The organism is Methylibium sp., from assembly GCF_013817345.1.
Lineage (GTDB): Bacteria > Pseudomonadota > Gammaproteobacteria > Burkholderiales > Burkholderiaceae_C > Methylibium.
The window spans coordinates 1-49,280 of record NZ_JACDCW010000021.1 but is presented as its reverse complement, the minus strand read 5'-3'; the positions used below and the strand labels follow the sequence as shown (position 1 = coordinate 49,280).

45 protein-coding genes and 2 pseudogenes are annotated in these 49,280 nt (G+C 68.2%); 20 read left to right on the top strand and 27 right to left on the bottom strand.

From position 1 onward, the window contains the following. Positions 1-219: pseudogene (locus H0W40_RS06175) on the top strand (hypothetical protein); the annotation flags it as partial. Between the two features lie 164 nt (positions 220-383). Here the strand turns inward: H0W40_RS06175 and H0W40_RS06170 are convergent. Continuing rightward, entirely contained in the window at positions 384-2,558 is a 2,175-nt protein-coding gene (locus tag H0W40_RS06170) for a methyl-accepting chemotaxis protein (RefSeq protein WP_292444294.1), read from the bottom strand. 245 nt (positions 2,559-2,803) lie between these two features. Here H0W40_RS06170 and H0W40_RS06165 point away from each other — a divergent pair, with 245 nt between their 5' ends. Then, a complete protein-coding gene (locus tag H0W40_RS06165) occupies positions 2,804-3,613 on the top strand; it encodes a hypothetical protein (RefSeq protein WP_292444292.1) in 810 nt (269 codons plus the stop codon). Between the two features lie 30 nt (positions 3,614-3,643). Continuing rightward, complete coding sequence (locus H0W40_RS06160) at positions 3,644-4,000, top strand: hypothetical protein (protein ID WP_292444288.1); 357 nt, start codon at positions 3,644-3,646, stop codon at positions 3,998-4,000. Between the two features lie 25 nt (positions 4,001-4,025). On the opposite strand, the gene H0W40_RS06155 is transcribed toward H0W40_RS06160, so the two are convergent. After that, positions 4,026-4,712 (bottom strand): hypothetical protein, encoded by a 687-nt coding sequence (locus H0W40_RS06155; protein WP_292444285.1) that lies wholly within the window; start codon positions 4,710-4,712, stop codon positions 4,026-4,028. Positions 4,713-4,994: 282 nt separating this feature from the next. On the opposite strand from H0W40_RS06155, the gene H0W40_RS06150 reads away from it, so the two are divergent. From H0W40_RS06150 to H0W40_RS06140, 3 genes are all read left to right on the top strand, one after another. Then, a complete protein-coding gene (locus H0W40_RS06150; protein WP_292444283.1) occupies positions 4,995-6,503 on the top strand; it encodes a sorbosone dehydrogenase family protein in 1,509 nt (502 codons plus the stop codon). A gap of 67 nt (positions 6,504-6,570) precedes the next feature. Then, complete coding sequence (locus H0W40_RS06145; protein WP_292444281.1) at positions 6,571-7,008, top strand: CBS domain-containing protein; 438 nt, start codon at positions 6,571-6,573, stop codon at positions 7,006-7,008. A gap of 10 nt (positions 7,009-7,018) precedes the next feature. Beyond that, positions 7,019-7,936 carry an NAD(P)/FAD-dependent oxidoreductase gene (locus H0W40_RS06140; protein ID WP_292444278.1) on the top strand — a complete coding sequence of 306 codons (918 nt, stop codon included), beginning with the start codon at positions 7,019-7,021 and terminating at the stop codon, positions 7,934-7,936. Positions 7,937-8,225: 289 nt separating this feature from the next. Here the strand turns inward: H0W40_RS06140 and H0W40_RS06135 are convergent, their stop codons facing one another. From H0W40_RS06135 to H0W40_RS06110, 6 genes are all read right to left on the bottom strand, one after another. Next, the gene (locus H0W40_RS06135) at positions 8,226-8,747 is read right to left on the bottom strand and encodes a hypothetical protein (protein ID WP_292444275.1); all 522 of its coding nucleotides are present in this window, start codon (positions 8,745-8,747) and stop codon (positions 8,226-8,228) included. Positions 8,748-8,873: 126 nt separating this feature from the next. Further along, the gene (locus H0W40_RS06130) at positions 8,874-9,083 is read right to left on the bottom strand and encodes a hypothetical protein (RefSeq protein WP_292444274.1); all 210 of its coding nucleotides are present in this window, start codon (positions 9,081-9,083) and stop codon (positions 8,874-8,876) included. 64 nt (positions 9,084-9,147) lie between these two features. Beyond that, the gene (locus tag H0W40_RS06125) at positions 9,148-9,654 is read right to left on the bottom strand and encodes a hypothetical protein (protein ID WP_292444273.1); all 507 of its coding nucleotides are present in this window, start codon (positions 9,652-9,654) and stop codon (positions 9,148-9,150) included. 167 nt (positions 9,655-9,821) lie between these two features. Then, entirely contained in the window at positions 9,822-10,106 is a 285-nt protein-coding gene (locus tag H0W40_RS06120; RefSeq protein WP_292444272.1) for a hypothetical protein, read from the bottom strand. 145 nt (positions 10,107-10,251) lie between these two features. Continuing rightward, positions 10,252-11,097, bottom strand: coding sequence for a Crp/Fnr family transcriptional regulator (locus tag H0W40_RS06115; protein WP_367153749.1), 846 nt, complete (start codon positions 11,095-11,097; stop codon positions 10,252-10,254). A gap of 231 nt (positions 11,098-11,328) precedes the next feature. Continuing rightward, on the bottom strand, positions 11,329-12,477 hold the full coding sequence (locus H0W40_RS06110) for an alpha/beta hydrolase (RefSeq protein WP_292444271.1): 1,149 nt from the start codon (positions 12,475-12,477) through the stop codon (positions 11,329-11,331). 307 nt (positions 12,478-12,784) lie between these two features. Here H0W40_RS06110 and H0W40_RS06105 point away from each other — a divergent pair, with 307 nt between their 5' ends. Continuing rightward, the gene (locus H0W40_RS06105; protein ID WP_292444269.1) at positions 12,785-14,197 is read left to right on the top strand and encodes a hypothetical protein; all 1,413 of its coding nucleotides are present in this window, start codon (positions 12,785-12,787) and stop codon (positions 14,195-14,197) included. 73 nt (positions 14,198-14,270) lie between these two features. Here H0W40_RS06105 and H0W40_RS06100 read toward each other — a convergent pair whose 3' ends face one another. From H0W40_RS06100 to H0W40_RS06080, 5 genes are all read right to left on the bottom strand, one after another. Further along, the gene (locus H0W40_RS06100; RefSeq protein WP_292444266.1) at positions 14,271-15,755 is read right to left on the bottom strand and encodes an RNA polymerase factor sigma-54; all 1,485 of its coding nucleotides are present in this window, start codon (positions 15,753-15,755) and stop codon (positions 14,271-14,273) included. A 435-nt stretch (positions 15,756-16,190) separates the two neighbouring features. Next, the gene (locus H0W40_RS06095) at positions 16,191-16,529 is read right to left on the bottom strand and encodes a hypothetical protein (RefSeq protein ID WP_292444264.1); all 339 of its coding nucleotides are present in this window, start codon (positions 16,527-16,529) and stop codon (positions 16,191-16,193) included. Between the two features lie 255 nt (positions 16,530-16,784). Further along, positions 16,785-17,756 (bottom strand): YsnF/AvaK domain-containing protein, encoded by a 972-nt coding sequence (locus tag H0W40_RS06090; protein WP_292444262.1) that lies wholly within the window; start codon positions 17,754-17,756, stop codon positions 16,785-16,787. Between the two features lie 109 nt (positions 17,757-17,865). Further along, positions 17,866-18,300 carry a YsnF/AvaK domain-containing protein gene (locus H0W40_RS06085; protein ID WP_292444260.1) on the bottom strand — a complete coding sequence of 145 codons (435 nt, stop codon included), beginning with the start codon at positions 18,298-18,300 and terminating at the stop codon, positions 17,866-17,868. Continuing rightward, positions 18,300-19,274, bottom strand: a complete 975-nt coding sequence (locus H0W40_RS06080; protein WP_292444258.1) for a manganese catalase family protein — start codon at positions 19,272-19,274, stop codon at positions 18,300-18,302. The genes H0W40_RS06085 and H0W40_RS06080 overlap by 1 nt, the downstream gene beginning before the upstream one ends. Before the next feature lie 123 nt (positions 19,275-19,397). Here H0W40_RS06080 and H0W40_RS06075 point away from each other — a divergent pair, with 123 nt between their 5' ends. Further along, positions 19,398-19,796 (top strand): DUF2383 domain-containing protein, encoded by a 399-nt coding sequence (locus H0W40_RS06075; protein ID WP_292444256.1) that lies wholly within the window; start codon positions 19,398-19,400, stop codon positions 19,794-19,796. Between the two features lie 93 nt (positions 19,797-19,889). Further along, the gene (locus H0W40_RS06070) at positions 19,890-20,900 is read left to right on the top strand and encodes a mechanosensitive ion channel family protein (RefSeq protein ID WP_292444254.1); all 1,011 of its coding nucleotides are present in this window, start codon (positions 19,890-19,892) and stop codon (positions 20,898-20,900) included. Here the strand turns inward: H0W40_RS06070 and H0W40_RS06065 are convergent. The 3 genes from H0W40_RS06065 to H0W40_RS06055 all read right to left on the bottom strand — a co-directional run bounded on the left by H0W40_RS06065 (position 20,851) and on the right by H0W40_RS06055 (position 26,192). Next, complete coding sequence (locus H0W40_RS06065) at positions 20,851-23,439, bottom strand: PAS domain S-box protein (RefSeq protein WP_292444253.1); 2,589 nt, start codon at positions 23,437-23,439, stop codon at positions 20,851-20,853. The two genes, H0W40_RS06070 and H0W40_RS06065, sit on opposite strands and share 50 nt — an antisense overlap. 175 nt (positions 23,440-23,614) lie before the next feature. Continuing rightward, positions 23,615-25,339 (bottom strand): cryptochrome/photolyase family protein, encoded by a 1,725-nt coding sequence (locus H0W40_RS06060; RefSeq protein WP_292444252.1) that lies wholly within the window; start codon positions 25,337-25,339, stop codon positions 23,615-23,617. Between the two features lie 22 nt (positions 25,340-25,361). Continuing rightward, positions 25,362-26,192, bottom strand: a complete 831-nt coding sequence (locus H0W40_RS06055) for a ZIP family metal transporter (RefSeq protein ID WP_292444297.1) — start codon at positions 26,190-26,192, stop codon at positions 25,362-25,364. Between the two features lie 177 nt (positions 26,193-26,369). Between H0W40_RS06055 and H0W40_RS06050 the strand changes: the two are divergent. After that, positions 26,370-26,932 (top strand): annotated as a pseudogene (locus H0W40_RS06050) (DUF4142 domain-containing protein). 31 nt (positions 26,933-26,963) lie between these two features. Then, positions 26,964-27,425: a host attachment protein gene (locus H0W40_RS06040; RefSeq protein WP_292444249.1), complete on the top strand. Its 462-nt coding sequence runs from the start codon at positions 26,964-26,966 to the stop codon at positions 27,423-27,425. 169 nt (positions 27,426-27,594) lie between these two features. Here the strand turns inward: H0W40_RS06040 and H0W40_RS06035 are convergent, their stop codons facing one another. The 7 genes from H0W40_RS06035 to H0W40_RS06005 all read right to left on the bottom strand — a co-directional run bounded on the left by H0W40_RS06035 (position 27,595) and on the right by H0W40_RS06005 (position 35,031). Then, a complete protein-coding gene (locus H0W40_RS06035) occupies positions 27,595-28,770 on the bottom strand; it encodes a HAMP domain-containing sensor histidine kinase (RefSeq protein WP_292444246.1) in 1,176 nt (391 codons plus the stop codon). Positions 28,771-28,784: 14 nt separating this feature from the next. Next, positions 28,785-29,042, bottom strand: coding sequence for a hypothetical protein (locus tag H0W40_RS06030; protein WP_292444244.1), 258 nt, complete (start codon positions 29,040-29,042; stop codon positions 28,785-28,787). 161 nt (positions 29,043-29,203) lie between these two features. After that, entirely contained in the window at positions 29,204-30,112 is a 909-nt protein-coding gene (locus tag H0W40_RS06025) for a YsnF/AvaK domain-containing protein (protein ID WP_292444241.1), read from the bottom strand. A gap of 203 nt (positions 30,113-30,315) precedes the next feature. Then, the gene (locus H0W40_RS06020) at positions 30,316-30,507 is read right to left on the bottom strand and encodes a hypothetical protein (protein ID WP_292444239.1); all 192 of its coding nucleotides are present in this window, start codon (positions 30,505-30,507) and stop codon (positions 30,316-30,318) included. Positions 30,508-30,526: 19 nt separating this feature from the next. Then, complete coding sequence (locus H0W40_RS06015; protein ID WP_292444236.1) at positions 30,527-31,315, bottom strand: transporter; 789 nt, start codon at positions 31,313-31,315, stop codon at positions 30,527-30,529. A gap of 59 nt (positions 31,316-31,374) precedes the next feature. Beyond that, the gene (locus tag H0W40_RS06010; protein WP_292444234.1) at positions 31,375-32,274 is read right to left on the bottom strand and encodes a DUF2993 domain-containing protein; all 900 of its coding nucleotides are present in this window, start codon (positions 32,272-32,274) and stop codon (positions 31,375-31,377) included. 204 nt (positions 32,275-32,478) lie between these two features. Then, positions 32,479-35,031 (bottom strand): catalase, encoded by a 2,553-nt coding sequence (locus H0W40_RS06005; RefSeq protein ID WP_292444231.1) that lies wholly within the window; start codon positions 35,029-35,031, stop codon positions 32,479-32,481. 195 nt (positions 35,032-35,226) lie between these two features. Here H0W40_RS06005 and H0W40_RS06000 point away from each other — a divergent pair, with 195 nt between their 5' ends. The 3 genes from H0W40_RS06000 to H0W40_RS05990 are packed head-to-tail and all read left to right on the top strand — an operon-like array spanning position 35,227 to position 37,266. Beyond that, complete coding sequence (locus H0W40_RS06000) at positions 35,227-35,547, top strand: BON domain-containing protein (protein ID WP_292444228.1); 321 nt, start codon at positions 35,227-35,229, stop codon at positions 35,545-35,547. A gap of 30 nt (positions 35,548-35,577) precedes the next feature. Continuing rightward, positions 35,578-35,928 carry a hypothetical protein gene (locus H0W40_RS05995; protein ID WP_292444225.1) on the top strand — a complete coding sequence of 117 codons (351 nt, stop codon included), beginning with the start codon at positions 35,578-35,580 and terminating at the stop codon, positions 35,926-35,928. Between the two features lie 36 nt (positions 35,929-35,964). Beyond that, on the top strand, positions 35,965-37,266 hold the full coding sequence (locus H0W40_RS05990; protein ID WP_292444222.1) for an AI-2E family transporter: 1,302 nt from the start codon (positions 35,965-35,967) through the stop codon (positions 37,264-37,266). Positions 37,267-37,396: 130 nt separating this feature from the next. On the opposite strand, the gene H0W40_RS05985 is transcribed toward H0W40_RS05990, so the two are convergent. Continuing rightward, entirely contained in the window at positions 37,397-39,691 is a 2,295-nt protein-coding gene (locus H0W40_RS05985; protein WP_292444220.1) for an ATP-binding protein, read from the bottom strand. A 554-nt stretch (positions 39,692-40,245) separates the two neighbouring features. Here H0W40_RS05985 and H0W40_RS05980 point away from each other — a divergent pair. Continuing rightward, the gene (locus H0W40_RS05980) at positions 40,246-41,523 is read left to right on the top strand and encodes a hypothetical protein (RefSeq protein ID WP_292444217.1); all 1,278 of its coding nucleotides are present in this window, start codon (positions 40,246-40,248) and stop codon (positions 41,521-41,523) included. Positions 41,524-41,592: 69 nt separating this feature from the next. On the opposite strand, the gene H0W40_RS05975 is transcribed toward H0W40_RS05980, so the two are convergent. Further along, positions 41,593-42,570 carry a UDP-glucuronic acid decarboxylase family protein gene (locus tag H0W40_RS05975; RefSeq protein WP_292444214.1) on the bottom strand — a complete coding sequence of 326 codons (978 nt, stop codon included), beginning with the start codon at positions 42,568-42,570 and terminating at the stop codon, positions 41,593-41,595. Positions 42,571-42,719: 149 nt separating this feature from the next. Between H0W40_RS05975 and H0W40_RS05970 the strand changes: the two genes are divergently transcribed. Both H0W40_RS05970 and H0W40_RS05965 read left to right on the top strand, forming a co-directional pair. Continuing rightward, positions 42,720-44,063: a glycosyltransferase family 1 protein gene (locus H0W40_RS05970; protein ID WP_292444211.1), complete on the top strand. Its 1,344-nt coding sequence runs from the start codon at positions 42,720-42,722 to the stop codon at positions 44,061-44,063. Beyond that, positions 44,047-44,592, top strand: a complete 546-nt coding sequence (locus H0W40_RS05965; protein ID WP_292444208.1) for a phosphatase PAP2 family protein — start codon at positions 44,047-44,049, stop codon at positions 44,590-44,592. The genes H0W40_RS05970 and H0W40_RS05965 overlap by 17 nt, the downstream gene beginning before the upstream one ends. A 133-nt stretch (positions 44,593-44,725) precedes the next feature. Here the strand turns inward: H0W40_RS05965 and H0W40_RS05960 are convergent, their stop codons facing one another. Continuing rightward, positions 44,726-45,550 (bottom strand): polysaccharide deacetylase family protein, encoded by an 825-nt coding sequence (locus H0W40_RS05960; protein ID WP_292444206.1) that lies wholly within the window; start codon positions 45,548-45,550, stop codon positions 44,726-44,728. 151 nt (positions 45,551-45,701) lie between these two features. Further along, positions 45,702-46,928: a glycosyltransferase gene (locus H0W40_RS05955; RefSeq protein WP_292444203.1), complete on the bottom strand. Its 1,227-nt coding sequence runs from the start codon at positions 46,926-46,928 to the stop codon at positions 45,702-45,704. A 147-nt stretch (positions 46,929-47,075) separates the two neighbouring features. Here H0W40_RS05955 and H0W40_RS05950 point away from each other — a divergent pair, with 147 nt between their 5' ends. The 3 genes from H0W40_RS05950 to H0W40_RS05940 are packed head-to-tail and all read left to right on the top strand — an operon-like array spanning position 47,076 to position 49,028. Further along, entirely contained in the window at positions 47,076-47,534 is a 459-nt protein-coding gene (locus H0W40_RS05950; protein ID WP_292444201.1) for a PA2169 family four-helix-bundle protein, read from the top strand. A 33-nt stretch (positions 47,535-47,567) separates the two neighbouring features. Then, positions 47,568-47,837: a hypothetical protein gene (locus tag H0W40_RS05945; protein ID WP_292444199.1), complete on the top strand. Its 270-nt coding sequence runs from the start codon at positions 47,568-47,570 to the stop codon at positions 47,835-47,837. A gap of 60 nt (positions 47,838-47,897) precedes the next feature. Next, entirely contained in the window at positions 47,898-49,028 is a 1,131-nt protein-coding gene (locus H0W40_RS05940; protein WP_292444196.1) for a DNA topoisomerase IB, read from the top strand. The last annotated feature ends 252 nt before the right edge of the window (positions 49,029-49,280 follow it).

Below are 49,280 nucleotides of genomic sequence, written 5' to 3'. Positions count from 1 at the left end.
TGGAGCGCGACGGTCAGCGCGATGCTGGCCTTTCAGGGCCTGCACGTGTTCCTGCTGCTGATCATGGGCGGCTACGTCATCGCGCGCGCCGCCTGCGGCCTGCTGAAAGAACGCGCCAGCGCCAGCCTGGACAGCGCCGCGCTGATGTGGCACTACGTGACGCTGCAGGGGCTGGTGCTGGCAGGCTTGGTCAATTGGCTGCCGGGCTGGATGGGTTAGAGGCGCCGCCCGCCGCGGCTTTGCTCCCGCCGAGCACACGCACAACAGTCAACCGAACGTCCGCAACAAGCCCGACTGCCGCCCCATGCGGCGCCAGATCGATCCCAGCATTCTTGGCCGATCGAACTCAACTTCGCACGACAAGGCCCACCGCCGAACCGGCCCTAACTGACTTTCTGCGAAGGCTCCACACCCGTCTGCGGCAGTGAGAGGTCGCTGCCGTTTGCTTCGATGCACGCCGCCTCTTCGGTCAGCGTCGGCGGCTCTGCCTTGAGCGCTGCCGGCTCGGCCTTGCCGAACGCAGGCCGTGTCACGTTCTTGGCACGGTCCGGGCTGCGGCGCTCGGTGCCGTCCCAGCCGCCGGTGGCCGGTGCCTCTTCCACGCGCACGGCCAGCGACGCGCCGTCGGTGGCGTTGTCGAGCTTGAACACCGCCACCGCCTGCACGAGCTGCTGCGCCTGCTGCTTGAGGCTTTCGGCCGCGGCCGCGCTTTCTTCCACCAGCGCGGCGTTGCGCTGGGTGTTTTGATCCATCTGGCTCACGGCCTCGCCGACCTGCGCCACGCCGGCACTCTGCTCGGTGCTGGCGCTGCTGATCTCGACCATGATGTCGCTCACGCGCTGGATCGATGCCACCACCTCCTGCATCGTCGCGCCGGCGCGTCCCACGAGGGTCGTGCCCTGCTCCACGCGCTCGACGCTGGCGGTGATCAGGCCCTTGATCTCTTTGGCCGCCTCGGCGCTGCGCTGCGCCAGGCTGCGCACTTCGGAGGCCACCACCGCGAAGCCGCGTCCCTGCTCGCCGGCCCGCGCCGCTTCCACGGCAGCGTTGAGCGCGAGGATGTTGGTCTGGAAAGCGATGCCGTCGATCACGCTGATGATGTCGGCGATCTTCCTGGAGCTGTCGCTGATGCCCTTCATGGTGTCGACCACCTGACCCACCACCTCGCCGCCCCTGACGGCAACGCTGGAAGCATTGGACGCAAGCTGGTTGGCTTGCTTGGCGTTGTCGGCGTTCTGGTGAACGGTGGAGCCGAGCTGCTCCATCGACGCGGCCGTCTCCTCGATCGCGCTGGCCTGTTCCTCGGTGCGTTGGCTGAGGTCGTGGTTGCCTTGCGCGATCTGCATGCTGGCCGTGGCCACGCCCTCGGCGTTGGTCCGCACGTCCGAAACGACGCGCACGAGACTGTCGTTCATCGACGCAAGCGCACGCAGCAACTGGGCGATCTCATCGCGGCCCGTCGCCTGCACTTTGGAGCTCAGGTCGCCCTTGGCCACGGATTCGGCCAGACGCAGCGCCATGCCGACCGACCGGGTCGTCGTGCGGGTCACGGTCCACATGATGAACAGCGCCATGACCGCGAGCACGGCGATGCCGCTGAGCACCGCGACGAGCTGCATGCGAGCCGCGGCCACGTCCTGCCGCAGCATCTGGTCCAGCGCCTGGAACGCGGCCTCGATCAGCACGAACTGCTCGTCGATGACGCGGGTGGTCGTGGCGAAGTACTCGGTAGAAGAAAAGCTCAGCGGCTCGGCCTTCACGATCTGCTCGTCCGCCAACTTCAGCGCCTGTTCGGTCGAGGCCATCGCAACGTCCATCGATGCCGCGAGAGCCTCCTGCAATGTCGGACTGCCTTGCACTGCCAGCGCCAGGACCTTGCGGGCGTCGAGGTAGTGCGCCCGGGTCGCCACCCCCATCATTTCGAGACGTGTCTTTTCTTCCGGCGAGGCCAGGCCGCTGCTCAGTTGCACCGTCCCGCGATCGCGCATGCGGCCCAGGGTTTCGGTCAAATGGGGCAGATGCCTCAGCACGCCCGTCTGCAGGAATCGCCCCGAGCGTTCCGGGTGCAAAGCGATACCGGAGACATGGCTGATGTCTTCGATCAGCGCGAGTTGCTCCTCGATCAGCGCGGTGTGACGCAGGAAGCTGCGCGAGCCGAGCATGTTCGTGGCACTGATGTCCCTGGCAAGCGCCTGCCAGTCGGTGGCGATGCGCCCGCTCAGCGCCATCAGCGTGGCATCGCCCAGCGAGGCGACCGACGCCTGCGCTTGCGCGAGCGCGCCGTCCACCTCGGTCTGTTTGGCCTGGCGCTGCGGGCCCAGGGCCTCGGTACCGCTCAGGAAGCCGGCCGCGAGCCCGCGGTGCTGTTGAGTGAGCTGAACGAGCCGCAGCGCGTCATGCGCCGGGCCGATGCCGGCCAGCTCCGTCTGGGCAAAGCGCAACTTCTCGATCCCGGAGCTCACCACCAAGGCGCTGGGCAGGGCCAGCATCGCCGCGGCGAGCACGCCGATGAGCAGGAACTTGTGTGCCAGTCTGAGGTTGCCGACGAACGTTTTCATGAGGCTCCTTGTTTTTGAGGGGTGGCGACCCCGGCCCTTGCGTCATGCGCGCGGCCCGGCTACAGCCCTCCGTTTGCCGAAGTATCGGAAGTCGTGCTGCTTTCCAACGCCCCGAGTTGCCCGGGAAAGACCTCCCAGTTCGAAGCGGCTCGTGCAATCCCGGTACGTCGATTGCTAGACCGGGAATCGCTCCAACTCACCACGCTTCAAGGAGAAAAGCAATGGCTTACCAGGAAACACCCCGCATGCATGATCGGACTACAGGCGCTTCAGGCGTCCCTCTTTCGGGCTATCGCGTCGCCTGGGGAGGCGTGTGGGGCGGGTTCCTCGTGGGCATCGGCGTGTTCCTGCTGCTCAGCACGCTCGGCCTGGCCATCGGCGTGTCGACCGCGAACATCGGTCCGACCCAGAACCTCGATGCCGGACGTATCGGCACCGGCGCGGCGATCTGGAGCGGCTTGACGCTGCTGATCGCGCTTTTCATCGGCGGCCTGGTCGCCACGCGGACCGGCATGGTCTATGACAAGGCCTCCGGCTTCATCGAAGGGGTGCTGGTCTGGGTGCTGTCGATCCTGGCCGTCATGTACATGGCCGGCAGCGGCATCGGCATGCTGGCCAGCGGGGCGTCCGGCCTGCTGGGCGGCATCACGCAAGGTGCGACATCGGTGGTCCGCAATACCGACATGAGCGAGCTGGCGAGCGGCGATGTCGACCGGATCATCGCCCGCCTCAACGAGCCGGAGACCGTGCAACTGGTCGCCACCGCCACGGGCATGTCGCAGGCAGAGGCACGCTCGAGCCTGGCCGATATCCGACAGAAGGTCGAAGCCGCCCGCAACAATCCGGCGCAAGCGGCCGCCGCGGCCAAGCAGGGCTTCGAGGATCTCGCATCGCAGGCGGGCGCCCGCGTGGAGAAGGCCGCCGCCAAGGCCCAGCCTTATGCGTCGGCGACCATCTGGACCGCACTGGGTGCCATGGTGCTGGCTCTGCTCGCCGCCGTGAGCGGCGCCATGATGGGCCGCCGCCAGGTCGCGAAGCGGCTCGGCGAACACTGAGCCCGCGCGACGCGCAAGGCGAGGCGACGCTTGGAGGCCTTCCGCAAACGCATCGCCGGGGTGCTGTGGCAGGGAGGCGGGCCGTTCATCGTGTGGGCGCTGCACTTCTTCGGCCTGTATGTGCTGGTGGCGGCCGGCTGCACCGCAGGCTGGGCCGAGCTGCCGCTGCTCGGCACCAGCCTGCTGCGCGTGCTGCTGATCGCGACAAGCCTGCTGGCCATGGCCTGGATCACCTGGCTGCTGTTGCGCGCCCATCGCGGTCTGCCACCGCGGGGCTCGCGCGGCCTCCTGGCCGCAGCGGCCTCGGGCAGCGCCTGGCTCGCCTTGGTGGGCGTGGTCTGGGCCAGCGCACCGGCGCTGATGCTCCCGATGTGTTCGCTCAAGTAGCGGCGCTTCGATCCTTGCGTCGGAATCAGGCAGCGGCGACGGCTGCACGGTCCCTGCACTCGCCCTGCCCTCTCCCGACCGGCTTGCGAAAGAACTCGAAGCGGTGCCGATTCGGGCCGGGAACTTCGAGTACCAGCGGGCCATCGACCTCGAAGGCGAAGCGCTCGTAAGCGCGCAGCGCCCTCAATTCGCCGAGTGCGAACGGCCGGCGCAAGGCCACGTCGTTCCAGCCCACCACCAGTTCGCCGCCTTCGCGCAACAGACCGTGGAACCCGCTCACCGCGGCCTCGACGGCTGTGCGCTCGTCGAGGCCCCAGCCGAACACACCGTTGAACACGATCACGTCGAAGCGGCCGGCCGCAAAGCACGCCGCTGCCCCGCTGACGCACGCGGTCACATGACCCTGCGTGCTGCCGTGGCGCGCGGCCCGGGGATCGACGTCGATCGTGAGGTAGCTGTGGCCCGCCAGCAGGCGCTCGTACGCGCTCGTGTACCAGCGGGTCCCGACGAACAGCACCTCGAGCCGGCGGGAGCTGGCGGCATAGCGCTGCAGGATCACGTCCTCGAGCAGGCGGCGGTCGGGCGAGCGGAAGGCTTGCGCCGCACCGAACGGATGCGCCGCCCGGTGAAGCAGGCTGCGCAGCGGCCACAGCGTGGCGGCGGCACTCCACTGCAGGACTCGACGGTGCAAGGGATCAGCAGCACGCAGCATCGGTATGGCGATTTCGGGGAGGGGTGATGGCAGGGCAAACGCCAACCGCCCGCGTTTGCCGCACGAGGCAAGTGCAAGGTCGGCGCCCAATGGCCCCGGCAAGGCCCGTGCCGCGCGGCGCACCGCACCGCACCGGGAACGGCTCTTGCCATTTCGCCAGGGCAGCGCCGACCCACTCGCTGCGCGGCGTTGCCCTCTCGGGGCACTGACCCCGGCCGCGCCGACGGCCATCGCTGCGTTCGCACCACTCCATCTCTGCTCGAAGTCTTGAAAGGCCCCCTCATGAACACACGACCGCTGCCCCCCACCGTCGCTCTGGCTGTTGCGCTTACGTTGGGACTGACGGCGTGTGGCGAGACCGCCAAGCTCCCCGTCACCGCCGGCATCGGCCCCGATCCGCAGCTTCCCGAGCCGAACAAGACCTTGATTCCGACCGTCAACATCGCCCAGGCCGTCCCATGGCCGGAGGGCCGTATGCCGACGCCCGCACCCGGCACCGCGGTCACGGCCTTCGCGCGCGATCTGGACCATCCACGCTGGGTCTACGTTCTGCCCAACGGCGATGTGCTGGTCGCCGAAAGCAACGCCCCGAAGCGCCCGGAGCGCAAGGGCATCAAGACCTGGGTGATGAACAAGGTGATGGCGCGCGCCGGCGCGGGCGTGCCGAGTGCCGACCGCATCACCTTGCTGCGCGACGCCGATGGGGACGGCACGGCCGAGCTGCGGGCGGTGTTCCTGGAGAACCTGCACTCGCCTTTCGGCATGGCGCTGATCGAAGACAAGCTGTACGTCGCCAATGCCGACGCGGTGGTGAGCTTTCCCTACAGCGAGGGCCAGACGAGCATCAACGACAAGGCCGAGCACGTGGTCGATTTGCCGGGCGGGCCGCTCAACCACCACTGGACCAAGAACATCATCGCCAGTCCCGACGGCTCGCGGCTTTTCGCCACCGTCGGCTCCAACAGCAACGTCGGAGAAAACGGTATGGAGGCCGAAACCGGCCGCGCCGCGATCTGGGAGATCGACCCCGAGACCGGGCTGCACCGCATCTACGCCTCGGGCCTGCGCAACCCGAACGGCATGGCCTGGGAGCCCGACAGCGGCATGCTGTGGACCGTGGTCAACGAGCGCGACGAAATCGGCAGCGACCTGGTGCCCGATTACCTGACTTCGGTGCAGGAGAAGGGCTTCTACGGTTGGCCGTACAGCTACTACGGCCAGCATGTCGACGAGCGGGTCGAGCCGCCCAAGCCCGAGCTGGTCGAGAAAGCCATCGTGCCCGACTACGCGCTCGGCACGCACGTAGCGGCCCTCGGCCTGACGCATTCGGCCGGCAATGCCTTGCCTGCGCAGTTCGCCGAAGGCATGTTCATCGGCGAACACGGCTCCTGGAACCGAAAGCCGCGCGCGGGCTACAAGGTCGTATTCGTCGCCTTCGACGGCGCGAAGCCGACGAAGGAGTTGCCGGTCGACGTGCTCACCGGATTTCTCAACGAAGACGAAGAGGCCATGGGCCGGCCGGTGGGCGTGGCGATCGACCGGCGCGGCGGCCTGCTGGTCGCCGACGACGTGGGCAACGTGATCTGGCGCGTCGCCTCCTCGACGGCCCAGCCGCTGACCGCACAACCGGCCGGCGCCGCGCCGGCCGCAGCACCCGCCGCCCCGGGTGCGGACCCGGTAGTGCAGGCGGCATCGGAGGCTCCGGCATCCACGGCAGCCTCGGCCGTCCTGGCACCGATGGACACAGCCGCCTCGGCGGCTCCGCCTGCGTCTGCCGCTTCTCCCACATAGTGAACGCCATCGGGAACGCGCGTTGCCGTTGCGCTCTCACCTCCACCGCGAACCCGAGGATCCCGCCATGACGACCATCTCCGAAGTGATGACGCGCAACGTCGAAGTGATCGGCCCTGACGAATCGCTGCAGCGCGCAGCGAAGATGATGGACGAACTCAACGTCGGTTCGCTGCCCGTATGCGACGGCAAGCGCCTGGTCGGCATGATCACCGACCGCGACATCACCGTACGCGCTACCGCCGCTGGCCTGGACCCTGCGCAAACGCTGGTGGGCGACGTGATGACCGAGTCCACGCGCTGCTGCACCGAGGCGCAAAGCACGGAGGAGGTGATGGAGCAGATGGGCCATTCGCAGATCCGCCGCGTGCCGGTGGTCGACGACGACGGTGCGGTGATCGGCATAGTCTCGCTCGGCGATCTGGCCACCCGACAGGACGGCCACATCGACCAGGCCCTGCGCGACATCTCCACCCCGTCCGAGCCCGACCGTTCCATCGCGTGAGCTACAGGACATGCCGGCCGCAGGCGGCTCGGCCAACTGCGATGCGCTGATCGTTGGCGGAGGCCCGGCCGGGCTGACGGGCGCGATCTACCTGGCTCGGTTCAGGCGCCGCGTACTCGTCATCGACGAAGGCACGAGCCGCGCGGCGAGCATTCCGCGCTCGCACAACGTGCCGGGCTATCCCGAGGGCGTGGTCGGCGGCGAGCTCGTCGCGGCGATGCGCTCGCAGGCCGTGCGCTACGGTGCGCGCTTCGCCGCCGGTTGCGTGCAGACGATCGAGGCGGACAACGATGGGTTCATCGTTCGCTACGGCCCCGAACAAACCCGCGCACGCACCGTGCTGCTAGCCAGCGGCGCGAGCGATGTGACACCGCCCATGCCGCACCTGTCCGAGGCGCTGCGCAGCGGCGCGCTGCGCTACTGCCCGGTGTGCGACGGCTTCGAGGTGATCGATCAGCGCGTCGGCGTGGTCGCCGACAGCGCCGCTGGCATCGAGGAAGCGCTGTACCTGCGCCACTTCACCCCGTACGTGACGATCTTTCGCACTGGCCCTGCGCTCGCACCCGGCGCCGCCGATCGCCGGCGCCTGGCGCGCTCTGGCGTTGTGCTGGTCGAGGCGCCGATCGAAAGCATCCGCCTGTGGCAAGGCCACGTCACGGTGCGCCACGGTGCCGGGGAGACCGAGTGCGATGCGCTGTACAGCGCCTTGGGTCTGCACGTGCATTCCGAACTCGGTGTGGCGCTGGGCGCGAAGGTCGACGGCAAGGGCTACCTCGTGATCGACCGCCATCAGCGCACGACCGTGCAGGGCCTGTATGCCGCGGGCGACGTGGCGCGCGGCCTCAACCAGATCAGCGTGGCTGCAGGGGGTGCCGCGATTGCGGCGGCGGCGATGCACTTGCGGTTGGGGACGCCGATCGAGGGATGAGGTGCGGCCTTTTCTCCCCGCTTTGCTCCCCCTCCCTCTGGGAGAGGGAGCAAGACAGACGCTTATCAGCGGGACGAAGATCAAAGAGAAAGAAGGGGAGCGGGAGCAAAGTTCGGGAACGGCGCTTGCCGCTCCTTACCTGCCAAGCCGCGAGAGACCGCGCGACCCGCGCTGAAGCGGCGACCGCGGGCAAGGTCCGCCTCAAGCCTTGCCCCTGGCGCCTTACCGGACGCCTTCCGCGCAGCATGCGTCGATGCACCCGTCTCGGCGGCTTGGCAACCCTTATCTCTCAGTAGCCTACGTGCTCGCCGCGAGAGGCGCGCCAGTTTTCCTGGAAGTAGGCTGCGTCTTCCGGATTGCGCGGGTTCACGCCCATCAGGATGCCGCCTTCCTTGATACCGGCCTCGTATTCCTTCACGCGCTCCTCGGGAATGCCCCAGCCGATCAGGGCGCCGACCAGCCCGCCCGTTGCGGCGCCGGCGCCTGCGCCAGCCAGGGCCGCGGCGATCGGGCCGGCGATGACCAGGCCTACGCCAGGCAGCGCGATGCTGGTGCCCACCGCCGCCACGGCCGCCGCAATGGCGCCCACCGTGCCGCCGATGGCGCCGCCGATGCCTGCGCCTTCGGCCGCCTTCGTGCCCATTTCGGTCGGTTTGCCGGCGGTATCGGTGAAGTGCTTCTTGCGCGTGTCGTCCGACATGACCAGGTTCACATCGTTCTTGCCGTAACCCCGGTCGGTAACGGACTGGTAGGCCTGCTCGGCACTCTCTTTGTCGCGGAACAGCCCGGTCACGTATTTCGAATCAGCCATGTGTTTCTCCTCAAAGGTTGCTGAAGATGCCAGCCGCACGCGCACACAGCAGCGCGCGATGTGGTCATCAGACAACCAGGGCAAGCGGCTCGCCCGCTTGCGACGAGGAGAAGGAGTCTGCGGCGCTCAGCGCTTGCGTGGGCGCTCGCCAGGCGTTGCCTTGCGAGCCGCGATCTGCCGAACCAGGGGCACGGTCAGCATCAGCGAAGCCGAGCCGGCGAGCGCGAGCGGCAGCCAGGAGTCGAGCCACTCCATCACACCGGCACCGACGACGACAAGCGCCAGGCCGAGCAGGTAGCACTTCAGCGGGCGGCGATCGGGGCGGTGAGGCTTCACGATGCGTTCCTGCGAAACACAAGAGCGGCAACGGACCCCAACCCGGGCTTGCACGGCCGCCGCCTCAGCACAGGGTTTCGCTGCCCGCGTCGGCGGCGGCGTCCATGAGCGTTTCTCGGCGATTCGCCGCTTCGAGCGAGTCTTCACGGAGGTAGAAATCACCCGTGGCGTCCTGTGCGGCCAGCCGGCGCGCATGACCGGCATCGGCCACGACCTCGAGCTTGACGTCTTCGGCGTGCGCGTACATCACCACGGCCTTGCCCGTGTCCAGATGCAGCAGCACATCGCCGTTGACGAGCGGCTCGGCCATCACGACCGTGCGGCCGCTCAGGCGCTCGCAAAGAAGCCGGCGGCGTTCGTTCTGCACCCGTTGCGATTGCAGCTCGCGGCTGCGCTTGTCGGGGTACAGCGCCGATTCGGCGTCGCGGTGGAGCCGGTCGATCCGGTCTTTCCAGTCCGCCAGCACGTCGTATCGAAAACCCGCCGGCGCTTCGGCCAGCGGGCGCGGCAGGCAAACCCCGCCTTCGCCGCAATCCCAGTCCACCTTGAACCCCGGTGTCGAGTTGTCCATGCCTTCCCCCGCCCCCACGAATACTTCGGGCGAAGTCTGGCAGGAGGCGCGGCGCCTTCAGACGCGGAAAAGCCGGGGTAGCGTGCGCCTGTTGCACGCATTGCATGCCGCAAGTTCAGCGACGGATCGACAAGCCGCCGCCGAGTCGCAGGCGGCGCCTAAGGCACTCAGTGCAGACGGGCTTCCGAACGCCGCCCGCCCGCCATCCATACGGCCATGGGCGGCGGCATGACGGGCGGCTCGCGCACCGGCACGGGGTTGTCCGGCGGCTGCGGATCGTCGATTTCCGGCGGCGGTGGCTCGGGCGTCGCGGGGGGCTGAAGTGGCGGGGGCGCTTCGGGCGGCGTGGGGGCCGGGCCGGGCACGGCCGGCGGCGCGGCGATCGACGCCGGGCAAGGAGCCGGCTCGGCATTTCGCTGGCCGGCCCGCTTCTTAATGGCAGTTTCGTGCATCGTCTCTCCTGTGTCGGATGCCGCAGATCCAGGCATCACAGGGACCGAGGCAAGTCACGGGCCCGACCCGCAGCTCCAGTGCAACGCGCTGGCGCGAACTTCGCGCTCCAACGTCCGCAGCCGACAAGGCGGCCGCAGCCCGCGCTCAGTCGGCGTAGCTGTGGGCGTGCGAGGCGTTGCGCGCTGCCCGGTGGTCGTGCTGGTCGACGTCCTGGCGGTCCGGCGCGAGGCGCTCGCATTCGTGCTTGATGGCGCTGTAGCACTCGCACGAGCGCGCCTCGATCCCGGCACGGTCGAGCACGGTGATGCTGTTGCGGCCGTTGGTGATGCACCCCTGCCCGCGCAACTTGAGAATCGCCTGCGTCACGCTCTCACGCCGCACGCCCAGCGCATTGGCGATCCACTCGTGCGTGACGGTGAGCTCGTTGCCCGGCACGCGGTCCAGGCTGATGAGCAGCCAGCGACAGAGCTGCTGTTCGACGCGGTGGTGGCGGTTGCATAGGGCCGTCTGGGCGGCTTGGCAAATCAGGCACTGGGCGCTGCGCAGCAGCAGGCGGCTCACCGCCCCCCCCAGGTCGAATTCACGCTGCAGAACGCCGGCGCGAATGCGGAAGGCGTACCCGGAATGCTGCACGATCGCCCGGCTAGGGGCAGTGTCGCCGCCCATCAGCAGCGAGACGCCGCACACGCTTTCGTAACCGATGCGCGCGACCTCGGAGGCGTCGCCGTTCTTCATGGCGTACTGCAGCGAGATCACGGCCTGGGTGGGGAAGTACACGTTCTCGAAGCCCATGCCCGCACCGTGCAGCAGCTTGCCCGCGGCCAGCGGCACCAGCTCGAGCGACGGCGAAAGCCGCTCCCAGACATCGTCGGGCAGAGCCTCGAGGACGTGATTTTGGCGCAGGCTGCGCGTGGTGGAGCGCATCGCCAGAGGCTGCACGGCGCCGTAGCGCGAACGGGTGTCGGGAGTCGAGAAAGAAAGCGAGGTCACGGTCTGTTCCTTTTGATGTCTGCCGCGTGCCGCGAGGCACGTCTTGCAGGTTGGCAGGAGCAACGAAGGCAAGCTGCGTGCCAACTTTTTCTGCAAAGGAAAAGTGCGTGCGGTAGGCACCGTCACAGGCGTACAGAGGGAGGGTCGCGAACCGCGTCGCTCCACCCCTTGTAGTTGCTCCGGAGGGAATTGCCGATCGCCGGTAAAGCCGTTCGTAACGGCTGCCGCGGCCTAGGGTTGACCGAAAGCCTGTCGTAGGCCGCGTGCCGCGTGCAAGACCGCCTCGTTGGCCTGGTCCACCACCCTGCCCAGGCCGAAGAAGCCGTGGGCCACGCCTGCGTAGTTGCGGTAATCCACCGCCACGCCGGCACTGCGCAAGCGCTCGGCATACGCCTGGCCCTGCGAGCGCAGCGGGTCGATTTCGGCAGTGATCACGGTGGCCGCCGGCAGGCCGGCGAAATCGGGCGTGCGCAGGACCGAGAACGCCGGATCGGTGCCTTCGATCGGGCTGCGCAGGTATTGGCTGAAGAACCAGGGCAACTGCCGCGTGCCGAGGGGGCGCGTGTCGATGTACTGGCGGTGCGAGGGCGTGTCGAGCCCGACGTCGGTGATCGGATAGACCAGCAGCTGATGCACCGGCAAAGGCGCGCGCTCGTCGCGGGCGCGGATCGCCACGCTGGCGGCGAGATTGCCGCCCGCGCCCTCTCCCCCCACCGCCACGCGCGCCGGATCGCCGCCGAAGCTCGCGGCGTTGGCCAGCGTCCAGCGGTAGGCCACCCAGGCATCGCCGTGCGCCGAGGGAAAGCGGTGCTCCGGGCCCTGCCGGTATTGCGGCGCCACCACGATCGCCCGGGCGGCGTTGTTGAGCGCGCGCGCCGCGGCGTCTCCCTGCTCCAGGTCACCCAGCACCCAGCCGCCGCCATGAAAGTAGAGCAGCACGGGATGCGGCCCATCGCCGGGCGGCCAGTATACACGCACGGGCATCGCCGTGGCATCGGCGCCGAGGATGAGGTGGTTCTCGATGCGAGCCACCACCTCCGGCAGGGTGCTGCGGCCCCGCGTCTGCAGCAGTGCGCTCATGGCGTCTGGCAGCGCCGGCTGCGCGCGGGCGGCCGGGGCGCTCAGGTTCACGGTGGGCTCGTTGCCGAAAGCGGCCAGTTGGTCGAGCACGGCCTGCATCTGCGCATTGGGCGCGGCCGGTGCTTCGGCGACGGCGGACGAAGCCTCCTTCGATGCCGGCGGGCCGCTTGCGCACGCCGCGAGCATGGCAGCCGTTGCGACGAGCAGCCACGGTGCGGCAATACAGGGTGCAGCTTCGATGCGGCGCACGCGCGAACCGCCGATGGCGGCATGCAAAGCATCTTGTCGGGTCAGGGTCATGGGCAGGCGGCTCCGCAAGCGTCATGCCCATTCTCGACGAGTGTCCATCCAGGGGAACGGTGGCGAACCGTCAGCCGTTGGCCTGGAGGCGGAGCAGCGCGTAGCAGTAAATCGGAGCGCGCAAATGGCCGCGTGGCGAGGCGCTTGAGCAGCGAATCAGAGGCGGGCGCTCGAGCCGGCAAATGGGAATGAGGATTGCTGCGTTTGAAGTCTGACGAGCCGAACCGTTTTGCTCTGCCCCGAGTGGCGATGCCCGCGAAGGCGGTAGCGGCGGTCGGAACGAAACTTTTTCCAGAAAGGAATCGAGATGGCTCAGCACGACTATCAAGGACAAGGCCGATCGTCCGACACCGACCGCCAATCGTCGCAAGGCGACGATCGCCAGCAACGCTACGGCAGCAGCAGCCAGCGCGGCACTTCGGGCAGCCCGCCCGAAAGCTCGGGCCGCGGCTCATCGCAAGGCACGGGGCGCGGCGAAGAAATGGGTGGCTACTACACCGGCGGCGGCCGCGAACTGCAAGGCGGCTCCAGTGGGGAATCGCAAGGCGGCTACGGCGGCCAGCAGGGCGGCAGTCAGGGGCGCGGCTCACAAGGCACTCCGGAGGGCGGCTATGGCGGCGGCTCGCAAGGCGGCAGTTATGGAGATCAGCACGAGCAATGGGGCGGCTCCCGTGGGCAATCGGGCCAATCGGGCGGCGGCTATGGCGGCTCGCAGGGCGGCTACGGCGGCTACGGCGGGCAGCAGCAAGGCGGCGGCGGCGGTCATGGGCAGCAAGGCGGCGGTGGCTACGGCCAGCAAGGCGGTGGGCGCGGCTGGCAGGGCGACTGGGGCTCCTCGCAGCAGGATCAGGGACGCTACGGCTCCCAGGGCGGCGGCTACGGCAGCCACCAGCAGGGCGGCTCCTACCGCGACCAGCAAGGCGGACGCTTCGGCTCGCAGGAAGACTGGGGCGGCTCGCAGGGTCAGGGCCGCCAGGGATCGCAAGGCGGCCAGGGTGGCCAGCAGCAAGGCGGCATGTACAGCGGCGGCAGCGGCCAGTCCAGCGACTGGGGCAGCTCGCAGGGCCGAGGCTACAGCGGCCCGCAAGGCGGCTCCGGCGGCTACGGCTCACAGGGCGGCGACTGGGGCGGCTCGCAGGGCGGCACGTACGGCGGCCTGCAAGGTGGCTTCAGTGGCGGCTCGCAGTCGGGTGGCTCGTCCAGCTCGCAGGGCGGCTACAACGACTGGGCCCGCGGCGGCGCCGGGCAGGGAAGCTCACAGCAGCACCACGATCCCGACTATCACCAGTGGCGCTCGGAGCAGATGAAGAACCTCGACGACGACTACCAGTCGTGGCGCCAGGACCGCTACAAGAAGTTCTCGGACGACTTCAGCCAATGGCGCGGCAGCCGCTCGAAGGGCAGCACCGGCAGTTCGGGCAGTTCGGGCAGTTCGGGCAGTTCCGGCAGTTCCGGCAGCAATGCCACGGGCGGCACGGTGTACTCGGGCAGCGGCGAAGGCTCGGCCAGCGGGGCGGACTTTCTCAGCGGGATGAGCGAGGACGCGCCGGGAAGCACTTCCAGCAGCGGTGTCGGCAGTTCGTCCCGGTCTTCCGTGAGCACGGGCGGCGGCAGCACCGGTGAGACGGGCAACGGCGCCAAGTCGTCATCGACCTTGTCCGGCTCCTCGAGCCCAACCAGCTCGGGGGGCACCAGCGGCACGTCCTCCAAGACCAAGTAAGGCGCGGCCCGACGGTCGAACGCCGCAGCGCAAGCTGCGGCGTTTGTCGTTTTCGGCCGTCCCGAGGGCGACCTCAAGCCGCCCGGCGGCGACGCTCCACGGCTTCGATCTTGAGGAGTTGCCGGTACTTGGTGACCGTGCGGCGCGCCACGACCAGCCCCTGCTGAGCGAGCTGGCGCGCAATTTCTGCATCGGAGAGCGGCGCGCTCGACCGCTCGGCTTCGATCATGTCCTTGATGACGCCACGAATCGCCGTGGCCGAGCAGGCGCCGCCGCTGGCCGTGGTCATGGCGCGCGAGAAAAAGTACTTGAGCTCGAACACGCCCAGCGGCGTGGCCATGTACTTGTTGTTCGTCACGCGCGAGACGGTGGACTCGTGCAAGCCCACCTCGTCGGCGATCTCGCGCAGGCCCAGCGGCTTCATCGCCAGCGCACCGTATTCGAAGAAGTGCTTCTGCCGTTTGACGATGGCCTCCGAAACGCTGAGGATGGTCGCGAAGCGCTGCTCGATGTTGCGCACCGTCCAGCGCGCTTCCTGCAGGTGAGCGGCCATCTCGCCGTTCTGGGCTTGCCGGTGCCGCTGGAACATCTCGGCGTACACATGGTTTAAACGCACCTTGGGCACGATGCTCGGATTGAGCTGCACTCGCCAGGCGCCGCGGAGTTTTCTGATGATCACGTCCGGTGTCACGTACTGCACTTGCGACGCGCCGAAGTGCCAGCCCGGCCGCGGGTCGAGCCGGCGGATTCGGTCGCACACCCCCTCGATCTCGGCCGGCGTGCGCTTGAGCTTGCGGGCGAGGCCGGCGACGTCCTTCGCGGCCAGGCAGTCGAGGTGGTCGGTGACGATGTGGCGCGCGATCTCCCGTTCGCCTTCGTCCTCGATCGAGGAGAGCTGAAGCAGCAGGCATTCGCCGACGCTGCGAGCGGCGACGCCGAGCGGGTCGAGCGACTGCACCAGGCGCAGGGCAACCTGCAGTTCGTCGGGGCTCGCGGGGGGGTCGAGTTCGGTGAGCTCGATCAACTCGTCGAGGTCGGTGCGCAGATAGCCGTCGTCGTCGAGCGATTCGACGATCGACTTGGCCAGCACCACGTCGCGCATCGACAGCGGCAGCACATTGATCTGCCCGTGCAGATGTTCGTTGAGCGAGGTCTCGACGGCCATCATGTCCATCGCGCTCAGATCGCCCTCCTCGCCACGGCGCTGGCTCGACAGGCCATCGGCCTGCCAACTGTCGCGTTCGCTGTAGTCGACGTCGCCGTCGGCGTCGCCTTCCGGGCTCGTGTCCATCACGGCCGATGTGTCGAGAAAGGGTTCGTCGGCGCTGGCGGCCGCCGGCGCCGCAAGCCCGGGTTCGACATCGGTTTCAGGCAGATCGGCAGCGGGCGCCTCGGGGTCGCTCTCGTCGCCTTCGAGGAAGGGGTTCTTGCCGAGCGCGTCGTGCACTTCCTGTGCAAAGTCGAGCGAAGACAGCTGCAACAGGCGCACCGCCTGCTGCAAACGCGGGGACAGCGACTGTTGCTGCCGGTGCTCGACGCGAAGCGCGATCGATCTCATCGGAACGTCTCCTGAATTCGGTGGTCTTGGCGCCGCCGCTGCAAAGCGAACCCGCGGCTGGCGCGAACGTGGGCATCAATGCAACCACTGTGCCGCGCCGAGAGCGTCGCGGGCGTCGTCCATCCGAACACCCGCGCCACGGGCCTTCCATCGTCAGGGGCCAAAAAGACGATGCGGTCCGCTCTCATAGAGAAAATGCGGCTTGCGATTCGCGAAACGCGCGACTGCGTGTGTACGAGACCGAACTCACATTCCGACACACCTGCGTGCGCTGGATCGCCCAACCCCCTTAGCCGGGTGGTCAAGCGACGCGTCATTTGCCGATGGTGGCGTGCGAATTGCTGCAACAACGCGTGGTCACGGAAGTGCCACAAGGACCGCGCTACGCTTTGACAAGCTTGGGCGCCAGTAGCCGAAACCAGCGCCGGACCGCTCTCAACGGCCGCGTCGCTGTGGCTCGACAGCGTCGGGCCTCGGCGCGGACTCCTGCTTGGCGCCAGGCTCTTTCCTCAGCTCTTCGTAAACCTCGTCCGTCACGGGCAAGCGGCCGGTGTCCTGCCGTCCACTGTCGAGATCGTCGAAGGCCTTCTCGCCGAGCTCCTTGCCGGAGGGCTCGGCAGGCACGGGGCGTTGCGTGTCCTGGCTGTCGGACGATTCATCTCGCTCATGCGGCAAACGCGGCTCCGCACCCTGTTCGCGGCTTTGCTCGGTGCGTCCTGCACCGGGCGTTTGTCGCCGCAGATCGGTCGGCGTCGGATCGGCCTTGCTGGTCATGAGATCACTCCAAAAAAAAGCGCCGGCTTTTCGGCCGGCGCGCCTTCGGCCTTGCGGTCGATCACCCGTAGCGAGCGCGAGACTCGACGCCGTTGCTGCGGCGTGTGAACTTGCGCCAGAGGTAGCCGCCCAGTGCGACAAAGATGAGCTTTTTCATTGCGTACTCCATAAGGAAAAATTTCGGAGAAGGCCCCCGATGCCCGTTACGGGCAAGCCACGTGCCGACAAGCGAATCGCTTGCCTGCCAACAACCCGTCACATGCCCGCGCGCCGTTCGATACCGACGGGGTTGCGACCCCCGCGCTGGCGCCGCCGCTCCGGTCCCGTGTAGCCGTTGCCGAGGTCCGTGCCCATTTCGGCCATGCCGGGCGTACGGCTGCCCATCGCCGCGTCGTCACGCAAATGCGTGGCCATGGGCGAGCGGCGCGATTCGGCGCCGTCGTCCAGGCGTTCCACATCCACATCGGCGCGGCGCACCTTGTCGCGAATGGTTTCGGTGTGTTGGCTTGCCTTCTTGCCGACGCTCACCTCTTCCACCACGCGCGCGGTCTTGGAAACCACCGGCTCCTCCGTGGTTTCGCGGATTTCGATGTTCGCTTCGCCCATATCGGCCAGATCCGCATTCGTCGCCGGCCGGTCGACCCGCTTGCGATCGACCACCGCGTGCTGTTCGCGCAGCGTGACCTGCTCCTCGACCGGGGTCTCGCTCACGTGCCGGTGCACGCGCACACCGCCGCGACCGACCTCGCGCTTGCCGACCTTCAGGTCTTCCTGCACGACTTGGAGCTTCTGTCGCTCGCGGGCGGCGTCTTCGCTCGTGAAAGGCTGAGCGCTTTCGTCGTATCCGGTGTAGCCCGACGACTGCCAGTGCCGAACCCGCTCGTCGACGTCGATGGCGCCGCAGTCTTCGAGCACCTCGCTCACCGCTTCGAGCTTGCCGTCGTCGTCCAGGTTCACGGTCACCACGGCCGAGCCCCGGCGCACCGCTTCAGAGTAATGACTGCTCGAGTCGTCGGATTCGTCGCTGCCGAAGAGCGAAGCGAAGAAGCCGCGGATGCCGCCTTCATGCTCCTTGTGCGAAGACATCAGCGACGGGTGATCTTCTCCGGAAGCCGACGAATTGACTTGAATGTTCTGAAGGTCGATGCCCATCGCTTCGAGCTTTTCGCACGCTCTTTTCGCTTCGCTGTATTCGTCAAAAATACCTACTACTACTGTGCTGGCCATTGCAATGCTCCTTTGAGACTGGGGAACCGTCGCCGCCACGGCGCGATTCAAAGTAAAACGAGACATGAAACGGGCAAGGCGCGGGCCCGCAAGCCGGCCTTGAAACGTCCTATTTCGCAAAGCGGTCGGTAGGAGTGCGTGTGATTTCAACGCGCTCCGAACGCAGCACCACTTCCTGCGGATCACGCACTTCGGTGCGACGCCGCGAGATGTGCAGCTCCTCCTTGAGCACGAGCTGCTTGCTGAGGACCAGCACTTCCTCGAACACCGGCACGATGGTCACGTCGCCTTCGTGGCGCACCGGCACGGGCGCATCGACTGCACGGTTCACGGGCACGCGGCGAATCTCGACCTCCTCGTGCAAAAGCGGCACGTCGACGGTCTCATGCCGCTCCGTCACGTGTTTGGAGATGCGCACGCGGCCGGTTTCCACTTCGTTCGTGGAAACCTCGATCTGCTCCTCGACCGCGGCCACCGTCACAGGCGCCGAGGGCGGGCTTGCAGGCGGTGGTGTGCCGTCCATGAGCATGCCGGTCGCGGGCATCAACCGTTCGAGCGCCGAGCAGGGCTTGCCTTCGTCGGCGCCGGGCCGGGCTTGGGCGGTTGCATCTGCGCGGCGCCACCGTTGTTCGCACCGATGGCCTGCGCCACCTCCTGTGTCATGCCGAGCTCGGCGCCGGTCATCGGGTTCACACCCAGTTCCGACTTCGTGCGCTTCATCAGCGCCATGCCGGTCTTCATCTCCTCGGGCGAGAGTTGCACGCCGAAGCCGCCCTGCCCGTCGGTGGCCATTTGGTCCTCGGGCTCGTTGACCTGCTCGAAGTTGCAGCTGTTCCACGGTCCTTGACCATCGCCCTCGCCCTTGGACATGTTGTAGTACTTGTTGGCGTATTCCTTCTTGCCTGGCAGCTTGCCGGCCGGGAAATTCGGCTGTATGGAATACAGGGCCTTCTCGAAGGAAAGCTGGTGCGCGATTTCGCGCGTCATCAGGAAATTGAGTGCGTCCTTCACGTCGGGGTCGTCGGTGCAGTAGATCAGCCGCTCATAGACGATCTTCGCGCGCGACTCTGCGGCAATGTTGCTGCGCAGGTCGCAGGTCGGGTCGCCGATGGTGTCCACGTAAGCCGCAGTCCACGGCACACCGCCCGAATTGGTGAGGGCCGGGCCGCCGCCGTACAGGACCTGCGTGACGTGCGAGCTGTTGCCGTTCTCGGTGATGCTGCGGTAGAGCTCGGCCTCCTTCTCCACGCCTTCGGCCATGCGGCCCTTCGCGCCCTTGTTGAGCATGGCGACCAGAGTGCCGATCATCTCGAGGTGGCTGAGCTCCTCGGTGGCGATGTCGATGAGCAGGTCCTTGCGTCCGGGGTCGTCTTCGGCCAGGTATTGCGTGAAGTAACGGCAGGCCGCCGCCAACTCGCCCTGCGGTCCGCCGAACTGTTCGAGCATGAGGTTCGCGAGACCGGGGTTCGTTTCGCCGACGCGCACGGTGTACTGCAGTGCCTTGTTGTGGAAGAACATGAAGCGATCCTTTGAGGAATGGGGAATGAACTCAATTCGCGGCAATCCGGGTTCCCGGCAACGCCTCGTCGAAGGCACGGCCATTGCCAGATGCCGGCATGAAGTACCCCCGAGGAGTTCGAGATGAAAAACGATGAAGTCAGGGCCACGCTGAGCGAGTTGATCGAAGGCTGCAACAGCAACGCACAGGCGCTGCGCAGCGCCGGCCAGCAGGCGAAGTCTCAAGAGCTGCGCAAGCTGCTCGACCGGCGTGCCGAGGAATGCGCCGAAGCGGCCAACAAGCTGCGGCTCGAACTCGACCGCACGGACGGTCACCCGCCGAGCGGCGAAGGGCGCAGCGACCTCGAAATCCTGGAACATTGCGAGCACAGCGAGGACCGCACGAAGGAGAATTACGAAAAGGCCTTGAGCCGCGAGCTGCCCGAACCGATCAAGGAAGTGGTGCGCAAACAGCATGAGGGCGTGCTGCGCAACCACGGGCAGATCAAGGCGCTGCGTAACCGCATGAGATCGTCGGCATAGGCCCGACGCGACGCCCCGAAGAACGATGGGTGCAACTCAGGTCGGCTGTTGCGCGACGTGCCAGTGCGCGCGTGATCGGACAGGACACTAGCGATGGAAGACTGGATCCGCCTCGTCGGCGACACGCAAGCCCTCGAACTGTTCGGGATCCGCCTGGTCGGCCTCAATGCCGACAACGGCAAGAAGCTGCTGTTCACGCTGGTCTTCATCACCGCGCTGCTGTGGCTGGGCCGCCTCACGCAACGGCTTGCGCGCCACAGGTTGCGGGGCGGCGCCCCGCACGTCGAGTTCTGGGTCCGCCAGGCGATCAAGCTGGGCACGGCCGTGCTCCTCATCCTCGGTCTGCTGTCGATCTGGTTCGAAGACCCCACGCGTCTCGCCACGGCACTGGGCCTGGTCACCGCCGGACTCGCTTTCGCGCTGCAGAAGGTCGTCACCGCGGTGGCGGGCTATTTCGTCATCCTGCGCGGCCGGATCATCAACGTGGGCGACCGCATCGTCATGGGCGGCGTGCGCGGCGACGTGATCGGGGTGGATTTCACCCAGACGACGATCATGGAGATGGGCCAGCCGCCTCCCGTACAAGGCGCCGAACCGCCCGTGTGGGTGCAAAGCCGCGAGTACACCGGCCGCATCGTCACCGTCACCAATGCCAAGGTCTTCGACGAGCCGATCTACAACTACACGCGCGACTTTCCTTACCTGTGGGAAGAGCTCGCTCTGCCGATCGCCTACAGCGCCGACCGCGGGCGAGCGGAGCGCATCCTGCTCGAAGCCGCCGAGCGCCACAGCGTGCCGATCGCCGAGATGAGCGAGGAAGCGCTGCAGGAACTGCAGCGGCGCTACGTCATGAAGAAGCCCGAAATCCGACCGAAGGTGTATTACCGGCTGACCGACAACTGGCTCGAGCTGACCGTTCGTTTCATGGTCATGGACCATGGCGTGCGGGCGCTCAAGGACGCGATGAGCCGCGAGATCCTCGGCGCGCTGGAGGAGGCCGGCATCGGGATCGCTTCGGCAACGTTCGAAATCGTCGGATTGCCGCCGCTCGTGATCAACGCTTCGCCAGCCATTCGGCCAGCGCCGGCGGATCCACCGGCTTGACGAGGTGACCGTCGAAGCCCGCTTCGTGGGACTTGCGGCGATCCTCTTCCTGCCCCCAGCCGGTCAGCGCCAGCACGAGGATGGAGCGGCCCCAGGCCTGTTGCCGTAGCGCCCGGCAGACGTCGTAGCCGCTGAGCCGGGGCATGCCGATGTCGAGCAGCACCGTATCGGGCAGAAACGCCGCCGCTGTCTCGAGCGCTTCGGCGCCGTCGTACGCGGTGCGCACCTCGTTGCCCATCAGGCCGAGCATCAGCGCCAGGCTGGCGGCGGCATCGCGGTTGTCGTCCACCACGAGGATGCGGCGTGCTGCCACGGGAGCGCCTGTCTCATGTTGGCTGTCAAGCAAGACTTCGTCCGCCTCGGTGGCCGGCAGCCGGACCACGAACTCGCTGCCCCGGCCCTCGCCTTCGCTGTGGGCTTCGACGCCGCCGCCGTGCAGCTCGACCAACCCCTTCACGAGCGACAGCCCGATGCCCAGGCCGCCCTGCGAGCGCCCCCGATCGACCTGCGTGAACATCTCGAACACCGCAGGCAGCAACGGCTGCGGAATGCCCATGCCGGTGTCGCGCACGCTGACGACAGCCTCGCCATCGTGTTTGTCCATCGCCAGCGTGATGTGCCCGCCCGGTTCGGTGTACTTCGCGGCGTTGTTCAGCAGGTTGGCGATCACCTGCGCGAGCCGCGTCGTGTCGGCCTCGACGAAGATTCGCTGCGGCGAAAGGTTGATCGTGAGCTCGTGGCCCGCGGCCTCGATCAGCGGCCGGCTGGTTTCCACGGCTTGCTGCACGATCTTGACCAGTTCCACCCGCTCCTTGCGCAGATCGATCTTGCCACGGCTGATGCGGCTCATGTCGAGCAGGTCATCGATCAGGTGCACCATCTGTGCGAGCTGGCGTTCCATCATCGAGCGGGCGCGCTCGACGATCTCGGGCTTGTCGCGAGCGAGCTTCATGACCTGCAGGCCGTTGCGCAGCGGTGCTAGCGGGTTGCGCAGTTCGTGGGCCAGCGTGGCGAGGAACTCGTCCTTGCGGCGATGGGCCTCGCGCAGTTCCTCGACGAGGGCGGCGTTGTCGATCGCCACCGAGGCCATCTGTGCGAGCTGCACCAGCAAGGCTTCGTCGTCCTGGGTGAAATCACCCTCCAGCTTGTCGGATAGCTGAATGAGGCCGACGTTGCCCCCGCGCAGGCCGGTCAAGGGTGCCGCCAGCAAGCCGCGCAGCGGGGGATGCTCGGCGGCGTGCGCTCCAAAGCCTTTCCAGGCCGGATGCGCCAGCAGCTCGGCCTGCGTCAATCGCACCGGCCGCCCCATGCGGCTCACACGGGAATAGATGCCGGAGCCATCGGCTTTTGCTTCGTTGTCGCGCCAACGCTCGTACTTGTCGGACAGCGAGACGCTGACGACCGCCTGCGCCCATTCGGCGTTCACCGTCATGCTGGTGGCGCAAAGATGCGCGGCGACGAGCTCGCGGGCCTCGTCGTTGACGGCTTGCATGATCGAACGCGGGTCATGCATGCTGCTCAGCCGCGTCGCGATCTCGGCCAGCCTGCGCAGTTGATCGGAACGGTCGAGCCGGTTCTTCTCGGCCTGCCTCACGGTCTGGCTGGCTCGCTCGCGCTCCAGCACGATGCTGGCGATCTGGCCGCCGAAGACGGCAATGCGCCGCTCCCAGTCGCTCGGCTCTCGCGCCTCGTCGAAGCACAGCATGAACGAGGCCACCGGCAAGCCGTCGGTGCCTGGCACCGGTTCCGAATGGCAAGCAAGGATGCCGTGTGCCAGACACAGCTCGCGCCAGTGCGGCGCCCACTTCGGGTCGTTGGCCACGTCGGCGCAGGTGACCGGCTCGGCCGTGTAGATCGCCGTGCCGCAGGTGCCGATGGCGACTTCGTCGATCGGCGCGCCTTCCAGGCCCTTCCCGAACGAGGCCGCGACGTCCTGGGCGAAGGCGCTCGTGAAACGGGTGCGCGACTCGTCGGCAAGCAGCACGGCGGCGCGCGCATGTGGCTGAAGCCGGGCCACTGCGGCGGTTACGGCGGTCAGGCACTCCTGCAGCGACTTGCCCGCCGCCACGAGTTCGAGAACGTTCTTCTGCTCGAGCAGGATGGCTTCGGCCCGCTTGCGCTTCGTCACGTCGCGGCACAGCATCACCACGCGGTCCGGCTGCCCGACGCCGTCGCGCACGAGCGAGACGCTGTTCTGCACCCATACCGGCGTGCCGTCCTTCCTGACGTAGCGCTTCTCGATGTCGAAGTTGGCCACCTGGCCGGTCGTCAAGGCCTCCATCGACGTGAGCGAGCGCGCGCGGTCGTCGGGGTGGGTGAGCGCTCCGCGGTCCACCAGCGACAGTTCCTCGCGGGAGTAGCCCGTGATGCGGCAGTAGGAGTCGTTCACCTGCACGAAGCGACCGTCCAACGCAACCAGCGCCACGCCGACGGCCGTCGAGTTGAAGACCGCCGCCAGACGCTCTTCGCTGTCGCGCAAGGCCTCGGTCAGGCCGGTGCCGACAAGCGTGGTGACTTCCGGGCCGCGATCACTGTTCATTCACTGCTCTCCATCGCTGATGGCGCGGCATGAGCGGCAGCGCGTTGCCTGCAGGACGCGACGGCTTCTCCCGGCTGCCACGCAGGATCGTTCGAGGATTCTGCAACTTCGGTCGGGCCGGCACCAGCACTGTCGCCCAACGACGCTCTTGCCGTGCCGCGGCGTGCCCCGCGGCTCACACCGGCTCCAGGGCAACCAGCAACTTTTGCGGCGTCAGGCGCTCGCCCGCCACGAGCAGCGAACGCACGGCCTCGAACACCCGCCGGTCGGCAGCGCGCGTGCGGGCGTCGCGAGAGGCAGCGGCCTTCAGCGGCATCTCGAGCCGCGGGTTGCCTTCGAGCAGCGGCCGCTTGCGCTCGAGGAAAGCCCAGTACATCGGCGTGATGGGGCAGTTGCGCTTGGGGTCGAAGGCGCAGCCGCCGCAGTAGTCGCTCATGCGGTCGATGTAGGCGGCGCCCGAGATGTAGGGCTTGGTCATGAACAGATCGCGCATCGCGAAGCTACCCATGCCCAGCACGTTGGGCTCGACCACCCAGTCGTAGGCGTCCTGGTAGGCGACCCAGAACCAGTCGGTCAGCTCGCGCGGGCTCACGTCGAGCAGGGTCGCGATGTTGGCCACGATCATCAGCCGCGTGATGTGGTGGCTCCAGGCTTCGCGCCACACGCCTTCGATCACGTGGTCGAGGCAGGCCATGCCCGAAGGCCGGCCCCACAGTGCCGGCGGCAGCGGCGTGTCGGCGTTCAGCGCCGACGGGCAGGCGCCGCCGTCGGCATCCGGCACGTCCGTGCCGCGTTGCCATGGCGAGCCGCTCCAGCGCGCGAAGCCGCCATCGCCCGGCACCGCGGCGATCGGCGGGAGTTCGTGTCCCTCGGGCAAGGCGCGAAAGCCATCGGTCAACGCGTGCACGTGGTGCATGTACTCGCGCCAGCCGAGCAACTGGCGCACGAAGCCTTCCTGGCTCTCCAGTGCGATCGGCGCCGCCAGCACGCGCCGCAGCAGGTCGCGCGGCAACAGCCGGTGCAGGTTCAGCAGCGGCGAGAGACGGGTGTGGAAGAGGCCGCTCGACGCCGTGCTCATCGCGTCCTCGAGTGGCCCGAAGGCGTCGAGGCACTCATCGAGCGCCCAGTCGGCGAAGCGTTCGGCGTCAGCCGCTGTCGCGGGCAGAGCGCCCAGGTCCAGCGTGCCGGGATGGTGGGCGAAGTGCCGCTCGATCAGCGCACCGACCTCCTGCGTGATCGCGTCGGGCTCGAAGCGGGGCGGCGTGGGCGCAGGCGGCCTGCCGCGCCAGCGCTTGCGGTTGAGCGCGTCGAAGCTCCAGCGCCCGCCGCGGGGCCGGGTGCCCTCCATCAGCACGCCCTGCTCGCGCCGCACGTGGCGATAGAAATCGTCCATGCGCCAGGGCGGCGCGCGCCCCTGGGAGCGCTCGAACTGCAGCCGTGTCGTGAGCCAGCCTTCGTGCGGCAGCACCTCCATCAGGCCAGCGGCAACCAGTGGCGCCAAGTCGGCGCGCAACTCGCGCTCGGCCGGCTCCATGACGCGAAGCACCCCGCAGCGCTCGGCGAACGGCCGCAGCGCATCTCGGTAGGGGCCGTCGTGCACCAGGTGAGCGACGGCCACGCCGCGCCGGGCCTGCTCGAGCGCGAAATGCCGCAGGTTGGCGAGCACCAGGGCAAGCTTTTGCTTGTGGTACGGGCGCCGCGCGGCCTTCCAGGGGTTCTCGACGAGCACGATACCGAGTTGCGCCGGTGGCTCGTGCGCGAGCGGGCCGATCTCTCCCGAGAGCTGGTCGTAGGGCACGAACACGAAGCGCCGCCCTTTCCAGCTTTCAGGACCGGCACCGAGCGCGGCCAGCTCGCGGGTGAAGGTGCGCGTCACCGGGACCGGTTCTTCGTCAGGCACGCCATCGCCGGGGGCACGCGGCTCAGCCGAGCGCCGTGTCGAGAATCATCATCAGCACGAAGCCCAGCATCAGCCCGCCGGTCGCCAGCCGCTCGTGACCCTGGCGGTGCGACTCCGGAATGATCTCGTGGCTGATCACCCAGAGCATCGCGCCGGCCGCAAAGGCCAGGCCCCAGGGCAGCAGGCCGGCCGACATGCCGACGACCACGGCACCCAGGACGGCACCGACCGGCTCCACCAGACCGGACGCTGCCCCGAGGCCGACCGCCAGGCCGCGGCTGTAGCCGGCGCTGCGCAGGGCGACCGCGATGACCAGTCCCTCGGGCACGTCCTGGATCGCGATGCCGGTGGCCAGGGCACTGGCGCCCACCGGGTCGGTGCCGGCATAGGCCACGCCGATGGCCAGACCTTCGGGCAGGTTGTGCAGCGCGATCGCGAACACGAACAGCCAGGTGCGCTTGAGCGCCATCGCATGGGCGCGCGTCGTCGAGCCTTCCGGGCCCTTGATGAAATGCTCGTGAGGCAGCCAGCGGTCGAGCGCGTGCAACAAGGCCGCGCCGATCAGGATGCCGGCACCGACGGTGCTGCCTGCCCGCCACGGACCCGCGCCCAGCGATTCGGCTGCGGCCAGCCCGGGAACGACCAGCGAGAAGGCGCACGCGGCCAGCATGACGCCCGCGCCGAAACCGAGCATGGCGTCGCGGGCCCGATCGGAAACCTGCTGCGCCAACAGCACCGGCAGCGTCCCCAGGGCCGTGGCTCCCGCGGCCACCAGGCCGCCGAGCAAGGCCTGGCCGACGCGGGGATCGGGAACCACCAGCCGCTGCCAGAGCGACCAGCAGGCGACCAGCATCCCGGCGGAGACGATGGCCAGGCCCAGCCACTGCCGCGGCTGCAAGGATGCGAGCCGGGCGTTGGAGTGATCGGGAGGAGGCTTCAGGGTTGCCATGCTGCAGGATGCCGCAAAAAGAGCAAATGCAATGCCCGTACAGGAGACGCTGCCAAGGCCGCCTTTGCCGATCGATGGGGAATGGCGTTTGCTGGCCTGCGGGCTCATCGACCAACACCGGAGTCCGTCATGTCCAAGCTTTTCAGCTACGTGGCCGGCCTTGCTGTCTCCATCGCCTTCGTGTCCGGCGCGTCTGCGCAGACGCTCACCGATGCCGAAACCGACTTCCTGAAACAAGCGGCAGAGAACGGCCATGTCGAAGTGGAAGGCGCCAAGCTCGCGCAGAAGAAAGCGTCCAGCCCGCAGGTCAAGTCGTTCGCGAAACAGATGGTGGCGGACCACACGAAAGCGGGCAAGGAACTCATGGCATTGGCCAAGAAGAAGGGCATTGAAGTTCCCAGCGAGCCCTCGGTTCTGCAAAAGGGAAAGTTGAAGCTGCTGTCCATCAGGACGGGCGCGATTTCGATAAAGCCTATGCCGAACAGATCGGCGTAGAGGCGCACCAGGAAACGATCGAGCTGTTTGAAGAAGGTGCCCGGCAGGCCAACGATCCCGAAGTGAAAGCCTTCGCCAACAAGACCCTGCCCACGCTCAAGCAGCACCTCGGCATGGCCGAGAAGTTGAAGGCGTCGGTCGACAAGTAGAAGTGAAGCGTCAATGAAACGAGGAGCCGCCATGAACACCATCTGGGTCGTGGTCGCCGACGAAGGCCGGGCGCGCTTTCTCGCCCTGCCCTCCCACGGCGCACAACTGCAGCCGATCGACGAGCTGACCGACGCCGGCGCACATGCCAGCAATGCCGCCCTGAGCCGCGATGCGCACGGCCGGCGCGGGGGCGATGACCTGCGCATGGGCGGCAATGCCACCACTTCGGCCGGCGACAGCCAGTTGGAGAAGGAAGCGGAGCTGTTCGCGCGCCGGGTGGCCGACCATCTGACGCAGGCGAGGCGCGTCTCGCGCTACGAGCAGTTGCACGTCGTGGCGGCGCCGAAATTCCTGGGCCGCCTGCGCAAGGCGCTGAGCGCGGAGGTGGCGTCCTGCGTGGTCCAGACGCAGGACAAGGACCTCATCCACCTGAACCCGCGCGAGCTGACAGAGCGCCTGTTTCCGTCGCCCGCGAGGGACGCCACGGTCTGAAGGGAAGCGATGCCTTTCGCCAAGACCGGCGGACTCGGAGACGTGATTTTCCCGATGGCTCGCGCTTTTGTGCGCCAGGCAGTGCTGTAGACAACGCGGGAAGTAGGCACGCCGCAAAACCCTGCCTTCTCGTGCCAGCCGGCACCTGGCCCGACCGACGCCCTGAACGCTACTGGAGGCTCGTGCCCGAAGACCGACCGCCTTCTCCGCTCGGGTTCTTTCGCGGCAGACGTGCGGTGAATGTGGTGCCGGCATCCTGCAAGGACTGCACCTCGATCGACCCGCCATGGGCCTCGGCAATCGCCCTGGCGATGTAGAGGCCGAGCCCGAGTCCACCGGCTTGCAGATGATCCGCAGGGCTTTCTTCTTCCTGCGTCAGCGGCTCGAAAATCCTGCGCAAGGCCGGTTCCGGAATCGGGATGCCTTCGTTGTGAACACACAGAGTCACAACCTCTGCCTCGCCGTCCGCCGACACCGTGACCGGTTTGTCCTGCGCGCCATGCCGAATGGCATTCTCGACAAGGTTGGACAGCATCTGACCCAGCCGCGCCGCGTCCCAGCTTCCCGACAGTTCGCCTGTTGCGCGCCAACGCAACGTGTGCTCCGGGTGATGCGCCTGCGCCTCTTCGACCATCTCCTGACACATCGTGTTCAGGTTGACCTGCTTGCGGTCGATCGGCAGTGATTGCCCGAGGCGCGTTCGCGTGACATCGAGCAGGTCCGACACCATGCTCCGCAATCGCAGGCCGCTGCGCAGAATGACCGCCACGCTCTTGGACTGCCCGGCGGTGAGATCGATAGTGTTCTGCAAGTACTGAGCCGCGTTCAACACCGCACTGAGCGGATTGCGCAGGTCGTGCCCGAGCACACCGAGGAACAACTCCCGCGAACGATCGAGCTGCGCCGAGTAGCGGCCCACGGATTCGCTCAATGGCTGGTCGATGGCTTCGTTGAAGCGCGTCATCTCGTCGACGGCGTCTTGATCGGCGGAGGTCACCTCCTCGGCCCACAGACGAAGCACACTCGCACGCAGGGCGCGGTACTCCGACACCAGGTCGATCAAGCCGAAGCCCTCGCGCTGGCGGCCGCCGGCGTGTTCCTCGGCCGGCGTGTCGCCTTTGCCCAGCCGCGGTCCGTGGCCCTTGGACTTCGCCTCCTGCTGTTCGGTGCTTTGCGGGAGGGCCATGTCCCGGGCAATGGTCTGCAGGATCTGCTCTGCATGGTCCCGCAGCGTCTGCGTGTCCATGCCGGCTGCTTCGGGAATGCCAGCCGCATACCGTTCCCATTCCTCCAGAATCGTTTCCATGTTGGAGACGATGAACTCCCCCAATGTCGTTCTCGGCATGCGCGCGCTCCCGTTCAAGGCGTCGTGTAGGCGATGCGGTAGATCACGCCGTTGGTGTCGTCCGAGACGAGCAGCGCACCGTCCATCGCCAGTGCAAGGCCGACCGGGCGAGCGAAAAAGCGCGTGCGCTCTTCGTTGAGAAAGCCGGTCAGGCGTTCGACCTGGGCCGACGCAGGCTCGGCCATCTGCTGCGCAACGACGGCGCCGCCACCGCCACTGCAGGCAATGACCGTCAGGGTGGTCATGGTCCAGCCGAACTTCGTGAGCTTCATCCTTGCATCCTTCGTGCGCGGCAAACGGCGCCAATCACCGGTGAAGCAAAGCACGATCCCGACTTTTCTTTTGACCGGCGTCGGCACGAGAGAAAACGCCTCGCCGGGTCGATGGCGAGGCGTTCAAAACGACGGGGACGGCACGCCCTGTCGAGAGAGTCTTACATCGCCGCCATGCGGCGCTCCTGGCCGGCGTAGGCCCGGTTGGCGTTCATCCGGCGCTCGGGGCCGGTGTAGCGGCTCATCGACCCCGCCATGCCGCTTTGAGCCGGGCGGCGCGGCGACGATTCGCCGGCGATCTTCTCGACATCGACGTCGGTGCGGCGCACATTGCCCTTGACGGTCTCGGTGCGGTCCGACGATTTCTTGCCCACGCTGACTTCCTCGACCACGCGGGCAGTCTTCGACACCACCGGCTCTTCGATGGTCTCGCGGATCTCCAGGCTCTTGTCCTCGAAAGCCGTCTGCATCTCCGCCTCGGTGGCCGCGCGGTCCACCTTCGTGCGGGTGACGTCGGCGCGCTCGCTGTGCAGCGACACCTGCTCCTCGACCGGTCTGTCGGTCACGTGCCGGCGCACGCGCACGCCGCCCTCCTGCACCGTTCGCTTGCCGACCTTGAGCTCTTCCTCGACCACGTCGAGCTTTTCGCTGGCGCCTTCGCCGGCCATCGGCCCGGCGCTGGCAGGCGGTATGTAGCCGCTGGCCTTCCACTGTTCCACCCGCTCGTCGACATCGACCGCGCCGCAGTCTTCGAGGATGTCGGCGACCTCGTCGACACGCTTCTCGTCGGCGACGCTCACGGTCACCACGGCATTGCCGCGGCGCACCGCCTCGGAATAATGGGCCGCATCGGGCTCGTCGTCCGAGCCGAACAGGTTCGAGAAGAAACGGCTGATCGCACCCTGGTGCTCTTCGGGCTCGTTGTTCCGCGAAGCCGGAGGTGTCGATGCGGACTGCACCCCGCTCACCTGAATGAATTGCTTGGCGATGCCGGCGTCCTCGAGTTCCTTGCTGGCCTTCTGCGCCTGGCTGTACTCGTCGAAGATGCCGACCAATGTGGTGCTGCTCATGAATAATCCTTTGAGAAGAAAAGCCGCGTTGAAACGGCGTTGCGTTGAGTGATGAAAGCTTCGTCGGCTTAAGAATCAGTCTGGCTTACCGACCGGATTGCGGATGACTTCTAGTTCTTCGCTGCGCAGGCTGAAGCGCTGCGGCCCGCCTGCGTGCACCGTGCTGCGCCGGGTAATGCGCAATTCCTCCTTCAGAGCGGGGCTCAAACACGCCGCGGCGCGGTCTGCGGCGGGCGCTCCGTTGCATGCATTTCGCGCTTTGCGTCGGCCTTGCCTGCCTCGGCCGCCTTCTCCAGCTTGGACTTGGCCTCCTCGGCCGATTGCTGCGCCTTTTCGATCATCTTCGCCGCCGCCTCCTTGCCGCCCAGGCCGAAGGCCAGACCGAAGGACAGCAATCGATGCGCCTGTATCGGACTACCAGCGAACGCTCGCGCCGACGCCGACGTAGTAATCCGGCGCGCGGCGGTTGAGGCCGCCGCCGATCACCCCGTCCAGCGCAAGATCCTTGCTCAGCAGGTAGATCAGGCCGGCGTTGGCGTTGTGCTGCGGCCCTTCGTGCTCGGTGAAGATGCCGAAGTATTCGACGTAGCCGCTCAACTGCTGGGCCAGTGGAACGCCGACTCCCGCGCCCATGCCGGACTGCAGAATGCGGTCGTCCTCGTCGTCGGTGGTCGAGGTCAGCAAGGCCGTGCCGAAGAACCCCGCCCTGGCGAAGTCGTAAGTCCACAGCAGGCCGACGCTCGGGTCGACCGAATCGGAGGTCTTGTTCTTTGCACCGGTGGGCAATGACACCTGGCCGAGCAGGCCGAGTGCGGGAAGCGCGCCCGACTGCTCGGTCAACTGCGTTTTCAGCGCCAGGCTCATGTCGGTGCCGCCCTTGAACGATCGGCCGCCGATTTCGGTGTGGGAGTAGCCGGCCCAGCCGAGCTGCAATTCCAGGTTTTTCCCCAAGCCGGCGCGCAGCAGCGCGAAGGGCAGCGTCACGTCGTCGGCGTCGGAATCGATGCGGGTGAACTGCACGCCGGATTCGAGCTGCAGGTGCCCGGCTGCCAGCGGCACGGGGCTGGTGCTGAAACTCGGCCGCTCGGTGCTGATGTCGCCTTCGAGCGGCTCGGCTTCGATGCCCAGGTAAGCCAGTGGCGCCGGGTCGGCTGCGAACGCCGGCGCAGCGGCGAAGAGCACGAAGAAAATCGTCCTGAACACGAAACCTCGCTCCGTCATTTTTCGACCCCTTTTACTGCTGGAACTCTCTCAGCACCTTCTTAGTCTCGGGGCCGATCGGCACACCCCAGCGGTAACACAAAAAGTTCGGGCAGATGTGCAGCGCCACTGCCGCGCGATCCGACTTTCTGGCTGCCGCTCGCGGTCAGCAGCACCGCCTTCGGCAACACCTGCACGGACGTGACTTGCGACGGGGCAGGCAGTGCCGACAAATCGACCAGCGGATTGATCAGCCTTTCGAGAACGAAGGCAGGCATCGTGCCGATGGGGAAGCCGGCCAGCCGCAGGTCGACGATTTCCATCACGAGAGCGCCGTTGCTGGTGACCAGTCGGCCGCGCACCTTGGCGCGGGCGGCGGCAGGTAGCGAGTAACCGGCGGCTGAGAACTGCGACTCGACGGTGATCTCGTACGGAGGCTGGAGCGTGACGACGACCTTGTCCAGACCCGGACGCGCATCCAGAAAGGCGGCGATGTCGGGCGCGAGAACACGCACCTCGGCATCGACCGCACCCAGATCGACGAGACGCTTTTCAGTGCGATCGACAATGACATCGGACATCCGCACATCGACGCGATCCAGGATCGGCGACTTCGGCCGAGCGACACGCTCGCCGACAGCACGCACTCGGTTCAGATCCGCAATTTCGCCGGTCACGCGTGCGCCTTCGACCTGAACTTCATAGCTCGCAGCCTGGCCGACGATGCTTGGCAACTCCGCGGCAATGATCTGCTCGACGCGCGTATCGACGACGGTCGCGCAACCGCCAAGCCACAGCGGTACACACAGCAGCATCCTCGCGCTCGGCAGGCGCAAGGAGACCTCCGGTCGCCCTGCGAGCCGGCTCAATGCAAGCAGCGGATTTTTCCCGGGCTCACCACGAGGCGAGTCGAGTCGAAGGGAAGAACCAGTCTGCCGGTCTGCGGCTTGTTCGAACTTCATCTGAAAACCCAAACGATCGTCAGGACGAATTCGAGCAACTGGCGCGCCCATTGACGGTCGCCGACGATCTACGGATTCCTCGCGGTCTTTGCGGCCGGTGTCGCGCTGCGCCGGGTCGAACGCAGGTAAACCCGCGCGAGCCGCGACGAATCGAACGCTCCTGCGCCGCCGCCCGAGGCCGTCGTCGATCCGCCCCGCGGACGCTCACACCGGCGGCGGATCGACCTCGCGTTCGAAGTGGCGATGCTTGCCGAGCGCCCCGATGAAGGCCTGGATGGCGCCCGTTACACCACCCAGCGGCTCCGCGGCATCGGGCTCGACAGGGGGCGAGACGACGATGCCGGGGTCGGCGCTGCCGTCGGGCAACTGCGCCGAAGCGTTCGCGGCCTCCAGCAAGGTGGTCGCACTTCCGAGCACCAGCATCGGCTTGCAGTGGCGGTACTGATCCTTGACGAACTCCACCGCCATGCCCAGGCCGGCCAGCGCTGCCTGCGCGGCGTCGCCGTCGGGCAGCACCACGGCGTCCCACAGCACCGAAGGCATCGATTCGAGCGTCGCCTCGACGTGAATCGGTTCACCCGACGCCGCCATGACGCGCCCCAGCCGCGCACCCAGGAAACGCGGCGCGGCGCCGGCCTGCGCGAGTGCCGTGTGTGCGGCACGAAGGCTCAGCGCATCGACGCCATCGCACACCAGCAGCGCCACGCGGCGCGCGCCGATGCTGCCGTCGCCGGGCCGCGCAAAGAGCGACAGGCCCGCGGAAGACTCGACCTCGGGCTTCGGCGGATTGGGCAACGCACGCTGCTGGCCTGCCGGCAGCGCCATGCCCAGGCCGTCGGCCACGCCGAGCGCCAAGTTCTCGTCCACGTTCACGAGCAGCGAAAGAATGCGCTCGCGGATCGCCGGCGTCTGCACGCGCGTGAGTTCGAAGCGGAACGCCGCGATGATGTGCTGCTGCTCCACGGCGGTCTGACTGCGCCAGAAGAGCGTGGCCTGCGTGTAGTGGTCGGCGAACTTCTCCGGCTTGCCGCGCAGCTTCTGCGCGTCGGGAATCGGCTGCGGAAACGGCACGAAGCCCGTCGTCACGCCAGCCTGGAAGGGGCAGCCGCCGGCCAGCGAGTTGGGCTCGTAGGCGACGCGTCCGCGCGGAATGGCCTGGCGCTGGAAGCCGTCGCGCTGGTTGTTGTGAACTTGCGCGACCGGCGCGTTGATCGGGATCTGATTGAAATTCGGCCCGCCCAGGCGTGAGAGCTGCGTGTCGTGATAGCTGAAGTTGCGCCCCAGCAGCATGGGGTCGTTGGTGAAGTCGATGCCAGGCACGACGTGCTGGGTGCAAAAGGCCACCTGCTCGGTCTCGGCGAAGAAATTGTCGGGGTTGCGGTTGAGCACCATGCGCCCGACCGGGCGTAGCGGCACCAGTTCCTCGGGCACGATCTTCGTGCAGTCGAGCACGTCGAAAGTGAAGCTTTCCGCCTGCTCCTCCGTGAAGACCTGCAGCGCCAGTTCCCACTCCGGATACACGCCCGCCTCGATGGCTTCCCAGAGGTCGCGGCGGTGGAAGTCGGAGTCCGCACCGTTGATCTTGACGGCCTCGTCCCACGTGACCGAATGCGTGCCCGCCGTGGGCGTCCAGTGGAACTTGCAGAACACCGATTCACCGGCCGCGTTGACCAGCCGGAAGGTATGCACGCCGAAGCCCTGCATCATGCGGTAGCTGCGCGGGATGGCGCGGTCGCTCATCGCCCACATCAGCATGTGCGTGATCTCGGGCGACAGGCCCGCAAAGTCCCAGAAGGTGTCGTGCGCGCTGGCGCCCTGCGGCATCTGGTTGTGCGGCTCCGGCTTGGCGGCATGCACGAGGTCGGGGAACTTCATCGCGTCCTGGATGAAGAAGATGGGGATGTTGTTGCCGACCAGATCCCAGTTGCCTTCGTCGGTGTAGAGCTTGACCGCGAAGCCGCGCACGTCGCGCGTGAGGTCGGCCGCGCCGCGTTCGCCGAGCACGGTGGAAAAGCGCACGAAGACCGGCGTGCGCTTGCCGGCCTCGGTGAAGGGCGCGGCCTTGGTGATGTCGGTCAGCGGCTGATAGCACTCGAAGTAGCCGTGCGCGGCTGATCCCCGGGCATGCACCACGCGCTCGGGAATGCGCTCGTGGTCGAAGTGGGTGATCTTGTCACGCAGGACGAAGTCTTCCAGCAGCACGGGCCCGCGCAGCCCGGCCTTGAGCGAGTTCTGGTTGTCGGCGATCTTCACGCCCAGGCTGGTGGTCAGCGTCTGGCCGCCGGAGTCCACGCGCACGCGGTCGAGCGATTCGGCCGCCGGGTTGTAGCCGGGCTTGGGCATGCCGTCGCCGAGCTTGAGCGAGGCGGTGTCCTCTGTCACGGTGCTGGCCGTGTCGATCGGGTTGGGCGGCGGCGCGGACGTGCCGGTCTTGGGTGCCATCGCGCTTTCCCGGCCGTGGTCGTCCGGCTTGAGCGGGTTGTCGGGCAACGCCATGCCCATCGCCTGGGCGCCCAGCTTCTGGCTGGCCAGGCGCCGCTGCGGTTCGGTCTCGAACTGCTGAGCCGCGTCGGCGCCGAGGCCGGCGCTCGACGGGCCGGACATCGTGCTGAGCATGGAGCCGACGGTTTCCGTTGCGGCGGCGGGCGGGCCGGACGAGGGCCCGTTCGTTGCCGCTGCGGACGCCCGGGCGGGCTTCTTGGAGGACGCGGGCGCGGCGGTGGCCGCCGGTGAATTGACAGGTTTGCGCGTGGCCATGGTGTCTTTCTGCGAAGGAATTGGTGCACGCCCGCGCTGGCTAGAGCGCGCTCTGCGGCGAAGAAACGTTGGCAAGCGCCATACCTGCACACCTACGTTCGAACAACCGGGCCCGGCAATTGCTTTCTACGTGGTTGCGAGCGGTGCAGGCCATGGTGGCTCCCGCTCTCGCTTCGTCAAACCTGGAGAACACACATGAACAAGACTCTTTACGCCTGCGCTCTCGTGATCGGCCTCGGCGGCCTCGCCATGAGTGGCTGCGCGGTCACCAGCGGCCAGAGCAGCGTTGGCGAGTACATCGACGACAAGACCATCGCGACCCGCGTCAAGGCGAACTTTGCGAAAGACGAAACGGTGAGCGCGATGCGCATCGAGGTCGGCTCCGTCAACGGCATGGTGCAGCTTTCCGGCTTCGCCACCAGTGCGGCCGAGAAGGCGCGCGCTGCAGAGATCGCCCGCGGCACGCCCGAAGTGAAGGGTGTGCGCAACGACATCATCGTTCGCGCCGCGAACTGAACCACTGCGCAGCTTCACGACTCCAGGGGCGTGAATCTGCGCGATCCGCTGGGCCATCGCCCGCGGACAAGACAAGGCTTCGGCCACCTGCAAAGCGATTTGCAGGTGGCTTTTTCTTTTGCACTCTGCGGCTTTCCCCCGATGCCCGCAACGGCGGGCAAAGCGCGTTTTCAGCTCGTCGTGGTCGCCATTGCGATTGACGTGAATGCGATCGAGGGCACCAGCGCTTTGCAGCAATTCCTACCGAAAACGCATCGCACCGCACGTTTGCACCGCGGACGATCGCCGCATGAACGGCGCCGCTATGGCATGAAAGCTGCAGAATGCTTCTTCTTCAGAACTGATCGTGAGGCCCGTGGTGCCATTCCGTCGTGTCACTGATCGGCGCGAACATGCGCCTGCCTGCGTGGTGCGCCCGTGAGCCTGCCCCACTCGCCGCCGCCCAACTGGGTCGGCAAGGGCCTGTTCTGGATTGCGCTGGTCTTCTTCATCAAGCTCGGTCAACCGCTGCTGCTGCCGATCGTTATTGCCATCGTGCTGACCTTCGTGCTGGCCACGCCCGTGCGCCTGATGCGCCGCCGCGGCATCCCCGAGACGGTCGGCGCCGGCGTGCTGGTGCTGGCCCTGCTGACCGGCGGCGGGCTGCTCGGCAGCATGCTCGTCAACCCGGCCGCGTCGTGGCTGGAACGCGCCCCCACCACGCTGCAGCAGGTGATCGACCAGTTCGACCGGTTGCGCTCGACCATTCCGCTGATCGCGCCGCCGCCCAAACCCATTCCGGAACCGAGGCAGCCCCCCGCAACACTCTCGCGAGAGGAGGCGCGGGCCGCCGCGACGGCCGAGCCGCCGAAGCCGCCGCCCGATCCGCTCAAGGACCGGATCGCCGCCGAGAGCGTCGAGCTCACCGGCGCCGTGCTCGGGAGCAGCGTCACCGTCGGCATCTCGGCGGCGGCGGTGGTCATCCTGCTGTACTTCCTGCTCGCGTCGGAACACTGGATGCTCTCGCGCACGGTCGAGGCGATTCCACGGCGGCGCACTCGCGCGCTGGTGCTCGGCGGCGTGCGCAGCGCACAGCGCGAGATCGGCCACTATCTGGCCGCGCTAGCCGTCATCAATTTCTGCGTCGGCCTCATTACCACCGGCGCGATGATGGCGCTCGGCATGCCCAGCCCCATCCTGTGGGGCACGGTGGCCGGCGTGCTCAATTTCATTCCCTACATCGGGCCGCTCATGATCGTGGGCGTGCTGCTCATCGCCGGCGTGCTGTCGTTTGCCACGGCGGGCTTGATGGTAGCGCCCGCGGCGGCCTTTCTCCTGATCCACACGATCGAGGCGAACTTGATCACGCCCTGGTTCGTCGGCCGCCGACTTTCACTCAGCCCCCTTGCGGTGTTCCTGTCGGTGATGTTCTGGGGCTTCATGTGGGGCATTGCCGGCGCCATCATTGCGGTGCCCATCCTCGTGGGCATACGCACCGTGTGCAAGCGCAACCGCCGGCTGCGCCTGCTCGGCATCTACCTCGAAGGCAACAGGGTCGCGCCGCCGTCGCTGCGCTCGCTCCTGCGCCAGCGGCGGAGCGTGTACGAGGTGTCGGACGGCGTGGGGCATCGCATGGGCGGCAATGGGGTCTCCGACAACCTGGCGCAGCGCATGGCCGCCAGCACGCCGCTACAGACCGATCACGGAACCGACCCCCCGCGTCCACCCGTGCAGCCCTGAGGCGCCTTGACGAACGGCAATCACGGGCGAGCCGTACAGCGTGGTGGCCTTGGTCCGCCCGAGGTCCTTCGACCGCTTGGCCTCGCAGCGCTGCGCAGCAGTTCTGCAAAAGCCGAGCGACTCCGCCGTCTCATCCAGCCGCCGGCGTTCCCACCTCGGCCAGCACCACCGCCAGGAACTGCGGCGGCGAGATCGGCTTGGTTTCCACGCGCGTGTAGCCGGCCTTGAGGGCCTCGGCGCGCTCGGTCTCGCCGGCATAGGCGGTGAGCGCGATCGCCTTGACCGGCAGCGGCCGGCGCTGCAGCCGGCGCATGAATTCCAGCCCGTTCATGCCGGGCATGCCCAGGTCGCTGATGACCAGGTCGAAGCTTCCGTGTTCGGCCGCAGCGAGCGCCTGCTCTGCGTTGTCGAAGGCGCGGACCACGGCGCCCTGCTGGCGCAGCAGCACCGACAGTACCTCCAGCGAATCGGCCTCGTCCTCGAGCACGAGGATGCGCCGGAAAGTCAGCGGGGCCGCGTGGGACGCCGCCGCGCCCTGCACTTCCAGGGCAGTGCCGTTGACAGGACTGCCGGCCGCCGCCCCGTCGGTGGCCGCGGGCCGGGCCGGCGCCGCATTGGCCCGCGCCCCGGGCTGCTCGAGGGTCGGCAGGTGCAAGCGCACTGTCGTGCCCAGGCCCGGTCCGTCGCTGTGCACGGACGCGCGGCCGCCATGCAGCTCGACGAGGCTCTTGACCATCGTCAGCCCCAGGCCCAGCCCGGCGTGCGAACGTGTGCCGGAAGCCCGCTGCTGGAAGCGGTCGAAGAAATGCGGCAGCACCGCGGGTGCCACGCCCTCGCCGCTGTCGCGGATCTCGATCAGCGCCGTGTTGCCGTCAACCGGCTCCAGCACGACCCACACGTCGCCGCCCAGCGGCGTGAACTTGACGGCATTGCTGAGCAGGTTCCCGAACACCTGTTCGAGCCGGGCGGAGTCGCCGTTGCAGGGCACGCCGGTGGCGATGTCGTCAGTGTGCAGGCGAATCCACTTGGCCTGCGCGAGCGGCGCCGCGGTAGCCAGCGAGCGCTGCAGCGCCTCGCTCAGGTCGCAGGGCTGGCGCTCGAGCCGCAGGCTGCCGCTGACCACGCGGTTCATGTCGAGCAGCGCATCGACGAGCACCGCCTGCGCATGCGCGTTGCGGCCGATCGCCTCGGCGGCGCGCTGCAGCAACGCAGGGTCGGCGCCCACGCGCGTGAGCAGGTGAGCCCAGCCGGTGATGGCATTGAGCGGCGTGCGCAGCTCGTGGCTCAGATGAGCGAGGAAATCGTCCTTGAGCGCAGCGGCGCGCTGAAGCGCAGCGCTTTGCTCGCGCTCGGCTTCCAGGTTGCGCGTCGGCACGGTGGCGTCGACCGTCATGACGGACAGGCGCTCGCCCAGGGGGAGCGCGAGCGTTTGGTAATTGCAGGTGCTGCGGCCGAGTTCGTCGCGCCGGAACTCGCCGCGCCGCGGCTCGCCGGCGGACAGAACCTCGCACCAGTGGGCGAAGCGAGCGCGCTGGAAGCGGTCGGCCCGCTCGCCAAGCAGCCGCTGGCCCACGAGCGCTTCCGCGCTGCGGCCGAGCAGCGTGGCCGCTGCGGGGTTCGCGTACTCCCACACGAAATCGACAACTTGCCCGTCCTCGGCGTCGCCCTCGCGCACGGCGCGCACCAGCTCGAAAGCGTCGGGCGAACGCTCCTGTGCCGCGCGGAACAAGGCCTGCACCTCGGCCTCGCGTGCCTGCTGCGAACGCAATGCGCTCACGTCGCTGGCGGCGCTGCGCAGGCCGCAGGTGCGCCCTGCTTCATCGCGCAGCGCAACGATGCAGTGTTCATGGCACCGCGCCGCCTCGCCCGGCGCGCCGGCCCGCAGTGTCACGTCGATGCGCTGCGGCTCGCCGCTGTCGAGCACCTGGCGGAGCGCCGCGCGCAGGCGCTCGGCATCTGCGGGCGCGCACAGCGCCTCGGCCGGACGGCCGAGCAGCGCCGCGGCATCGACGCCCGGCGGCGGGTTGTAGAGCCACGTGCAGCAAAGGGCGGGGTCGAATTCGAGCAGCATTACGCCGGTCGATTCGAGCGCCCCAGACAGGCGCTGTTGCGAAAGCGACAACGCCTCGGCCCGCTCCTGCGAGCGCTCGCGCGCGTGGCGCAGCGACTGCGACAGCGCCGCATTGAGCAGACCGAACAGGAGGATCAGCCCGACCGCCACTTGCGTCGGCTCGTTCCACGCTGCGCCGGCCAGCGCAGGCAGCAGCAGCGCCAGCACGCCGGTAACCAAGGCGCCCGCCCACCAGCCGCCGTACCACGCGGCGACCATCACGGCCGGATAGGCCGGCACGAAGCCCATCGGCATGCCCAGCCAGCTCGTCAGCCCGAACTGGCCCAGCGCGGCCAGCACGGTGACAACCAGCACGACCGCAATGCTGCCGGCGCGCCGTGGTGCCGGCGAGGCCCGCGCGGACGCGGCCGCAGCGAGAGACGGGGCAGCGGGTGCGCGTGGCGATTCCGATTCCGACTTCGGCTCGCGGACCGGCGACGGCACGAAGGGCGGCGAAGCCGCGGCGGAAGTGTCGTGAGCGGCATGGGCCTGCTCCGCACTTCGAGTGGGGGTCGCGCTCATCGGTGAGACGGACAGGCTCGTTCTCTCATGCGGCATCCTTGCATACAGGCCGCGCACAGCCACCGCGGCTGGTGCAGAACGACTGTGGGCGACGAAGCAATCGGCGTGCCGCAACGCGGACGCCTTGCGCTTACTTTACAGCCCGTCACTCGATGAGCCACAACGACGCACTTCGTGTCCGCCGGTCGCCTGGGCACGCGGGCTGCTGCTTACGACTGCTGCCGCCACAGGCCGGGCAGTGCCGACAGCCGCCCCGCCGCTGTGCACCGATGACGCCTGCCGATGCAGCAAGAAGGATCCGCGTGACTCAGGAAACAGGCCCTCATCCGGCTCGCCATGAAGTGTCGATGAACCGCGAGCCGCACCCCGCGGGGGGCAGTGCGCAGGTTCGCCGGCTGCCGATGCCGCGCGGCGTGCGCGCCCGGCCTTTCGCTCCGCAAGCGCCACGCGCTGCAGGCAGCGGCATCGTCGTCGCGCCGCCTCGTTATGCGCTGGCCCACGCGTTGACGCGCAGCCTCGGCCAGCCCTTGGTCAGCGGCAATCGCGTCGAGTTGCTGCGGGGCGGGGAGCCGGCGTGGGCGGCGCTGTTGGAAGCGATCGACCGCGCGCGCGAGCACATCAACCTGGAAAGCCCGGCCTTCATTACCCCCGCCCTGGCTGCCTCGCTCGCCCAGCGGCTCATCACCCGTGCCGGCGCCGGCGTGCGCGTGAACCTGCTGCTGGACGGATCGCGACCCGGCGCGGCCCGCGACGCCACGCTGCTTCGCCAGTCCGGCATCAACGTGTGTGCGTCGCGCTGGTTGGCGCGAGCGCAGACCCTGCTCGGCCGCGCGGCCGGGCGCCACACGCAGCGCAGCCTGATCGTCGTCGACGGGCATGTCGCCTTCCTGGGCGGCCTGGCCCCGCCGCGTTCACCCGGGGCAGGTAGCTGCCTGCGCGTGGAGGGACCGGCCGTGGCGCAGCTACAGGACCTGTTTCTCGCTCACTGGCGGCAGGAGTGCGGCACGGCACCGCCGCAAGCCCGCTACTTCCCGGCGCTGAGCCCGCGCGGCCCGCAGCGCACCGGCTTGGCCGTGTGCAGCGCCGGCTGGCACGACCGACCGCTGCAGCCGGCGTTGCTGGCCGCCATCGACGCGGCGCAGCACAGCGTGCTGATCGGCGGCACTCCGGCCAGCAGCGTCGCCGAAGCGTTGACGCGCGCATGTGCGCGGGGCATCGAGGTGCAGGTGCTGCTTCCGGCCACGCATGCGCGCGACGCCGACGAGCCGGCCGAGCGCGCCCGAAACCATGCGCTGCTGTGCGGCGGCGCACGCCTGCACCGGCGCCGCGACGCACCGCTGCAGGCCGACATCTGCGTGATCGACGGTGTTTGGGCGGCCGTCGGGTGTTCGCTCGACTTCGACCGCCGGCTGCACGGTGCGGAGCTCACGCTGATCGTGCTCGACGGCGATTTCGGTGCGGGCGTAGACCGGCTGGTGCGCGACGACATCGCTCGGAGTTGCGAGTCGACTACGCCCGAAACCGAGGGGGCGCAGGCGGCCCCTCCGCAGGCAGACGCCCCGGCCGCGAATGCGTGGCGGCGCGGACGGCAGTGGCTAAGCGAGCGGCTTGACACGCGTCCCTGAGCTTTTGTCTGCCGGTTCGCCTGCCTGCAGGCGCACGCATCGCCCGCCCGCTGACCGAGTTGCCGAGGTCTATGCGGCCTTGCGCGCCAAGCCGCCCGTCGCGGGCAGCTCGAGTTCACGCCGAAACCATTCGATCGTCGCGACGAGGCCGTCTTCCAGCGACACGCGCGGCATCCAGCCGAGTTGCCGTTGTGCCAGCGAGATGTCGGGGCGGCGCTTGCGCGGGTCGTCGGGCGGCAGCGGATGGCGGTGCAGTTCGGAGCGGCTGCCGGTGAGCCGCAGCACCGCTTCGGCCAACTCGAGGATGGTGTGCTCGACCGGGTTGCCCAGGTTGACCGGGCCCTCGATCGGCCCGTCCATCAGCTTGAGCAGGCCCTCCACCGTGTCGTCCACATAGCAAAAGCTGCGCGTCTGCTGGCCGTCGCCGTACACGGTGAGCGGCTCGCCGCGCAAAGCCTGCACGATGAAGTTGCTGACCACGCGGCCGTCGCCCGGGCGCAGCCGCGGACCGTAGCTGTTGAACAGGCGCGCCACGCGGATCTCCACGTTCCTCTGCCAACGGTAGGCGAAGGCCAGCGTCTCGGCGCAGCGCTTGCCTTCGTCGTAGCAAGCGCGCGGGCCGATCGGGTTGACGTGGCCGACGTAGTTCTCCGTCTGCGGGTGCACCTGCGGGTCGCCGTAGACCTCGCTGGTGGAGGCCTGCAGCAACCGCGCGCCCGAGCTCTGGCACAGCTCCAGCAGATGCCAGATGCCGATCACGCTGGTCAGGGTGGTCTGCACCGGATCCTGCTGGTAGTAGGCCGGACTGGCCGGGCAGGCGAGGTTGTAGACGCGCCCGGCGGAACGCGCGGCGCGCGGCAAGGGCCGCGTCAGGTCGTGCACCAGCAGCCGAAAACGCGGATGCGCCGAGAGGTGCCCGACGTGGCGGCGGTGCCCCGTGGACAGGTCGTCGAGCGCCAGCACCGTGTGGCCGCGGGCGAGCAGACGTTCGCAGAGGTGGCTGCCGAGGAAGCCGGCGCCGCCGGGGACGAGAACGAGTGAATTCATCGCGGTGATGTCCCCTGCGGAGCCGGCAAGAAGACCGCGGAGTCGCGGGCCGGCCACAAACCGGCAAACGTCATGCCCTTGTCGAAAACGCCGGGCATGCTCGTTGCTATCCGGCAAGTGCCGCCCTGGCTTCGAGTCCGCGAGACCGCATGCAACTCGTCTACGTCACCGAGACCTATCCGCCGGAGATCAACGGCGTTGCGCTGACCGTCGAGCGCACCGTGCGCTTTCTGCGCGCGCAGGGCCACGAGGTCGAACTGATCCGGCCGCGCCAGCGTTTCGAAGCCGCCCGCAGCAGTCCCGACGAATGGCGCAGCGCCGGCGCGCCGATCCCGATGTACCCCGATTTGCGTCTCGGCCTGGCCAGCATCGGCCAGTTGCAGCGGCGCTTCGCGGCCCGGCGGCCTGCGCTCGTGCATGTGGCCACGCAGGGCCCGCTCGGCCGCGCGGCAGTGATGGCCGCGAGCCGTCTCTGCATCCCCGTGACCACCGACTTCCGCACCAACTTCCACTGGTACAGCCGCTACTACCGGCTGAGCTGGCTCGAGCCGCTGGTGTGCGGCTACCTGCGCCGCTTCCACCGCCAGGCCGATGCCACCTTCGTGCCGACGCGGGTGGTGCGCGCGCAACTGCTCGCGCAGGGCTTCGAGCGCATCGAGGTGCAGGGCCGCGGGGTGGACACGGCGCAGTTCTCGCCGGCACGGCGCAGCGCAGCGCTGCGGGCGCTGTGGGGCGTGGTGCCGATGGGCGATGGCGATGGCGATTGCGATGCCGGCGGGGCGGTTGTCGCACACCGGGCGGGCGAGCCAGCAGGCGATGCCGGCATTGGCAGCGCGATGGCTGATGCAGGCGGCAATGCGGTCCCCGGCAGCGCAATCGGCGGCAACGCGGGCAGCGCAGAGCGTGCCGCCGCCGTGGCCGCACCCGTCATGCTCTACGTCGGCCGGCTCGCCGCCGAGAAGAACGTGAGCCTGGCGCTGCGCGCTTTCGAGGCGGCCCGCGCGCGCGTGCCGGCCACGCGCATGGTGGTGGTCGGCGACGGCCCGCTGCGCCGGCGGCTCGAAGCCGAGTTCCCGGCCGCGCGCTTCGTCGGCATGCAGCGGGGCGAGGCGCTGGCTGCGCACTATGCAAGCGCCGACGTCTTCCTGTTCCCCAGCCTGAGCGAAACCTTCGGCAACGTCACGCTGGAAGCGCTCGCCTCAGGCTTGGCGGTACTGGCCTTCGATGCCGCTGCCGCCGCCGAGCACATTCGCCACGGCAGCAACGGCCTGCTCGCAGCCCCCGGCGACGAGGCCGACTTCATCGACCAGGCCTGTCGGCTCGCAGCGAGCCCGGCCGACTACCCCGAGCTGCTGCCGGCGCTGCGCGCTCATGCTCGCGAAACCGCGCTCGCCGTGGGCTGGGATGCGGTGCTCAGGCGTTTCGAGAGCCGCTTGCTGCACTTTGCGGCCCGCAACGCCGGAACGGCGGTGCAGCATGCGGTACTGGCCTGACGAGCGCCGCGCCCGCTGGATCGAACGCGACCGGCGTTGGGCCACCGCCTTGCACCGCGCGTCCACGCAGCCGCTGGTGCTGCAGTTGCTGGTGGCGGTCAGCCGGCTCGGCGACGGCGGCCCCTGGGTCGTGGTGATGCTGCTGCTGCCGCTGCCCTTGCTGGGCGGCATCAACGGCAGCATGGCGGCGCTGCAGATGGCCGCCGTGGGTGCAGTGAACCTCGGCCTGTACCTGGCGCTGAAACACCACATCGGCCGGCGCCGACCCTTCGTCGACTGCCCCGGCATCCGCTGCTGCACGCGCCCGCTCGACTCCTTCAGCTTCCCGAGCGGCCACACTCTGCATGCGGTGGCCTTCGCGCTGATCCTTTCGCACCATTACCCGGCGTTGGCCGTGCCGCTGTGGATCTACGCCGCGCTCGTGGCCGCTTCGCGGGTGGTGTTGGGTTTGCACTACCCGAGCGATGTGCTGGCGGGAGCAGCAGCGGGGCTCGCCACGGCGACGGTACTGTTGGTCTGTTGGCCTTGAGGGCTTTCTCCCTCTCCCTCTGGGAGAGGGCTGGGGTGAGGGCTTGCCGCAACCGGGCAGTGGCTCTGCCTTGCAAGGCTGCCGAATCGGCAGCCTTGGAGAAGTCAAGCAACTTCCGAGTTCCGGCAAGCCCTCACCCCAGCCCTCTCCCAGAGGGAGAGGGAGCAATAGGGAATGGCACCGTCGGCCCATCGCGCAACACCGGCAGCCGCGCCGAATAGCCGTCGTCTTCCCGCCACCTCGCCACCACCTGCGCCAAGGTCAACGCATCGCGACCTTCCAGCGCACGCTCGAGCAGCCCCATCCAGGACCGCCGCACCGACCCGTGCTCTGCATCGCCCGGATGCAGCTCGAAGCGCAACAGCGGTGCGGCGCGCTGCCGGCGCGCGACCGCGGCGTTCCAAGGCGCGGACACCGCCCGCCGCCACGCCGAGCGCGTGCTGTACACGACGGCCCGGCTGGGCAAGGTGGCGCGCCGCCGCAGATCGACCAGGCCGGTGAGCGTGCACGTGTAGTCGAAGCCGGCCGCGTCGAGCGCGCTGCGGCTGCCTTCGCTGAGCAGCCACGCGGGGGCCACGAAGCCCTGCAGCGGCCAGCGGCGGCGCTCGAACCAGCGCCTGCCGGCGCGCAGGCGCTGTGCGGCCTGGGCCTGACCGAGCGCCGCGAATTCGCCTTCGCTGGCGGTGTACCAGCGCCGCCGAGCGTGATCGAGCCAGCCGCGCGTTGGCTCGGCGTCCCAGTGGGTGTAGCCGTGCAACGCGAGTTCGTCACCACGCGCCAGCGCGAGATCGAGGCTTTCCTCGAAAAAAGATTCGGGCCGCATGCCGTGATAGCGCGGCACCGCGAGCCACGTGACCGGCACCGGCGCGACCTGCTGCACGCAGCGGTGAAGGCGCTCGCAGGCAGCCCAGGTGGCGGGCGCAGCGTCGTGCAACACGACCGCGAGCGACGGTTTCAAGCGCAGCCCCTCACCGTTGCGCTCGCACGAGACGATCTCGAGCGGGCTCCTGCGCCGTTGCACTCGCGAAGCTCCGGGCTCACGCACAGTAACGCGGGCAGTTCGCGGAAGCGGCGGTCCCGGTGCGCCGTTGCGCTCGCGGGCGCAGGGCTCACGGCAGATCCTGACCCGCGCTCTTCGGTCCCCAGCCGCCCTGCCAGAGCACGCCCGGCTGCGTGAGAACGGCCGCGCTGTCGTGCGTGTTCATGAGTTGTTCGTAACGGCGAACGAGCGCAGGCATCACACGCTGCCAGTCATGGGCCTCGGCTTGCGCGCGACCGGCGCGCACCAGCGATTCCCGTTCGCTGGCAAAGAGTGCCGCAATCGCTTCCGCCCAGTCGCCCGTGCGCTCGGAAGCCACCCCGATGCCCGCGCCGCCGGCCACCAGTTCGGCCAGCCCGGCGCGCGCCTGAACGGCGACCGGCAGGCCGCTGGCCATGGCTTCGAGCACGGCCAAGCCGAAGGTTTCCTGGTCGCCGGCATGCACGAAGCCATCGGCGCTCGCATAGATGCGCGCGAGCTGCCGCGTGCGCGGCTCGAAGGGCAGCACGCGCACGCCCTCGCCGTGCGGCGGGGTGGGTCCGCTGCCGACCGCCAGCAGGCAGTAGCGCGGGCCCAGCCGCTGCACCGCCGCGACAAGGCGCTGCAGATTTTTCTCGGGCGCGAAGCGGCCCACGTAGAGCAGTGCGCGCTGGTCGGGCGCCAGGCCGAGCGTGTGGCGCCAGACGGGATCGCGACGCCGCGGATGGAATTCGTGGCTGTCGACGCCGAGCGGCTGCACGCGCACACCGTCCACGCCTGCAGCTTGCAGGCTGCGCGCCATCGAGCGGCTGGGAGCCAGCACCGTGTCGAAGTCGCGGTAGGTGTGGCGCACATAGGCCTCGGCGGCACGGCGCGTCCAGCGCGCGCGCACGCCCTCCCCGCCCACGGCCTTGGCCGCCAGTGCCGCAAGGTCGCTGTGGCAGAAGGCCACGGTCGGCACGCCCAGGCGCTGGCCGGCGTCGAGCGCAGCCCAGGCCAGGCGGTACGGGTCACCCACTTCGATGACGTCTGGCGCCTGCGCGACAAGCGCGTTCGCACAGGCCTTGCGCGACAGCGGAAGCCGGTAGCCGCCCGGCAGCGGCAGCGACGGGCCGCCGCAGTCGGCCTGGTTCAGGCCTTGCAGGCCGGGCGCGAGCACCGTGTGGCGCCACCCTGCCTGGCGGGTGAGCCAGGCGGCCTTGGTCAGCAGGTAGCGCCGCACGCCGCCGCCGGTTTCGCTCCAGAACATGGTGGCGTCGACGACGTGCGGCAGCGCCGGATCACGGCGGGCGGTGGCCGAAGACAGAGTTTTTTGCATCAATGCGCATGGCAAGTCCCGTTCCCACAGCGGGTGCACCGGGCATGCCGCCTGCCAAAGCCGGGGTATGTCCGTGAGCCACAAGGATGGCCAGCGGATACCGCCCCGAAAACGTCAAGGACGTTCCACCCTTCGAAAGGACCTGAAATGACCATCGACAACAAAGACACTGTCAAGCACCTCAACAAGCTGATCGAAACCTGCAAGGACGGCGAGTACGGCTTTCGCTCCTGCGCTGAAAACACCAAGTCCGAGTCGCTGCGTTCCACCTTCTCCAAGCGTGCGGGCGAATGCGCCGAAGGCGCGCGCGAGTTGCAGCAACAGGTGGTCCAGTGCGGCGGCGAGCCCGACACCGGCGGCAGCGCCAGCGGCGCCATGCACCGCGGCTGGGTCTCGGTCAAGGGCACGCTTTCCGGCCACAGCGACCAGGCCATGCTCGACGAATGCGAGCGCGGTGAAGACGCCGCGATGGAGGCCTACCGCGAGTGCCTGAAGGAAGACCTGCCGACGCAGGTGAAGACCGTGGTCGAGCGCCAGTACCAGGGCGTCAAGCGCAACCACGACCAGATCCGCGATCTGCGCAATCGCATGAAGGCGGCGAGCTGAGCCACCCCTTCGAAACTGCAGGAGTTGCACACGATGAACGCTTCAAGAACCACGACCTCGCTGGCGGTGCTTATCGCCGCGTTCGCGCTGGCCGGCTGCGACCAGCGCGACGATGCCGCCGTCGTCACACCGAGCCCCGGCAGCACGGCCAGTGCGCCGGGCATGACGGGTGAAACCGGCTCGATGGCCCCGGGTGGCACGGCCATCATCACACCGCCGCCGATGGGCGGCGCCAGTGGCATGGACACCACCACCCCGCCGGCCATGGCGCCGGGCGCCCGCCCACCCGCTTCGAGGCCCTGAGTCCGGGGCTCGTGCGGTCCGTGACCATGGACGTAACGTCGGTCCGCCTTGCGCACTGCGATGGCTCGGGCTTCTAGCGAGCCCGAGCCGGAGTCCGCGAGAGTACCGGTGCCCGTGCCGGCGGGTTTGGTCTATGTGAGCGACACCATGCCAGGTCACCGGCGCGTACGGCGCGGCCAGGGTTTCGCCTATCGCGGCCCCGACGGCACCTTGCTTCGCGACCGACACGAGGTCGACCGCATCCGACGACTCGCCATTCCGCCGGCCTATGAAGACGTTTGGATCTGCCCGCTCGTCAACGGGCACCTCCAGGCCACGGCGCGCGACGCACGGGGCCGTAAACAGTACCGGTACCACGCCGTCTGGAACGCGCAGCGCGGCGACGACAAGTTCGAGCGCATGCAGGCTTTCGGCAAGGCGCTGCCCCGCATTCGCTCGCGCATCGCGCGCGACCTGCGCGAAGCGCCCCGTTCGGCGCTGCCGCGCACGCTGGTGCTGGCCACGCTTGTGCGCCTGCTCGACACCACCTTCGTACGCGTCGGCAACGACGAATACGCACGCAGCAACGGCTCGTTCGGCCTGACCACCTTGCGCAACCGCCACGTGGAAGTGCGCGGCAGCCTGCTGCGGCTCACCTTCAAGGGCAAGAGCGGCGTACAGCAACAGACCAGCCTGGACGACCCGCGCATCGCGCGCATCGTGCGCCGCCTGCAGCAACTGCCCGGCCAAGAGCTGTTCCAGTACGAAGACGAGAGCGGCGGCACCCACGGCATCGACTCGGCCGACGTCAACGAATACCTGGCCGAAATCACCGGCGAGCGCTTCACAGCCAAGGACTTCCGCACGTGGCATGGCAGCGTGCAGGCGCTCGAGCTGACCCGCCTGGCCTGCGCGGCCGAGGCGGCGGCCGCCGGAGGGGCCGCCAGCGCCAAGGACATCCTGGCCGCTGTGGCAAAGCGGCTCGGCAACACGCCTGCGGTGGCGCGCAAGTCCTACATCCATCCGCAGGTGCTGGAGTTGGGTTCGCTGATCAACGGTGCGGCCGACTCGCGCGCTGCGCTGTGCGTGCGCCTGCACGATGCAGCCCGGCCGCGGCGGGGGCTGCAAGCGTCGGAGTGCCGGCTGCTGGGGCTGCTCGAAGAACGCAGCAACAGCCGGCGCCGACGCAAGCCCGCCTTGGCTGCGGCCTAGAGGCAAGAAAAAGAGTAAATCGTCCGTTTGCCGGCAAGTCCTCGCGCAAGGCGCTGTTCATACGGAATTGCGTTCATACGCATCGAATTGAAGCCGTCGAAGAGTCGTAGCGGGCTTCGGTTCGTGTTCGGAATGCCGACTGTGCAAGCTCAGCGCGCGAGCGCTGCGCCGGGTCGCTGTGTTGCGTTCATGTCCCCCGGGCTGGGCTCACGCCCAGCCCTCCTCCTTGACTTCACTCCACACAGCAACCCG

Excerpts from the sequence above, each read along its gene's own strand:
- H0W40_RS06155 (WP_292444285.1), bottom strand. The coding sequence starts at position 4,712 with ATGCTGCGTGCTGCTGATCCCTTGCACCGTCGAGTCCTGCAGTGGAGT.
- H0W40_RS06035 (WP_292444246.1), bottom strand. The coding sequence starts at position 28,770 with ATGCCGAGAACGACATTGGGGGAGTTCATCGTCTCCAACATGGAAACG.
- H0W40_RS06145 (WP_292444281.1), top strand. The coding sequence starts at position 6,571 with ATGACGACCATCTCCGAAGTGATGACGCGCAACGTCGAAGTGATCGGC.
- H0W40_RS06055 (WP_292444297.1), bottom strand. The coding sequence starts at position 26,192 with ATGCTGGTCGCCTGCTGGTCGCTCTGGCAGCGGCTGGTGGTTCCCGAT.
- H0W40_RS05955 (WP_292444203.1), bottom strand. The coding sequence starts at position 46,928 with ATGCAAAAAACTCTGTCTTCGGCCACCGCCCGCCGTGATCCGGCGCTG.
- H0W40_RS06030 (WP_292444244.1), bottom strand. The coding sequence starts at position 29,042 with ATGAAGCTCACGAAGTTCGGCTGGACCATGACCACCCTGACGGTCATT.
- H0W40_RS06025 (WP_292444241.1), bottom strand. The coding sequence starts at position 30,112 with ATGAGCAGCACCACATTGGTCGGCATCTTCGACGAGTACAGCCAGGCG.
- H0W40_RS06070 (WP_292444254.1), top strand. The coding sequence starts at position 19,890 with ATGGAAGACTGGATCCGCCTCGTCGGCGACACGCAAGCCCTCGAACTG.
- H0W40_RS06110 (WP_292444271.1), bottom strand. The coding sequence starts at position 12,477 with ATGACCCTGACCCGACAAGATGCTTTGCATGCCGCCATCGGCGGTTCG.
- H0W40_RS06010 (WP_292444234.1), bottom strand. The coding sequence starts at position 32,274 with ATGAAGTTCGAACAAGCCGCAGACCGGCAGACTGGTTCTTCCCTTCGA.
- H0W40_RS06120 (WP_292444272.1), bottom strand. The coding sequence starts at position 10,106 with ATGCACGAAACTGCCATTAAGAAGCGGGCCGGCCAGCGAAATGCCGAG.
- H0W40_RS06135 (WP_292444275.1), bottom strand. The coding sequence starts at position 8,747 with ATGGCTGATTCGAAATACGTGACCGGGCTGTTCCGCGACAAAGAGAGT.
- H0W40_RS05945 (WP_292444199.1), top strand. The coding sequence starts at position 47,568 with ATGAACGCTTCAAGAACCACGACCTCGCTGGCGGTGCTTATCGCCGCG.
- H0W40_RS05980 (WP_292444217.1), top strand. The coding sequence starts at position 40,246 with ATGAACCGCGAGCCGCACCCCGCGGGGGGCAGTGCGCAGGTTCGCCGG.
- H0W40_RS06080 (WP_292444258.1), bottom strand. The coding sequence starts at position 19,274 with ATGTTCTTCCACAACAAGGCACTGCAGTACACCGTGCGCGTCGGCGAA.
- H0W40_RS06095 (WP_292444264.1), bottom strand. The coding sequence starts at position 16,529 with ATGACCAGCAAGGCCGATCCGACGCCGACCGATCTGCGGCGACAAACG.
- H0W40_RS06065 (WP_292444253.1), bottom strand. The coding sequence starts at position 23,439 with ATGAACAGTGATCGCGGCCCGGAAGTCACCACGCTTGTCGGCACCGGC.
- H0W40_RS06170 (WP_292444294.1), bottom strand. The coding sequence starts at position 2,558 with ATGAAAACGTTCGTCGGCAACCTCAGACTGGCACACAAGTTCCTGCTC.
- H0W40_RS06150 (WP_292444283.1), top strand. The coding sequence starts at position 4,995 with ATGAACACACGACCGCTGCCCCCCACCGTCGCTCTGGCTGTTGCGCTT.
- H0W40_RS05965 (WP_292444208.1), top strand. The coding sequence starts at position 44,047 with ATGCGGTACTGGCCTGACGAGCGCCGCGCCCGCTGGATCGAACGCGAC.
- H0W40_RS06100 (WP_292444266.1), bottom strand. The coding sequence starts at position 15,755 with ATGAGATCGATCGCGCTTCGCGTCGAGCACCGGCAGCAACAGTCGCTG.
- H0W40_RS06005 (WP_292444231.1), bottom strand. The coding sequence starts at position 35,031 with ATGGCCACGCGCAAACCTGTCAATTCACCGGCGGCCACCGCCGCGCCC.
- H0W40_RS06105 (WP_292444269.1), top strand. The coding sequence starts at position 12,785 with ATGGCTCAGCACGACTATCAAGGACAAGGCCGATCGTCCGACACCGAC.
- H0W40_RS06000 (WP_292444228.1), top strand. The coding sequence starts at position 35,227 with ATGAACAAGACTCTTTACGCCTGCGCTCTCGTGATCGGCCTCGGCGGC.
- H0W40_RS05940 (WP_292444196.1), top strand. The coding sequence starts at position 47,898 with ATGGCTCGGGCTTCTAGCGAGCCCGAGCCGGAGTCCGCGAGAGTACCG.
- H0W40_RS06125 (WP_292444273.1), bottom strand. The coding sequence starts at position 9,654 with ATGGACAACTCGACACCGGGGTTCAAGGTGGACTGGGATTGCGGCGAA.
- H0W40_RS06075 (WP_292444256.1), top strand. The coding sequence starts at position 19,398 with ATGAAAAACGATGAAGTCAGGGCCACGCTGAGCGAGTTGATCGAAGGC.
- H0W40_RS06140 (WP_292444278.1), top strand. The coding sequence starts at position 7,019 with ATGCCGGCCGCAGGCGGCTCGGCCAACTGCGATGCGCTGATCGTTGGC.
- H0W40_RS06040 (WP_292444249.1), top strand. The coding sequence starts at position 26,964 with ATGAACACCATCTGGGTCGTGGTCGCCGACGAAGGCCGGGCGCGCTTT.
- H0W40_RS05975 (WP_292444214.1), bottom strand. The coding sequence starts at position 42,570 with ATGAATTCACTCGTTCTCGTCCCCGGCGGCGCCGGCTTCCTCGGCAGC.
- H0W40_RS06085 (WP_292444260.1), bottom strand. The coding sequence starts at position 18,300 with ATGCCCGCGACCGGCATGCTCATGGACGGCACACCACCGCCTGCAAGC.
- H0W40_RS06165 (WP_292444292.1), top strand. The coding sequence starts at position 2,804 with ATGCATGATCGGACTACAGGCGCTTCAGGCGTCCCTCTTTCGGGCTAT.
- H0W40_RS05950 (WP_292444201.1), top strand. The coding sequence starts at position 47,076 with ATGACCATCGACAACAAAGACACTGTCAAGCACCTCAACAAGCTGATC.
- H0W40_RS05970 (WP_292444211.1), top strand. The coding sequence starts at position 42,720 with ATGCAACTCGTCTACGTCACCGAGACCTATCCGCCGGAGATCAACGGC.
- H0W40_RS06090 (WP_292444262.1), bottom strand. The coding sequence starts at position 17,756 with ATGGCCAGCACAGTAGTAGTAGGTATTTTTGACGAATACAGCGAAGCG.